The organism is Rodentibacter ratti, assembly GCF_002000485.1.
Classification (GTDB): Bacteria; Pseudomonadota; Gammaproteobacteria; order Enterobacterales; family Pasteurellaceae; genus Rodentibacter; species Rodentibacter ratti.
The window spans coordinates 1-57671 of the sequence record NZ_MLAJ01000004.1 but is presented as its reverse complement, the minus strand read 5'-3'; the positions used below and the strand labels follow the sequence as shown (position 1 = coordinate 57671).

The following is a 57671-nucleotide window of genomic DNA, read 5'->3' as shown; positions in this document are numbered from 1 at the left end:
AACTCACCGTATCAACGGAGAAATTGCGGCGGCAAGCGGTCGAATTTCACCAGAACTTTGCCAAGCCATTCAACAGGCGAAGGCGAATATCGAGGCGTTCCACAAGGCGCAACAAAATCAAGAAATTGACATCGAAACCCAGCCCGGTGTGCGTTGCCAAGTGCTGACCCGCCCGATTGAACGGGTTGGATTGTATATCCCAGGTGGTTCAGCCCCGCTATTTTCGACAGTATTGATGCTTGCCATTCCTGCCAAAATTGCAGGCTGTAAAACAATTGTGCTTTGTTCCCCTCCACCGATTGCAGATGAAATTCTTTACACTGCCAATCTTTGCGGCGTAGAAACCATTTACACTGTGGGTGGCGCACAGGCAATTTTTGCGATGGCACAAGGCACGGAAACGGTGGCGAAAGTGGACAAAATCTTCGGGCCGGGCAATGCCTTTGTGACAGAGGCAAAACGCCAAGTGATGCAACGTGGCACCGCGATTGATATGCCCGCAGGTCCGTCTGAAGTGTTGGTGATCGCCGATGAATTTGCCGACCCCGATTTTGTCGCCAGCGACCTGCTTTCCCAAGCGGAACACGGGGCGGATAGCCAAGTGATGTTGGTTACCAACAGTGAAACGCTGGCAAAAGCGACCGCATTTTCCATTGAAAAACAACTTGCAGACTTGCCACGAAAAGAGACCGCTTGCCAAGCGCTCGACCACAGCCGAATTTTAATTGCTGAGAGCATTGAACAAGCGGTTGAAATCAGCAACGAATATGCCCCCGAACATTTGGTGGTACAAACGCAAAATGCCCGCGAATTATTGCCATTTCTAGACAACGCAGGCTCGATTTTCTTAGGCGCATACTCGCCCGAAAGTATGGGCGATTACGCCAGTGGCACAAACCACGTGCTACCCACTTACGGCTACACCCGCACTTATTCCAGTTTAGGTTTGGCGGATTTCAGTAAACGAATGACCGTACAAGAACTCACCCCACAAGGTTTCCAAGCCCTTGCCCCAACAGTGATGGCAATGGCAAGTGCCGAACAGCTGGAGGCGCACAGACAAGCGGTGGAAGTGCGGTTGGAAAAATTGAAAAGCGAAGTATTACTTGCTTCACGAATGAAAGACGAGTGAGTTTGCAAAACTGTTGGGTAAAAATAATTTATCCCTTATTATTCTTTAAAAGACTGACATAAAAGGACAAAAAATGAAAATTACCTGCCCCCATTGCCAAGTAAAAAATGACATTGAATTTGCCAATCATATCAAATGCAAATGCTGCCAAAAGAGCTTTCAGGGGTATTCCTATAGCATTAGGGCTATCACTAAACCGATTATGGCTGGGGCATCTGCCCTATTGGTTGCTGGGGGGATTATTGGCTATCAAGTTGAAAATAGCTTAGATCAAGTGAGATATTCCCCAATGTTTGAGTATGCCATTATCAACCAATGTGCAAATCCTGATAGTAGGTATCTTTCCAAGAAAGAGCTTGAAAGAAAAATTGAAATTTGTAGTTGTACTTTAGAAAAAACGATGAAAAAGGTGGGATACAAAGAACAAGTAGATGACGAACTCATACAAAGTTTTAGTTATCATTTAAGACTGTGTGAGAAATAGGCTCTACACGAGAGCCTATAAATTAAGGTTTAGAGATTATTTTCTAGGTGGGTTATTACCACGACCACCACCAGATGGGTTACCGGTTTTACTTGGCCAATTTGGGTTTGGTTTGGAAGACATTTTTATTCTCCATAATGAATTAAACGTTTAAAACCTCTGAAGGATTGTCCTTCATTGGTTATACATTCTACGGGTCAAGATGGGAAATTTGGGGACAAATGAGTAAAAAACAATCAAATAAACAACGAATTCAAAATTTATTAGAAAAACTCCAAGAACTATTAACTGATGTTAATTGGAGTAAAAAAGAGCTCGCTAATAAAGTCATTGAAGAGCGACCTGGATACTTAAATGATACCGAAGAGGAAACAGAAAAAAACAAGAGTAAAGAGTACGAAAAAATCAAAAAAATGTTTAATCGTCCACCTAAAAAATCGGAGATGATAGAGCGGTACATCTCTTTTATAGTGGGACTCGACGAGAATAAAGAGCGAGATTTTCGTAAATTACCCAAATTAGAAAAATTTGATGAAAATCAAAAAGCCATTTTGGAGGGTATTGCAGAAATCTCTAGAACCTTTTTTGCAAACAATAAGAAATAATCACTTTTATCACCCTATTTTTAAAAGGAGCAAAAATGCAAAACCCCATCGAAATTTACCAAACCCAAGACGGACAAGCCCAAGTGGAAGTGCGGTTTGAAAATGAGACGGTTTGGCTCTCACAGGCACAGATGGCAAAAGTATTTGATACAAGCTCGGATAATATCAGCTTGCACTTGAAAAACATTTTTACCGAAGGTGAGCTTGATGAAAATTCAACTACCGAGGATTTCTCGGTAGTTCGTCAAGAAGGGAGACGCAATGTTACTAGGCATCTTAAACATTATAATTTAGATGCTATTATCTCGGTTGGGTATAGGGTAAGGTCTAGCTCAGCGACAAAATTTCGCATTTGGGCAACGGCTCGCTTGAAAGATTATCTTGTCAAAGGCTATGCCTTGAATCAAAAACGCTTGCAACAAAATGCGGTGGAATTGGAACAGGCATTGGCGTTAATTCAAAAAACGGCAAGATCCCCTGAATTAACGGTGGCAAGCGGTCGAGGATTGGTCGATATTGTCAGCCGTTATGCTCAGACATTTTTATGGCTACAACAATATGATGAAGGGCTTTTGGCTGAGCCCCAAACGCAGCAGGGCGGAACATTGCCAAGCCTCAGTGAAGCCCGCTCGGCATTGCAGCGGTTTAAACAGCAACTTGTCGAAAAAGGGGAGGCTTCCGATTTATTCGGCAGAGAAAGAGATGACGGGCTGGCGGCAATTTTAGGCAATTTAGATCAAACGGTTTTTGGTGAGCCTGCGTACCCGAGCATTGAAGCGAAAGCCGCGCATTTGCTCTATTTTGTGGTGAAAAATCACCCGTTTTCAGATGGCAATAAACGCAGTGGCGCATTTCTTTTTGTCGATTTTCTGCATCGAAATCACCGCTTGTTTAATGCCGATCATCACCCTGTGATCAATGATACTGGCTTGGCAGCGCTGACGCTTCTTGTGGCGGAGTCTGATCCAAAGCAAAAAGAAACGCTTATTCGGCTGATTATGCATATGCTGAAAAAAGCGGATTAACTTTATTAACAAAAGACAAACACAATGAACATCAACAATTTATCCCGAAAAAACATTCAAGCCCTCACCCCATATCAATCTGCACGGCGATTAGGGGGGAAGGGCGATATTTGGCTGAATGCAAATGAATACCCGATTTCGCCAAACTTTGATTTAATTGACCGCACTTTTAACCGCTATCCCGAACCGCAGCCGCAGGCGGTGGTGGAGGGCTATGCCGCTTACGCGGGCGTGTCGCCTTACAATGTGCTGGTAAGTCGGGGCGGTGATGAAAGCATTGAACTTATTATCCGTGCCTTTTGCGAGGCGGATGATAAAGTGATGTACTGCCCGCCTACCTATGGAATGTATGCGGTGAGTGCCGAAACCTGTGGCATTGCCTGTAAAACCGTGCCGTTGACGGCAGATTTTCAACTGAATTTGGTGGAGATTGAACGTCAGCTTGAGGGCGTGAAAGTGGTGTTTGTGTGCAGCCCGAATAACCCAACGGGCAATTTGCTCAAGCGGTCGGATTTGCTCGCTCTTTTGCAAATGACCGCAGGGCGTGCGATTGTGGTGGTGGACGAAGCCTATATCGAATTTTGTCCACAAGCGACAATGGCAACGGAGCTGGCAAATTATCCGCATTTGGCGATTATCCGCACTCTCTCCAAAGCCTTTGCATTGGCGGGGCTACGCTGCGGATTTACCCTTGCGAATGCGGCATTGATCCAAGTCTTACAAAAAGTGATCGCACCCTATCCACTGCCTGTGCCTGTATCGGATATTGCCGCCCAAGCCCTGCAACCACAAGGGCTAGCCCAAATGCAACGCAGTGTTGCTGAACTTCTCGCCAATCGTGCCGATTTGCAAAAAAATCTTGAAAACCTACCGCTTGTAGAGCAGGTTTACCCGAGCGAAGCCAACTACCTTTTGGTGAAATTCAAAGACGGACAAAAAGTGTTTCAATCACTCTGGGAAAAAGGGATTATCCTACGAGATCAGCATAGAGCGTTGAATTTGCAAAATTGTATTCGGATTACGGTGGGGACAGCAGAAGAAAATGCTCAAGTCATAGAGGCAATAAAAGTAATACAATAAATGGCTTTATCTGCCTAGCACTTCAGTGCTAGGTTACGCATAATATCGCTACTTTGTAGCGATGATCTAGGGGAAAATATGAGTTATACACGAAATTTATACCATATTGTCTTCCGCACAAAATACGGTGTACCAAGTATTTTGGAAGAAAATGAAGCTACGCTGTATCGTTATATTTGGGGATTTGTAAGGGAACATAAATCCGTACTTTATCGTATTAACGGAATGCCCGATCATATTCATCTTTTCGTTGAATTGCATCCAATGATCTCGGTTGCTAAATTTGTGCAAAAATTAAAAACCAGTACGCATAAATGGATTGATGAAAATAAACATCTTTTTCCCGAATTTTATGCGTGGGCAAGAGGTTATTGTTCCCTAACATATTGCGAAAGAGATAAAGATAAAATTATTCATTACATTAAAAATCAGAAAATACACCATAAAAATGTCTGCTTTGTAGATGAAATGAAATATTTACTGACCGAAGAAGGCATAGAAATCAACGAAACATTTTTTGAACAAAACTTATAGTGATGCAAAGCATCGCCACAATGTTTAACCACATACAAAGTATGTGGTTGGTATCGGATATAATAGGAGAAAACAACATGCAACCCACCCTTTTTATCGACCGTGATGGCACATTGATAGATGAGCCGAAAACCGATTTTCAAATCGACAGTTTGGAAAAACTCAAATTTGAGCCGAATGTGATTCCTGCCCTACTGAAACTGCAAAAACGTTACCGTTTAGTGATGGTGAGTAACCAAGACGGCTTGGGGACAGCATCTTTTCCACAAGAGGATTTTGACAAGCCGCATAATGCGATGATGGCGTTGTTTCGCTCGCAAGGTATTGCATTTGATGACGTGCTGATTTGCCCGCACAAGCCTGAAGATCAGTGCGAGTGCCGCAAGCCGAAAACCAAACTATTGCAAAAATATATCGACAGAAACTTATTCGATCCCGACCGCTCTTTTGTGATTGGTGATCGCCAAACTGACGTGGAGCTGGCGAAAAATCTCGGTATTCGAGCGTTGCAATACCACCCCGAAAAACTGAACTGGGATCTGATTACGGAAAAATTGTTAGGCGAAGCGGTAACCAATATCGGCGAACGGCCGCCACGCTATGCAAGCGTTGAACGCAAAACCAAAGAAACGGACATCAAAGTGCAAGTCTGGCTAGACGAAACAGGTGTGAACGAAATCAGCACTGGCGTGGGTTTTTTCGACCATATGCTAGACCAAATCGCCACCCACGGTGGATTCCGTATGAACATTTCTTGCAAAGGCGATCTGTGGATTGACGAACATCATACCGTAGAAGATACCGCCCTTGCACTCGGCACAGCGTTAAAACAAGCCATCGGCGATAAACAGGGCATTGCCCGCTTTGGTTTTGTGCTACCAATGGACGAATGTAAAGCCCAATGCGCGTTGGATTTATCGGGTCGCCCGTTTATTAAATTTAAAGCAGAGTTTAAACGGGATAAAGTGGGCGATTTCAGCACTGAATTGACCGAGCATTTTTTCCAATCCATCGCTTTCACCATGCTTGCCACCCTACACATCAAAGCCAAAGGCGACAATGACCACCACAAAATTGAAAGTTTGTTTAAAGTGTTTGGGAGAACCTTAAGACAGGCTATAAGGATTGAGGGGGAGGAGTTGCCGAGTAGTAAGGGGGTGTTGTAATAGCTGTTATTATGAATTATGCAAGAGATTGTCTAAACATTAAAATATGTATTATTTAATTACGTTTACTATTTTTAATATAGGTTATAATTATGTGGAAAAAAGAAAATGTTGATTCAGTTTATAATAAGTTAAAGGAACTTGATAGTTCTCTACCCAAAGAAAATAGGGAGAGGGATAATAAAAAACTAAAGTTTTGTTTTGATATTTTGACCAGTATGAAAAATTCTTTTGAAGAGTGGAACGATATTTGTCAGTATTGTGTTAGATTTTATTCAAAATATATCTCAGAGAAATACATTGAAAATGATAGAGTTTCTGATGAAATGTATTTAACTTGTGGTATGTTTTTAAGAGAGTATATTTTTCCAAATGAAAATAAAAATATAGATTTTGGAGATGGTGATTTTATTAAATTTACACGCTCTGTACAATATACAAATAATGTTCTTTTTAAATTCAATAAGTTTTGGAGTGAATTTGAAAAAGAATCTAGGGGTATTATTGATTCAAAAAATAATCATAACTTGGATAAGTTACTAAATGGGAAGTTTGATATTAATATTATATCATATCAACTTATGCTTGATAAAATTAAAATAAATGAATCGGAAAATAAACTTAAAGAGAAACAAGAATCTATAGATGAGTTTTTAAAAGGTAAACAAAATGAAGTGAATATATTAGCAGAACAGTTAAAAGAACAAAAAACAGCATTTAATTTTGTTGGTTTATCTAAAGGGTTTGAAAATATATTATCCAAAAAAATAAGTGCTAAATGGTGCTCTTTTGGAATTATGTCCACATTTTTTATTATTTTAAGTGCTCTACCAGCAGCTTTTATTGGTGGAAGATTTTTTGGTTTGTTTTGTGAATACAATATTAAATGGGATGAAATCGGTTGGGAACAAATGCTACCTGTATTAGGTTTAGAGTTAATTTTTATTTATTTTTTTAGGGTTGTTTTAACTCATTATAACTCAGTCCAAACACAAATAATGCAAATTGAATTACGCCAATCACTTTGTCAGTTTATTCAAAGTTATGCAGAGTATGCAAAAGAGATTAAAGAAAAAGATGGAATTTCATTAGAAAAATTCGAAAATTTAATTTTTAGTAGTATTCTTTCAACTCCTGATAAAGTACCGAGTACTTTTGATGGGATAGAGCAGTTATCTAATTTAATAAAAAATATAAAATCAGGAAGTTAAATGAGTAAATTTGTAATCATCGACACCGCTTGTGCCAATCTTTCCTCCGTCAAATTCGCTTTTGACCGATTGGGCTATGGAGCTGAGATCACAAGTGATCTCAATAAAATCAAATCTGCTGATAAGCTGATTCTGCCTGGGGTGGGAACGGCAGTCGCAGCAATGAAAAACTTACAAGAACGAGGGCTAATTGAGGTGATCCAAAACCTCACCCAACCCGTGTTGGGCATTTGCTTGGGTATGCAGCTAATGACCGCGTTTTCCGAAGAAGGCAACGTGGAAACCTTGAACCTAATGCCAAGCCAAACGGCGTTAATTTCTGATACAGGTTTACCTTTGCCCCATATGGGCTGGAACAACGTGCGTTATACGGAAGGCTGCCCATTGTTTGACGGCATTGAGCAAAATAGCCATTTCTATTTTGTGCATAGCTATGCAGTCAGCCCGAATGAGAACACCATCGCCACCAGCCATTATGGTGTAGATTTTTCCGCTGCCATTGCCAAAGGCAATTTTTACGGTGTGCAATTCCACCCCGAACGCTCGGGTAAAAATGGAGCGTTGTTGTTGCGGAATTTTGTGGAAAAAATTTAGTTTTGTGATCTGACTCGAAAAGTTGGAATGGTGCGGTTGTAATTTCTTCCTGCTTAGAGTAACAAACTGCCCTAGATATGTTCCCCAAAGGGGAACGTTTATGCGTAACCGTGGGTATTTATACCCACGGATTGTAGCGGTTTGTTATGCCTAGGGTAACTAGTTACCCTAGGTTAAGCATAAACCTACCCCTTCGGGGTAGAGATTAAGGAAGAAAATGAGCTATACACGTTTACTATATCATATTATTTTTCGGACAAAGCACGGTGTGCCAAGTATTAATGGGCGACACGAAAAAGAATTGTATCGTTGTATTTGGAAATTTACACAGGAACATCGTTGTGTTTTACATCGTGTAAATGGAATGCCTGATCATATTCATTTGTTTGTGGCTATTCATCAAACATTATCCGTTTCTGAATTTGTTCGGAAATTAAAGATAACCACACATCAATTTTTAGAGAGTCATTCAGATTTATTTCCAGATTTTACAGAATGGTCGGTTGGTTATTGTGCATTAAGCTATGGCGAACGAGATAAACAAAAGATTATTAACTATATTAAAAAACAAAAAGAGCATCATCGTTCTCAAAATTTTATTGATGAAATGAAAAATCTTTTTCTTGAAGAAGAGCTACTATTTAACGACACTTATTTTGAAAGGCATTTATAACTATCCCAAAGGGATAGGTTTATGATTAACCTAGGGTGACTTGTTACCCTAGGCACATATAGGTAGGAGAATTAAAACCATATGCAAACCTCACAAATTATCCCCGCCCTTGACTTAATTGACGGTCAAGTTGTGCGGTTATATCAGGGCGATTATGCCCAAAAAACCTTGTATAGCGATAATCCCGTGGCACAATTTCAGGATTACGTGCGTCAGGGGGCAAAACAGCTTCATTTGGTGGATTTAACAGGGGCGAAAGACCCAACTAAACGCCAAACCAAGCTAATCGGTGAAATTATCGCGCAAGTCCAATGCCCTATCCAAGTCGGTGGCGGTATTCGCTCAGAGCAAGATGTGGCGGATTTACTGGCGGTTGGGGCAAATCGCGTGGTGATTGGTTCAACGGCGGTTAAGCAACCCGAATTGGTCAAAGGCTGGTTCAATCAATATGGTGCAGAAAAATTTGTGCTGGCATTAGATGTCAATATTGATGCAAGCGGTCAAAAAATTGTGGCAATTAGCGGTTGGCAAGAGGCAAGCGGGGTGTCCCTTGAAGCCTTGATTGACGACTTTTGTGAAGTGGGATTAGCGCACGTTTTATGCACCGATATTTCCCGTGATGGCACGCTGGCGGGGTCAAACGTTGCACTTTATCACGAAATTTGCACCGCTTTCCCTGAGGTACAATTTCAGTCGTCAGGCGGAATTGGTAGCCTAGCGGATATTGCTGCCCTTAAAGATACAGGCGTGGCAGGCGTGATTGTCGGGCGGGCATTACTCGAAGGAAAATTCAACGTGGCGGAGGCGATAGAATGTTGGCAAAACGGATAATTCCTTGTTTAGATGTGAAAGACGGGCAAGTGGTAAAGGGCGTGCAGTTTCGCAACCACGAAATTATCGGCGACATCGTTCCGCTTGCACAACGTTATGCGCAGGAAGGGGCGGACGAGCTGGTGTTTTATGACATTACGGCTTCATCGGACGGTCGCACAGTGGATAAAAGCTGGGTGGAGCGGGTCGCCCAAGTGATTGATATTCCGTTTTGCGTGGCAGGCGGTATCAAGACGGTAGCAGATGCGGAAAAACTGTTTGCCTTTGGGGCGGATAAGATCTCGATCAATTCACCCGCCCTCGCGGATCCCGATCTGATTTCGCGCCTTGCGGATCGTTTTGGTGTGCAGGCGATCGTGGTCGGGATCGATAGCTGGTTTGAGCAAGAAACGGGCAAATACTGGGTCAATCAATACACAGGCGATGAAAAACGGACTCGCCAAACCCAATGGCAGTTGCTTGATTGGGTCAAAGAGGTGCAAAAACGGGGCGCTGGGGAAATTGTGTTAAATATGATGAACCAAGACGGTGTGCGGAAGGGTTACGATTTGGAACAGCTCAAAAAAGTGCGGTCGGTTTGCAATGTCCCTTTGATTGCTTCAGGCGGTGCGGGCGAAATGGTGCATTTCCGCGATGCGTTTGTAGAGGCAAAGGTAGACGGTGCATTGGCGGCGAGTGTGTTTCATAAACAGATTATTCAGATTGGGGAGTTGAAAGCCTACTTAGCCCAATTTGATATTGCAATCCGAGCATAATAAGCGGTCAAAAACATAAAAAATATTGCAAAAATTTTATCAATATCAAGAGGAACAATATGCTAAACCCAACTCAAATCAACTGGCAAAAAGTCAATAATTTACTCCCCGTTATCGTGCAAAATGTAAAAACCTGCGAAGTGCTAATGCTCGGTTATATGAACTCTGAAGCCTTAGAAAAAACACTCGCTGAAAAAAGAGTTACCTTCTATTCCCGTACAAAACAGCGGCTATGGACAAAGGGAGAAACCTCAGGCAATTTTCTTAACGTGGTGGATATGAGCCTTGATTGTGATAATGACAGCCTGTTAATTCTTGCCGATCCGATAGGAGAAACTTGCCATACGGGTGCGGAAAGTTGTTTCCACCAATTTATCCACGACAGCGAACCAGATTGGATTTTTTTCAGCAAATTGGAGCGTTTGATTGCCAGTCGTAAAGGGAACGATCCGCAAAGTTCCTACACCGCCGAGCTTTATGCGAAAGGCACAAAACGGATCGCACAGAAAGTCGGCGAGGAAGGGGTGGAAACGGCGCTTGCGGCGACAGTGAAAGATCGTGAAGAAACCATTTGCGAGGCGGCGGATCTGGCTTATCATCTAACGGTGTTATTGCAAGATGCCAATTTAGCTTGGGAAGATGTAATTAGTAAATTGAAAGAGCGTCATACCGGATAATTTTCGCATTGTAAGTCTAGCTTTTAAGAAAAGGTGCTTTTTGGTTATTATTCGCTAATTAGCACATTTTTTGCTATAATCTTGCCTAATTTTCATTTACAAAAATAGAGATTAATTATGTCAGAAACTACCACGACCGATAACTATGGTGCATCCAGCATTAAAGTATTAAAAGGGCTTGATGCCGTTCGTAAACGCCCGGGGATGTATATCGGTGATACCGATGATGGCACCGGTTTGCATCATATGGTGTTTGAAGTGGTGGATAATGCTATTGATGAAGCCTTGGCGGGCTACTGCTCTGATATTATCGTAACGATTCATGATGATAATTCCGTTTCTGTTCAAGATGACGGGCGTGGTATTCCTGTGGATATCCATCCGGAAGAAGGCGTTTCCGCGGCAGAAGTGATTATGACCGTGTTGCACGCCGGTGGTAAATTTGATGATAACTCTTATAAAGTATCCGGTGGTTTGCACGGTGTGGGGGTATCCGTTGTCAATGCTTTATCGGATAAATTACAGCTTACCATCCGCCGCCAAGGTCATGTTCATGAACAGTTTTATCATTTAGGCGAACCGCAAACGCCACTGACGATTATCGGTGATACAGAGGCAACCGGAACGAGTGTGCGTTTTTGGCCGAGCCCTGATATTTTTGCGATAACAACCTTTGATTACAAAATTCTGGCAAAACGCTTACGTGAACTTTCATTTTTAAATTCCGGTGTATCTATTCGTTTGGTAGATAAACGTGATGGTACGGAAGATCATTTCCACTATGAAGGGGGAATTCAGGCTTTCGTTGAATATTTAAACAAAAATAAAAACCCAATTCACCCAAAACCTTTTTATTTCACCGCAGAAAAAGACGGCATTGGTGTGGAAGTGGCATTGCAGTGGAATGATGGCGTGAATGAAAACGTCTATTGTTTTACCAATAATATTCCGCAGCGTGATGGTGGCACGCACTTAGCCGGTTTCCGTGGTGCATTGACCCGTAGCCTGAACAGTTATATGGAAAATGAAGGTTTGTTGAAAAAAGAAAAAGTTTCCACTTCAGGTGATGACGCTCGTGAAGGTTTAGTGGCGATTATTTCTGTGAAAGTGCCTGACCCAAAATTTTCTTCGCAAACGAAAGATAAATTGGTTTCCTCCGAAGTGAAAAGTGCGGTGGAATCGGCAATGAATGAGAAAATGCAGGAATATTTGTTGGAAAACCCTGCTGATGCGAAAATCATTGTAAATCAAATTATTATGGCAGCACGTGCCCGTGAAGCGGCACGTAAAGCCCGTGAGATGACACGCCGTAAAGGGGCATTGGATATTGCAGGGTTACCGGGCAAACTTGCGGACTGCCAAGAAAAAGACCCTGCGCTGTCAGAACTTTACCTAGTGGAGGGTGATTCCGCAGGCGGTTCGGCAAAAGTAGGGCGTGATCGTAAAACTCAAGCCATTTTGCCATTAAAAGGGAAAATTCTAAACGTTGAAAAAGCCCGTTTTGACAAAATGCTTTCCTCTCAAGAAGTGGGAACGTTGATTACCGCATTGGGTTGTGGCATCGGGCGTGATGAATATAACCCGGATAAATTGCGTTATCATCACATCATCATTATGACCGATGCTGATGTGGATGGCTCACATATTCGTACACTTTTACTCACCTTTTTCTATCGCCAAATGCCGGAGCTTATTGAGCGTGGTTATGTGTATATTGCCCAACCACCGCTTTATAAAGTGAAAAAAGGTAAACAAGAGCGTTACATTAAAGATGCGGATGAAATGGAGCAATATGAATTAACCCTTGCTCTAGATGGTGCAGCGTTGCATATCAGCGAAAATGCACCGGCAATGAATGCTCTTGCATTTGAAAAATTGGTGGCGGAATATAACAGCGTACAAAAATTGATTGTGCGTTTAAGCCGTCATTATCCAACCCCTTTATTGCAAGGATTGATTTATCAACCGCCGCTTTCTGTTGAGATGATGCGTGAAGAAAGTGCGGTTGAAAATTGGGGAAAATCTTTTATTCAATTACTTGAAGAAAAAGAAACGGAAGCCCATCAGTATGCAATGCGTACTCAATTTAATGCTGAACGTCAGGTTTATGAAGCGATTATTACTGTTCGTAAACACGGTATAGATAACGATTACTTTATTAACTTTGATTTTGTCAGTGGTAATGAATATGCAAAAATCGTTTCACTCAATACACAATTAAATGGGCTATTAGAGGACGGAGCTTATGTTGCTCGCGGTGAAAAAGTTCAACAGGTACGCACCTTTGAGCAAGCCGTAGAATGGTTAGTGAAAGAATCACGCAAAGGCTTGGAAGTACAACGGTATAAAGGATTGGGTGAAATGAATGCGGATCAACTTTGGGAAACCACTATGGATCCGAATGCCCGCCGTATGTTGAAAGTGTCTATTAAAGATGCCGTTGCAGCAGATCAACTTTTCACCACCTTAATGGGCGATGAAGTAGAGCCGCGCCGTGAGTTTATTGAGCTTAATGCGCTAAGAGCAAATTTGGATATTTAATCTAGAAAAATAGAGTAAAAAATCAACGCACTTTAGAAATGAAGTGCGTTTTTTTTTGATAAATATCACAAAATGAAAATTATTATCAATAAAATCTATTTTTATTTAATTTAGTTTTTTATAATCATTCTCATTTTAATAATCTAGGGAAATGAGAATGAAAAAATATAAAGTATTAGTAACAGCCTATAGTCTATTGCCTATAAGTATTGTTTTGTCGGGTATTAATTTAGCAAATGCAGAAGAAAAATTGGATGAAATTAGAGTTCAAGATGAGCTGACTTCAACCCGTCAAACACAATCCTCAGTGATTCATAAAAATGCAGAAACGATTCAAAAAGAATTGATTCGTGATACTCGAGATTTAGTCCGATATACCTCTGATGTCGGTATCAGTGATAACGGCCGTTTTTTAAAAGGTTTTTCGATTCGGGGAGTTGAAGGAAATCGGGTTGGAATAAGTATTGATAGTGTTAATTTACCGGATAGTGAAGAAAATTCTTTATATGCCCGTTATGGCAACTTTAATAGTTCACGTTTATCAATTGATTCTGAATTAGTGCGTGAAATCGATATTGTGAGAGGCGCAGATGCCTTTAATTCAGGCAGCGGTGCGTTAGGCGGTGTTGTGGCTTATCGTACCCTTGAAGCGATAGATATTGTTAAACCGGGCAACAAATTTGGTGCACTGTTACGTGGTGGCTATGCCGGAAAAAATAGTGAATGGGTTCGTACCTTCGGCGTAGGTTATGTTGGTGATAAATTTGATGCATTGCTTATGTACTCACAACGTACGGGCCATGAAATGAAAAGCAATGGTGAAGGGGATTTATATTACAGTAGTGAAAGTCAACATCCGGATCCGTCAACACATCGTTTCCATAGCTATTTAGCAAAATTAGGCTATCAAATTAATGATCATCATCGGATTGCCTTTGCGATAAACGGTCAAAAAGGAAATCGTTATACGGATGAACGTAGTTATGCGCTTTACGGTGGTGCTTGGCGCGAAGCGGACGATCAAAATAAGCGCTACAACATTAATTTGAATTATACCTATGCGCCTGAATCAAATTGGCTGGCTTTTGCGAAGCTGGATTTGGATTATCAAAAAACGGATCTTGCGGCTGTTAATTATAAAGGTGGTTCTAACTGGTTAACGAAAGAAAAAGAACTCGATGAAATTTTTGATAGAAGAATGAAAACCGAGTTTAAACGGGCAAATTTAGAACTTGAAAGTATATCGTTTAATTTATTGGCTGATCATACACTTACCTTAAGAAGCTATATAAGTGAACGTGAATTTAAAAATATCAACCACGATAGAATCGGCATTGGGAAAAGTTATGAAAGCGATATTTGGTACACGATTCAACGTCCGGTTAAAACCAAAATGTATGGCATTTCTTTAAAAGATCATATTGTCTGGAATCCTATTTTTTCTTCTGATTTAGGCATTCGCTATGACTATGCCAAATTAAAACCTAAAGCGCTGAATGCACAATGCTCTAAGGCCTGTTTGGAAGGTGGAGAACTCAACCAAAGCAGTTTTGCCAATTGGAGCGGTTTTATCGGACTAAATGCCCAAGTGACGGAAAGCTGGAAACTAGGTTATCAACTCTCGACAGGCTATCGTATTCCAACGGCATCGGAAATGTATTTCACCTTTCAAAATGCTTATGGTTCTTGGCGGGCAAATCCGGATTTAAAATCTGAGCGAAGCATTAGCCACACGCTTTTCGCTCAATCCCACAGTGATATGGGATTATTTGATGTCAGTATTTATCAGTCGCACTATCGAAATTTCTTATTTGAACAAGAAAGTGTGATCATTTCTTATCCTTATGGAAAAAAATTCCAAAGCCTAGAACAACAAATGGTCAATATTGATCGTGCAAGAGTGAACGGTATTGAAGTTAAGACCCATTTAAATTTGGATCAAATCGTCTCATTTATTCCAAAAGGATTTAAGTTTTATGGTTCCTTAGGTTATAGCAAAGGCAAACTTTCAAATGGCACCAGTTTACTTTCTATCCAACCGATAAAAACCGTATTTGGACTGGATTATGAAGATCCAAATGGAAAATGGGGGATTTTTAGCCGTTTCACTTATTTAGGCGGTAAAAAAGCAAAAGATGCGAAAACTATTGAGAATAATCGATATTGTATTCGCGAAGAATTTGATTATTGGTTCGGCACTTCTATTTGTAAAGAGTATGATTTTAAACAGGAAATCGTGACTTATAAATATCTCAATAAATCAGCCTTTATTACCGATTTGTTCGGTTATTACAATCCAACGGAAAGCATCACATTGCGTGCCGGAGTCTATAATTTATTTGATAAAAAATATCACACTTGGGATGCGTTACGGGGAATTAATGCACATAGCACAACAAATACCGTTGATCGTAACGGCTATGGGCTTCAACGTTTCTACGCACCGGGCAGAAATTTTGCTGCATCCGTTGAGATTCGTTTCTAGCTTTTTTAGTTATTACATTGAAAAGTGCGTATCTCATTTTGCGCACTTCTTTTCGTTTTAGGAGTAATCATTATGATGATAGATAAACGCCTGATTAATACCGTGGCGGAGAGCAAAAAATGGATTGCAATAACCGTGCTGTGGAATTGGCTTGCGTTAGTCGGCGGTATTGTTACTGCGGTGGTATTTGCCTATGTGTTACAAGCTGCATTTTTGCATAAACTTAGCATACCAAGTGCGGTGGGTTTTGGTGCAATTTTGGTTGTGGCACTTGCCTTGCGAGTCTTCTCCGGCAAAAAATCCGTACAGGCATCTTATTTTGCCAGCACAAGAGTGAAGCACGAATTGAGAGGTTTAATTTACCGTAAATTATCAACTATGCCATTGAATCAAGTGAACCAACAATCCACATCAAATATCATTCAAGTGGCATCTGAAGGGGTGGAACAGTTAGAAATTTACTTCGGACGTTATTTACCACAACTATTTTATAGCTTACTTGCTCCACTCACCTTATTCTTTTTCTTGGTATTTTTTAATGCACCGACAGCATTGATCTTGCTGGTATGTGTGCCACTTATCCCAATCTCTATTATCGCTGTAAATAAAATTGCCAAAAAACTTTTGGCAAAATATTGGGCGATCTATGTCGGGCTAGGCAGCAGTTTTTTGGATAACTTACAAGGTTTGATTACTTTGAAAATTTATCAAGATGACGGCTACAAAGCCAAACAAATGGATGCGGAAGCTGAACAATTTCGCACTATTACAATGAAAGTGCTGACGATGCAGCTCAATTCAGTTTCATTAATGGATTTGCTTGCCTATGGCGGTGCAGCGGTGGGAATTTTAACCGCACTTTTGCAATATCAGTCGGCACAAATCAGTATTTTTGGCGTAATTTTGTTTATTTTGCTCGCCTCTGAATTTTTTATTCCTTTACGCTTATTGGGTTCTTTTTTCCACGTGGCAATGAATGGCAAAGCCGCCTCCGATAAAATTTTTACCTTACTTGATACACCGGTCGAAGCACAACAAAGTGCGGTCGGTTTGGCTGCAAAAAATAATATGCAAGTAGAAATACAGAATTTACATTTTTCCTATTCCCCTGAAAAAGCGGCTATTCAGGGCTTGGATTTAATGATTTATCCAAATCAACTCACTGTGTTTGTGGGAAAAAGCGGTTGCGGAAAATCCACATTGGTTTCTTTGTTGATGGGTTTTCACAAGCCGCAACAAGGGGCAATTTTGTTTAATGGGCAAAACGCCGCTGAAATTGACCGCACTTCTTTCTATGAAAATGTTTCATTGGTGAGCCATAGCAGCTATCTGTTTAAAGGTACATTGCGCGAAAATATGCTAATGGCAAAAAACAGCGCCACCGATGAGCAAATTTACCAATGTTTGGAGCAGGTTAATTTAGCCGATTTTGTGCGTGAAAATGGTGGTTTGGCGATGCCTTTATTAAGTCGGGGAGCAAATTTATCAGGCGGACAAATCCAGCGTTTAGCCTTGGCTCGGGCATTGTTACATAATGCGATGCTTTACATTTTTGATGAAGCTACCAGCAATATTGATGTAGAAAGTGAAGAAGTGATTTTGAAATTTATCCAACAATTTAAACAACACAAAACCATTGTGATGATTTCCCACCGCCTTGCTAATGCGGTAAATGCGGATTGCATTTATGTGTTGGATAAAGGCAGATTGATTGAACAAGGCACGCACACCTCGTTAATGGCAGAAAATGGGGCTTACGCAGAAATGTTCCAACAACAAAAATCTTTAGAGCAAATTAGAGAGGTGGCAAATGCGTAAAAACGGATTTTTAGTGATGTGGCAGTTACTCCGGTTAGTAAAACCCCTCGCACATATTATGGTATTTACTATCACAATGGGGACGCTCGGTTTTTTAAGTGCGACTTTTATTATGGTACTGGGGGCGATGGGATTGACGCATTTGCTCGGTTTTGACGGACATTTAAATTTAACCCAAATTTTGACCGCACTTATTGCCCTTGCCGTTGCCCGTGGGGTTTTGCGTTATTTAGAACAAATGTCCGGTCATTATATTGCCTTTAAATTGTTGGCATTATTGCGTGATAAAGTCTTTTCCGCCTTGCGCCGTCTGGCATTTGTGAAATTGCAGGATAAACAAGCCGGGCAACTTGTCTCACTGGTAACCAATGATATTGAATTACTTGAAGTATTTTATGCTCACACCATTGCGCCGATTATGATCGCCTTTTTTACCTCAGCGATCTTAGTCGCGGTATTTGCCCATCTGTCCCTGTGGTTTGCCTTAGTCGCATTTGTGGCATATCTTTGTATTGGCGTGGTTTTACCGATCATCACCACCCGATTAGCCCGTGAAGACGGCAGACAATATCGCGAACTGGTAGGTGAAATGAATGATTTTTTCCTCGACAGTATTCGTGGAATGAAAGAAATTCAGCTGTTCGGCTATGAGCAGAATCGTTTAGAGGAAATCCAACAGCGTAGTCAAGCCATTGATAAGGTTTTTCGCAAAATTAAAGATCAAGAAGGCAAAGTACGAATTTATACAGAAATAGCGGTGTCTGCCTTCAATATCATCATTCTATTTACCGGCTTGATTTTGTTCTATTTAGAGGAAATTAATTTTGCCAATTTTTTGATAGGCACGATTTTATTAATGTCGAGTTATGGTCCGGTGATTGCCTTGAGTAATCTTTCCAGTAATTTATTGCAAACGTTGGCATCGGGCGAGCGGGTATTGAGCTTACTGGCGGAACAACCCGTATTAAAAGATGTAGAAAGTGCGGTCAATTTGGAAAGTGTTGCTGAAATTAGCGTAGAAAATCTGAGTTTTTCTTATGCTGATGAACACATTCTCACGGACATTAATTTTCAGTTACGAAAAGGTCAAATTTTGGGGATTCACGGCAGAAGCGGCAGTGGTAAAAGTACATTATTAAAACTTTTAATGCGTTTTTATGATCCGCAAAAAGGGAAAATTTCCATTAACGGCACAGCACTTGCGGACATTAATACGGCGAGTCTGCGTGATAATATGGCGTATATTACCCAGCAAACCTATATTTTTAATGACACGATTGAAGAAAATATCCGCCTTGCCCATCGTTCTGCGACGCAAGAACAGATCATTGAAGCGGCAAAACAAGCATCTATTCATGATTTTATTATGAGTTTACCGGAGGGATATCAAACCAAAATGACGGAACTTGGCGGCAATCTTTCCGATGGTGAAAAACAGCGCATCGGCATTGCCCGCGCCTTTTTACATAATGCACCGATTATTTTATTGGATGAGCCGACAAGCAATCTGGACAGTTTAAACGAAGCGATCATTTTACAATCCTTACGCAATGTGAAGGCAGATAAACTGATTATTCTCGTCAGCCATCGCCAATCTACTATGGCAATTTGTGATCAGGTGATTGGTATTGAGAATGGGCGAATGTCCTAATGAAAAGTGCGGTTGAAAATGACCGCACTTTTTTATTACAAAATTAACCTTTAAAGCTAGGTAGATAATTAAACATCGCTAAAAAGTGGACAATGGCAACAAATACGCCAAATAAAACAGTAAAAATAATTAATCCGTTTCCTCCGCCAACGCGAAATTCTGTCGTGTTGTGGCGTTTTCTTGATTTATAAACCAACAGTGCCGGAATAATGCAAGTCCAAATCGTTGCCACTGCACCGGCATAGCCAATGGCTTTTAAGAAACCCAATGGAAATAGGATCGACATAATAAGTGGTGGGAAAAAGGTGACCATCCAAGATTTTGTACGTCCGATTTTACTATCGTCAAATTTGAAGAAATCGGCAAGATAATCAAATACACCTAATCCTACTCCAATAAAGGAAGATAAAATTGCGGCTATGGAAAACGCATTTATCATTTGTTTCACTGTATTTGATTCAATGACATTACCGAGGGAATTAAGTAATACGTCTAAATTTCCATCGCTCTCCAAAATAGGGGCAAATTGATCACGCGGAAGATTGCCAAAAATGACAAAAACCCAAATGAGATAAAGTGTCAGCGCAATTCCTGTTCCTCCTAAAATGGCATATTTTGCCTTCCGTTCTTCACCATAATACGCACGCATACTACAGACGGAATGATGGTAACCAAAAGAAGTTAAAGCAACAGGAAACATCCCAATAGCATATTTGGCATAATCGCCCTCTTTTCCGCCAATATCAAAAAGAGTATCCAAAGAAATGTTAACCGCTAAACCATAGATACTGATAACAAAAGTGATCCCCATAAATACAATAAGTAATACAGAAATTCGATCTACGATACGGGTGGAGTGCCAAACAAAATACGAAAAGACGAGTACGAATATAGTCGAACAAATGGCTAATCCGGAGGAGCCCAAGTCAATCCATGGTTTGATTAAGTTTTCTATAATACCGCCGGATGCGGTTGTGTAAGCATAAAGTAAAATTCCCCCTACGAAATAGACGGCAAGATTGTTAATCGCATTAATGGTTGAACCCAACATATCTTTCGTGACAGTACTAAATGAAGCTCTTAAATCATAAGTCGAGTACGCCTCAAGTAATAACCAACCTGATAATGTCATGACGACCATCGTTAAACAAATGGCGACAGCAGACCATATTGTCCATGCGCCTGCGCCTGAGGTGGGTAATCCAAGCATTCCTGCACCGACACAAACACTGGCAATAATACAGGCACCACCGAAAATGGAAGGTTGTTTTTTCATATTGCATCCTTATCAATAACAATGTATTGAAATAAGTCTTTGATAAAAAAATGCAGCTCAAAATGAACTGCATTTTCTAAGATAATTTTATTATTCCACTTCTTTCAATCGTGCGGTGAAATGACGTAAAACCTTAGGCTCATAAGTAAAGGTTAACCCTTTAATATTCGCCGCGTTTTCTTTCACCTTTTGGAAGGCTTCAATAATGAAATCCATGTGGGTTTGTGTATAGGTCGCACGCGGAATCGTAAGACGTAATAATTCAGCCGGACAAGGTAATTGTTCACCTGTTTTTGGGTCACGCCCTAATAAAAATGAACCAATTTCGACCGCTCTTATACCGGCAACTTTATAAAGTTCGCAAGAAAGGGCTTGGGCAGGGAATTGTTCCGGCGGAATATGTGGTAATAATTTACCGGCATCAACGAAAGCGGCATGTCCACCGGGTTGTTGGCAAGCAACACCAATGCGTTCAAGTCCTGCTACCAAATATTCAATTTGAGCGATGCGATAAGCTAACCATTCTTGACGCATTCCATCGCGTAAACCTATTGCCAAACGTTCCATTGCACCGCCTTCTAAGCCACCATAAGTCGGGAAGCCTTCTTGTGCGACACAAAGGGTGCGACATTCATGATAAACGTCTTCCATCGATTGATCTTTAAAGGCTAAAATTCCCCCCATTGGCACCATGGCATCTTTTTTGGCAGACATTGCCAAGCAATCGGCATAACGATAGCTTTCGTAAGTGATTTGTTCGATTGTCCAATCTTTATAAGCTTCTTCACGTTGCTGAATAAAATAGGCATTTTCAGCGAAACGGGCGGAATCCATAATTACCGGAATATCGTATTTCCGTGCAATTTCATACATACCTTTTAAGTTAGCGATGGAAACAGGTTGTCCCCCGGCGGAGTTACAAGTAATGGTACAAACGATATAAGGCACATTATTCGCACCGACTTCTTGAATACCTTGTTCCAATTTTTCTAAATCAAAATTACCTTTAAACGGATATTTGACTGAAGTATCAAAGGCTTCTTTGATATAAACGTTACGCACGGTTGCCCCATTTATTTGGCTATGACCTTGTGTGGTATCGAAGAAATAATTGGAAAATACGACCATTTTGCGGCGATCCAAGCCTTTTTCTCGCTCACGTTTGGCAATTAATACCGGAATATAAATTTGTTCCGCACCTCGTCCTTGATGAGTTGGGATGGTGTATTCATAGCCAAAAATTTCTTTCACGGCATTTGCCAGTGCATAATAGCTACGGCTGCCGCTGTAAGCTTCGTCACCGCGCAACATTGCAGCCTGCATATCTTGTGTTACCGCACCGGTACCGCTGTCGGTTAAAAGATCGATAAAAACATCTTTACTATCTAGTAAAAACGGGTTCATTCCTGATTTTAAAATTGCTTCTTCTCGATATTCTCGGGTTGTTCTTTTCACCGGTTCAATAACACGAATGCGGAAAGGTTCGGGTAAATGTTTGAAATTTTCCATAGCAAAATCCTCAAAAATTAATCTGATTAATTTAAGTAAAAAATTATTTTCTAAAATGAAAATAGAGCTGTAATAAATAGAAAGAAAAGAATGGTAGATTATGGAAAATAGAAGGAGAGTCTTGGATCGATAAGCACCCAAGTTTGGTTCGGTGAAAGTAAGTTAAGCATATTAAAATCCTTTATCGAAAAATAGAAACTTAATACTACTAACGGCTTACTTCTAACTGCGAAGTTAGATCAGAATAATACAAAAATAAAATCTGTCATCTGTTATTTTCTTAATTTGTGAAGCTTGTCACATAATATTTGTAACGAAAAATTATTAAATAATTTTGCTTTTATCATTTATCTTTTTTATTGATTTTCGTAATTTTAGGGTTGGGCTTAAGGTTAGTGTTTGGTAAGGCTCCTTTGGGTTTTTTATCCGTTGGAGCAATAGCTCTACGGCAAGTTTTCCTAATTCGGCTTTGGGTTGGTTAATGGTAGAAAGAGGGGGATAAAGATAGCGGGAAAGTTCAATGTCATCATAACCGATGACAGAAATGTCCTCCGGAATTCGTAACCCCTGCTGTTGAAGTACTTGATAAGCCCCTACTGCAATGGCATCGCTACAACAAAATACAGCGGTTGGGCGGTGTGGTGTCGCAAGTAATTTTTGCATACCGATAATCCCCCCTTCAAAATCAAAATGGCTTTCGATGAGCCAATCATTATTCAATGGGATTTCGGCTTCCGACAAGGCTTTCTTGTACCCTTCCAAACGGTTTTTCGCCACTGATTTTTTAAGATTACCTGTGATGATGCCAATATTTTGATGTCCGGCTTCAATTAATGTTTTTGTTGCCAAATAGCCGCCAAATGTTGAGTTTTCAAGGATTTTATCGGCATTAAGCTCCTTGAACCACCAATCCATAATCACTAAAGGTACAGAAATTGCCAGTTCGGTATCGGCGTTAAAACGGCTGTCACCACACATTAGCAGTAAACCATCCACTTGTTTATGGAGAAGTGTTTGTAAATTTTGCTGTAGTCGTTTTGCATCACCACCGGTGGTGGCAATGATGAGATTATATTGGTGTTGGTGGCAATATTGTTCTACCCCTGCCATCACTTCGGCAAAAAAAGGATTATTCGTCGCAGTAACAAGTAAGCCAATCGTTTTGGTTTCTTTTACTTTCAAGCTGCGCGCCACAGCAGAAGGCGTGTAATTGAGTTCTGCCACCACACCCATGACTTTTTCACGGATTTCTTCACTCACAAAACGTGAGCCATTGATGACGTGGGAAACGGTGGATGTAGAAACTTTTGCTAATCTCGCAATATCTTTCATTGTTGCCATAAAAACAATCCTATTTTTGACCGCACTTTAAGTATCACGAAGAAAATCTAAGGTTTCCTGTTTTGTCGGAATAGAAGGCTGTGCACCCGGTCGGGTAACGCTTATTGCAGCGGCAGCCTGAGCGAAACGAATCGCCGCTTCAAAAGATTGCCCTTCCAGTAAAGCCGTTACAAAACCGCCATTGAAGGTATCACCTGCTGCTGTGGTATCCACCGCTTGCACGGAAAAACCTTTGATAATGCGGTTTTCTCCGTTTCGGCTAATAAATACACCTTTTGCACCGAGCGTAATAATCACACAGCTTATCCCTTTTTGATGAAAAACTTCAGCGGATTTGACCGCACTTTGCTCGTCTGTTACCTGCACGCCGGTAAGAATTTCAGCTTCCGTTTCATTTGGCGTAATAATGTCAATTTGGCTTAATAAGCTATCGGGTAAAGGTTGAGCCGGTGCCGGATTCAGCACGACTTGCACTCCATGTTTTTTCGCTATTTGTGCGGCAAGTGTCACTGCCGGAAGCGGTGTTTCAAGCTGCATCAGTAAGCCGTCGGATTGCGCAATTTGTGCTTCGTTTTGGCGTACGATTTGTTCATCTAAATAAGCATTTGCCCCCGATGCAATAACAATACTATTTTCAGCAGATTGCGCAACTTGAATAAAGGCGATACCTGTCATTTCCTGTTGAATTGTCGTGATCGGTGAGGTATCAATCCCTTCCTGTGCAAATGTATTCTTCATGGTCTCACCAATACCATCACTGCCGATACAGCCAATAAAGGCGACGTTAGCCCCTAATCGTGCTGCGGCAACTGCTTGATTTGCTCCTTTCCCGCCATAGGCAATGCGATAATTTTCTCCGGTGAGGGTTTCTCCCGGTTTGGCAAAATAAGGTACGGATATGACATGATCGGCGTTTATACTGCCAAGAACAGTCAGTTTTTTGTTCATATTGAAATCCTTATTGATTGTTATGGCAAATTTTCTGCCACAAACCTAAAGGCTTGTGGCAGCCGTTATACAAATGACGAAAATAATTATTCACTAATTACTTTTAAATCTACCGGGATTTTAGCGTCCACTTTTTCGCCTTTTAAGATTTTATCGGCGGTTACAACGCCTAATGAACCGATGACCTCCGGTTGTTGTGCGATAGTCGCTGCTAATTTACCGCTTTTCACTGCTTTGACGCCATCATCTGTGCCGTCAAAACCGACAATCAGCACTTTTTTATTGGCGGCATTCACAGCCCGCAATGCACCTAATGCCATTTCATCATTTTGGGCGAAAATCGCTTGCACCTCTGCTTTGCTGGCAAGTAGGTTTTCTGTTACGTTTAAACCTTTGGTACGGTCAAAATCTGCCGGTTGGCTGGCAAGAACATTGAATTTATGGGTTTCAATCGCTTGTTTGAAACCTTCGCCACGTTCACGTGCCGCAGATGTCCCTGCAATTCCTTCAAGTTGAATGACTTTTGCCCCATTACCTAATTTTTGTGCGATAAAATCCCCTGCCATTTTACCACCGGCGACATTATCTGAAGCAATATGGCTCACGACATTTCCTTTGGCGGCACCGCGATCTAGGGTGATCACCGGAATATTGTTACGGTTCGCAATCGCTACAGCGTTACCCACCGCTTCGGAATCTGTCGGGTTGATTAAAAGCACTTTTGCACCGCGCACTGTTAAATCTTCTACGTTGGCGAGCTCTTTTGCCGGATCATTTTGTGAATCAAGTACAACGAGTTTGTAGCCTAATTCATCGGCTTTTTTCTGTGCACCGTCTTTTAATGTGACGAAGAAAGGGTTATCCAATGTGGATACCGCAAGGGCAATGGTATCCTGTGCGGAAGCCGTGCCGGATAGGGATAAACCTAATAATACAGCGGAAGTAAGTGCGGTTAATTTTTTCATCGTTTTTTCTCCTTAAAATGAGTTACAGTTTTTTTGTACCAAGATAGTTATCGGCTAAAACAGCAACCAGAATAACCAACGCTTTTGCTATCATTTGATAGTAAGATGAAATATCTAATAAATTCAGGGCATTATTTAAGAACCCGATAATCAATGCACCAATGAGGGTTCCCATCACTCGCCCTTTTCCTCCCATAAGGCTAGTTCCGCCCACTACAACAGCGGCAATGGCATCCAGTTCATAGGATACACCGGCGGTCGGTTGAGCAGAGGAAAGGCGAGAGGTCACAATCAGACCGGCAAGGGCGGATAAAAAACCGCTCACGGCGAATACAAACACTTTGATTTTATTCACATTAATACCGGAAAGTTGGGTGGCAGATTCATTGCCGCCAAGGGCATAAATGTAACGACCGATCGGGGTATGTTTTAAGATATACCACGCCATCGCAAATACCGCAGCCATAATCCAAATTGGAATTGGAATGCTTAGAAAATAGCCCGTACCGATAGTTGAAAAAACATCGGCACTGTCAGAAAAACCGGTGGTAATCGGGCGACCGTCCGTATAAACCATCGTCACACCACGTAATAAGGTCATGGTAACAAGGGTTGCAATAAAGGCTTGAACTTTTCCTTTTGCCACGATAACACCGCTGATTCCACCCAAAATTGTGCCCAGTAATAAAACCATAGGAACCACAAGTAAAATCGGCAATTCATGGCTTACCATAGAGGCAGCGATCGCCCCGGTTAATGCCAGAACAGAACCCACGGAAAGATCAATTCCTGCGATTAGAATGACGAAGGTCATTCCCACAGCGATAATGGCATTGACTGATGTTTGACGCAAAATATTCAGAATATTATCTACGCTGAAAAAATTCGGGTTCATTGTGGATACAATGGCGATAAGAATAATCAGCGCAATAAATGAACGCTGTTCAATTAAAAATTTGCCCATTTGGAAACAGGAAGTCTCAGTTTTCATTATTTTTACCTTACCTATTCATATTTGCCGATAGCGGCAGCTAATAATTTTTCCTGTGTTGCCTCTTTACGAGAAAATTCCGCACTGATTTTGCCTTCACGCATCACTAAAATGCGATCACTCATTCCCAGCACTTCTGGCATATCGGAAGAAATCATTAAAATACTCAAGCCGTCTTTTTTAAATTCATTGATGAGTTGATAAATTTCTTTTCGAGCGCCGACGTCCACACCTCGTGTCGGTTCATCTAAAATCAGCACATTGGGGCGTGTCATCAAGCCTCGGGCAATGGCAACTTTTTGTTGGTTACCGCCGGAAAGCAAACCGACTTGTTGATCCCGGCTTGGGGTTTTGATGTTAAACATCTCAATAAAATCATCCACCGCCATTTTTTCCACTTGGTGACGGATTTGCCCCTTTTGCGAAAAATGGTCGAGGGAGGTGAGCGACATATTTTCTTTCACTGACATTCCCAAAATCAGACCGTCGTTTTTTCTATCTTCCGAAATATAGACGATGCCGTGATCTAACCCATCTTGTGGACGGTGATTTTCAATCTCTTGATTTTTTAACCGCACTTTGCCGCCCGTTTTTGGCAATGCACCGTAAAGCACTTTGCCTAATTCTGTTCTGCCTGCGCCCATTAAACCGGACACCCCGACAATTTCACCGCCATAGAGTTTAAACGAAACATCATCAATACCGCTTCCACTGAGGTGGGCGACATCTAACACACATTCACCTTTTTCTTGTGTCAGGTGGGGATATTGTTCGTCCAATCGGCGACCGACCATCATTTCGATTAAATCATCTTCATTAATATCTGCTACCGTACGCTCGCCAATAAATTGACCGTCACGTAAAACCGTCACATCATCGCAGATTTGGAAAATTTCTTTTAAACGATGAGAAATATAAACAATGCCGCATTTTTTTGCTTTAAGCTCACCAATTACCTTGAATAAAGCCTCTGTTTCCGTATCGGTTAATGCATCAGTCGGTTCATCCATAATGATCACTTTGGATTTAAAGCTGAGCGCTTTGGCAATTTCTACCATTTGCTGTTCGCCGATAGAAAGCTCGGAACATAATTTTTTGCTGCTGTGCGTTACGCCTAGACGTGACAAAAGTTTATCGGCTTCTTGGTACATTTGGGGCCAGTTGATCGCTCCCCACTGTGTTTTAAATTCACGACCTAAAAAGATATTTTCTGCAATAGTTAAATTACCGATTAAGTTTAATTCTTGGTGGATGATGCTAATTCCCGCTTCTTGAGAGGCTTTTGGTCCTTTGAAGAGAACTTCTTTACCAAGATATTCAATGGTTCCGGCATCCTTGGAATAAATACCGGTTAGCACCTTCATTAAAGTGGATTTTCCCGCGCCGTTTTCCCCCATTAATGCCATCACCCGACCGGCATATACCGATAAACAGGCATTGCTCAAGGCTTTCACTCCGGGGAAGGATTTATCTACACCACTGATTTTGAGTAAGGTTTCCATCATTTCACCTTTTATTAAAATGGTACGCCGGAATACAAAATAACATTGGCATAAGGTGAACATTCACCGCTACGCACAATAGCTTTGCTATTTTGGGAATGTTGTTTAAACGTTTCATGTGGCACAAATTCCAGTTGAATTTTATTGCCTTGACTGGCTTCAAGCTGGTTAAAGCGTGACAAAAGTGCGGTCAAAATATGAGGATTTTTAGTTTTGATTTCTTCGGCAATCACTGCACGTTCTACAAACATTTCATTGATTACAACATCTAAGGTTTGTAAAAAATTTGGCACACCGGCAGTGAGCGCAAGATCAATGCGTTCTACTTGGCGGGGAATGGGTAATCCGGCATCACAAATAGTAATGCTATCGGTATGACCTAATGTGGCAATACAATGGGAAAGTGGTGCGTTGAGTAATGTTGTTTTTTTCATCGAAAAATCCTTTTAAGGTTTATCGAAACGTTTCGATGAATAAATGATAGAGAGAAAAAGTAAAAAAACAATCACCAAATTTAAAATTTGAGACAGCGATCACAGAATTTTTATGTCAGAATAACGAAGGTTTAAATAAATTATTATGAATAATAATTGAATATATATTTAGTTTTATTTGATATCTATTCACTTTAATAACCAAGGAAGCAAACACAGGAGATAACAATGAAAAAACAACTTTTACTCGGTATTTTTATAGGCGCGGTGAGTGTTACTACCAATGCGGAGGAATTAACGTTTGGTACAGAACCAAGTTATCCCCCGTTTGAAGTTACAACGGAAAAAGGTGAGTTGATTGGGTTTGATATTGATATTGCACAGGCAATTTGCAAAGAAATTCAATCCATTTGCTATTTTAAAACGATGCCGTTTGATTCGTTAATTCCTAGTTTGAAAGCAAAACGCTTTGATGCGGCGATGTCGGCAATTGATATTACCCCGTCCCGTGAAAAACAGGTTTTATTCAGTGATCCTTATTACGATAGTTCTGCGAGCTATATTGCATTGAAAGGCAAAGGGAATTTAGCAACGGCGAAAAATATCGGTGTACAAAACGGTTCGACCTTCCAGCAATATACCGTTGCTGAAACGCCTCAATATTCACCAAAATCTTATGTCAATTTACAAGATGCGATTTTGGATTTACAAAATGGGCGGATTGATATTGTGATGAGTGATACGGCACTATTAGCAGATCTTATGGCAAAAGAGTCAAATATCGAATTTGTCGGTGAAAAAGTGACCAATGAGAAATATTTTGGGCGCGGTGTAGGCATTGCATTAAACAAGTCCAATCAAGCTTTGCAAGACCGCTTAAATCAAGGGTTGAAAGCGATTAAAGAAAAAGGTGCATATCAAAAAATTTATGATAAATGGATGAAAAAGTAGTTTAAAAACGTTGTGGAAAGCGACCGCACTTTAATAGACTAAAGTATGATGGAATTTTTCATAACTTGTGTAATTACCTGTTTCTGAAATAATAAAATCAGAAACAGGTATTTTTTATTATGAAAAAACGAGAGATTAGCCTTAATATTGGCAAACTTCTGCCTGCTCTAATACGACTTTTTGTAAAACTTTAATCCCTGCTTCAATATCTTTCCATTCTGTAAATTCCAGTGGGTTGTGGCTAATGCCTAAATGCGATGGTACAAAAATCATACCTGTTGGGCAAAGGGTCGCCATATGCATTGCATCGTGTCCTGCCCCACTCGGCATAATTTCATACGAATAACCAAGTGATTTTGCTGCATTTTCAATTTGTTCAATCATTTCTTGTGGAAGGACAACAGGGTTATCTTTTGAGATAAGTTGGAATTCAATAGATAATCCGCGTTTTTGGGCTACATTTTCGATTTCATTTTGTAATACTTCTAGAACGTAGTCACGGGCTTGTATATCTGTACCTCGAATATCAACGAGTAATTCACAATATCCGGGTACCACATTCATCACACCCGGTTTTGCGGAAAGATTTCCTACAGTGGCAACCGTCGAGTGTTTGGCTTTAATGGCTGCTTGTTCAATCGCAAGAGAAAGTTCTGCGCCACCCAATAAGGCATCATGACGATAATGCATGGCTGTTGCACCGGAATGATCGGCTTGTCCATCAATTCTTACTATTCCACGAATTGGGGCAGCGATACCCGTGACAACACCAATCGTTTTGTTTTCATTTTCTAAACGTGGGCCTTGCTCAATATGAAGTTCAAAGAAACATTTAAAATCTTTTCCATCACGTTTAGCTTGATGAATTAAATTAAAGTCCATCCCAAGTTTAGTCATTGCTTCGGCTAGGGTATTGTCTTGTTTATCACGTAGTTGACTTAATTTTTCTTGATTTGCCAGACCGCACATGACTTTACTTCCTAAGGTAGCAAAGTTAAAACGGCTAGATTCTTCACAGGTGAAAATAATTAATTCCAACGGATAACGAGTTTGGATATTTTGCTCGCACAATTGAAGAAGTATTTCTAATCCCCCAATAACGCCTAAAGGACCATCAAATTTTCCTGCATTTACCACCGTATCAATGTGAGAACCAAATGCAACAGCAGGTAAATGATCCTCTTTTCCTGCTTTACGAATGAAAAGATTGCCAATAGCATCCCGTCTGATTGATAAATTGTATTGGCGGCATAATTCAATGATCACATCGTGCGCTTTTTCATCTTCCGGAGTAAATGCCAAACGGGTGAGTTCATCAGAAGAAGATGAGATTGACGCTAATTTTTCTATTAAATGCTGTACTCGCTGAAGGTTAATCGACATAGTTTTCTCCTTGTATTGTTTATTTTTTGACGTTCAAGTGATGGTAGTATTGATTTGAAAGGATATTTTCATTTTATTCTCTATGAGTTATAGACCCGCCTGTACTAAATGTTATGAGCTAAAACTAACTCTATGTGATTATATTCTCTACTACAATAAGAAACCTACAAATAGATAATAAATTGCCTCAAATTTTGAGAACAAGATAAAGTGTGGTTGATATTAAATAGAATGTAAAAAAGCCCACGCTAACGTGGGCAAATGGAGTAAGAAAATTTTATTCTTTAACTGACCGACGAAGATCAAATTTATAAGAGACAAAGCCGTATAATGTCCAACCGATAAAGGTCGCGATTGAACCATATAGCATGGCTTGCTCACCTGCTGCGTAAAGGGCATATATGCTGTACAACGAGCCGATGAATGCCACAAACACGGTTGTTTTATATTTTCGTGTCGGAACATTTTCCGCTTTTAACAGAACAGCTAATGCAGCCATGGAAAGCAAGTATGGAATGACATTGGTTACCACGGCTAAATCAACCAATACATTAAATTGTTTATTTAATGATGGACTGATGGTTAATAAAGATAATAGGGTTTGAATTGCTGTAATGGTTACCATACCGATAATTGGCGCATCTTTGCTTGTGACTTTTTTGAAGAATGCCGGGAAGTATCCTTCTTCTGCGGAAGATTTAAATACTTGTGCAATGGTGAATTGCCAGCCTAATAAAGAACCGAAACAAGACATAACCATTAATCCCATGATGACTTTACCGACGGTTTCATTGAACATATGAGCAAATGCTAACCCGAATGGTGCGGTAGATTGTGCTAAGTCCATATTTGGTACGATACCGGCAATCACGTTGGTTGAGACAATATAGATTACCGCTGCACCGATTGTTCCGCCTAATACGGCGATAGGTACGTTTTTCTCCGGATTTTCAACGGCATCGGCGTTTGCACAAGCAGATTCTAAACCTAAGAACGCCCATAAAGTCATAGAAATAGAGACACCAATTGCTTCAAAAGTTGGGACATTGTGAGGGTTCCAAGAGCTAATATAGAGTGAACCATCGAACCAGTACCAACCCACGATACAAAGACCAACAACAGGAATGATCACTCCCCAAATAGTGAATGAACTAATATTCCCTGTAATTCTTGCACCGCCAAAGTTAAGGACAGTGGCAAGCCACAATGTAAAAATTGTCCATAATGCAATGGATAACGGTGAAAGCGTTGTGCCTAATAGTTCAGAACCGTAGCCTACCGCAGAAATGGCAATCGCTGTGTTGGCGATCACTAAAGAGACGCCATAGGTGTAATTTGCCATGAAATTACCTGCTTTACCGAAAGAATATTCGGCATAGCCACCCATACCACCGGATTTTTTACTGAACATCCCGCATTGTGCGAATGCGTAAGCAAGAGCAGTAGAGCCGACAGCAGTAACTAACCAAGATATGATAGAAATGGTTCCAATTTCTGCGAGTTTTGTTGGTAGCATGATAATACCGGAGCCCATCATGTTTACCATAGTGAGGATTGTAAGTTGCACCACACCAATTTTATTACTTTTTGTACTCATAATTTATTCCTCAAGTGCGGTCAATATTCTTATTGAAAAATGACCGCACTTTTTTAGCGATTAATGTTCATTTAATACATAACCATATGCACGAGTCCGTCCGTCAGGATCTTTTTGTAGATAAACCCCTTGGATTTCCGGTGCAAAGCCCGGTAAGGTATTAATTCCTTCTTCTAGCGCTAAGAAATATTGTTGGGCGGTTGTACTCCATCTTTCTCCCGGTACGACACATAAAACACCCGGAGGATAAGGAAGCGCACCTTCTGCTGCAATTCTGCCCACAATGTCGGTTAGTGAAATTAATTCCACATTGTTGCGAATTAACTCAATATTGGCATCGTGAGGGTTCATTGCATATTCAGGCAAGGTCGCTTTACGGAATAAGTCTTTTTGTAATTGTTTTACATTGCGACTGACGTAGAGGTCATGCATTTCTTGGCATAATTGGCGAATGGTATAACCTCTGTAACGTTCCTCATTATTTTTGTAAACGGTTGGTAATACATCTTGTAATAACGAATCTTGTTTGATATGTTTTTCAAACAATGCGATTTGGGCGACTAAGGTTTGCATTTTTGTTAAGGTTTCAGCAGGCGTTAACAAAAATAGGATGGAGTTCAAATCGCATTTTTCCGGAATAATACCGTTTTCACGCAAGTAGTTTGCTAGGATAGTCGCCGGAATACCGAAAGATTCATATTCACCGCTTTCTAGGCTAATACCCGGTGTAGTGAGCAAGAATTTGCAAGGATCGACGAAGTATTGTTCATCTTCATAACCTTCAAATTTATGCCATGTATCGGTTGGATGGAATTTGAAGAACTCAAGATTTGTGACGATTTCTTCAGTATCGTAATCCTGCCATTTTTTGCCTTTTATCGTAGTTGGGATAAATGGACGAATAAGCTCACAGTTATTTAAGACTAGTTTACGTGCTTCAATCCCTACTTTTACACAATCATGCCATAAACGGCGACCGGCTGCGCTACCTTGAATTTTGGCATTCACATCAAGTGTTGCGAATAATGGGTAGAATGGGCTGGTAGAAGCGTGCAACATAAAGGCATTATTAAAGCGTTTATGGTTAACATAACGACTTTGACCTTTGATATGTTTGTCTTTTTTGTGGATTTGGGAGGCTTGTGAGAAACCTGCTTGTTGTTTATGAACAGATTGTGTCACGATAATGCCGGGATCGTTTTCATTAAGTTCTAACAAGAGAGGAGAGCAATCTTTCATCATTGGAATAAATTGTTCATAACCTACCCAAGCGGAGTCAAATAAAATGTAGTCACAAAGATGACCAATTTTATCTACTACTTGACGTGCGTTATAGATAGTACCATCGTAAGTACCTAATTGAATAACGGCTAAACGGAACGGACGTTGTTTATCCGCACTTTCCGGCGCGACTTCTTTAATTAAGCCTCTTAAGTAGCTTTCCTCAAAGCAGTGACTATCAATCCCGCCAATAAATCCGAATGGATTACGTGCAGTTTCAAGATAAATAGGGGTTGCACCTGCTTGAACTAACGCACCATGATGGTTGGATTTATGGTTGTTTCGGTCGAATAAAACAAGATCACCCGGAGCGAGAATAGCATTTAATGCCACTTTATTGGCAGAGGATGTACCGTTTAATACGAAATAAGTTTTGTCGGCGTTAAACACTTGTGCTGCGTGTTTTTGTGCATCGCAAGCTGCGCCTTCATGAATAAGTAAATCACCTAGTTTTACATCGGCATTACAAATGTCCGAACGGAAAATGTTCTCTCCATAGAAATCATAAAGGAAACGGCCTGCCGGATGTTTACGGTAATATTGACCGCCTTGATGTCCCGGACAGTCAAAGGCAATATTCCCCATTTCTACATATTCGCTAAGCATTTTGAAGAATGGAGGAAGCATTTTTTCTTCATAAAGTGTGGCTGCAGTTTCAATTTGACGACTATAAAGCTGGATATCATAGCCGTTGAGATCCTGGATATGGTAAACAGAATCATAAAATTTAGGTGAAAGTGGTTGCTCGGCTGTTTGCACAACAAAAACAGGAATATTAAATTCAGTTTCTTTGATGGAATCAATAAATTGATCTACATCAGAGGAACTTAACACGATAGCAGCAACATCAGTAAAATCAGTTTGTTTGATTTCTACCATATCTCTTTGGGTTAAGAAATATTGAGTAACTGCCGGGCTATATGCGATTTTTAATTTAAGCATAATAAACTCCTTGTTTATATTTTTGAGATAAAAAGACTCTTTACATTATAAAAATAATGTATGCTTTATTTTTTAAATAATAAGGGTGATTATCACTAGATTAATGAATAATTAGCGATAGATTCTTATTTATTTAAAATGGGGTGATGGCTTTAAATGATAAACAGCGACTTTATTTAGTCATGTTTATTTTTTTAAAGCTAAGATCTCTCTGAATAGTGAATAGCACTATTAGAGAGCTAAATGAGCTGGTTTATTTTGAGATGCAAAAACAGAATAGGAAAAACAAGAACGATGTGATGGCATCATAATATGTCTCGTTCTACGAATATGTGCCATTAAAGAACGTCCTTTTATTGGGTTAAGGCTCAAAAGGCGTAAAAGTTTTGTATATACTTGCATAGAGTCCTCCTTTGTCTATACAATTCAACAGACCTATTTTGATTGTCATTCTGCTCCTTCCTAAACGTGGAAGCAATAATAAATGTTTAAAAATGTGATCATCGTCAAAATAAATTTTATTTTTAATTTTTTTATAACATTTATTTAACCATGGTCATATTTATTCTAATGTTTTATATAAATAAAATTTTATGTTTATTTTATTTTTCTATAAGTATAATGCCAATGATTATTCATCATAATGAGACAAGATAAATATGAAAACAATGTTACTGCTAAGTAGTTCAAAATACAAGGATACGGGATATTTAGAGCATACCGTCCCTTGGTTGCAGCAATTTTTAGCGGATTATCGTGGTAAAAAAATTGCTTTTGTCCCTTATGCGGGAGTACGCCGGACTTTCGATGAATATGAGAAAACCGTGCAAGAGGCATTATCGGATGTGGAGATGGAAATTATTTCTGTCCACCGTGGCAAACAACATCGCGACATTATTGAGCAGACAGATGTGATTGCAATTGGTGGTGGCAATACATTTTGTTTATTGAAACAGCTTTATGAACATAATTTGATTGAAGCCATTCGGGAAAAAGTAAATAGCGGGACGCCGTATTTTGGCTGGAGCGCTGGGGCAAATGTGGCGGGAAGTTCTATTATGACCACCAATGATATGCCAATTACTTATCCCCCTTCTTTTTCTGCATTGCAATTATTTCCTCATCAAATTAATCCTCACTTTATTTCCGGCAAAATGCAAGGTCACAATGGCGAGAGTCGCGAAGAACGTTTAGCTGAATTTTTACTCGTCAATCCGACCGCACTTGTCTATGCATTACCGGAAGGCTCAGCATTACATATTCAAGGAAAACAAGCGACAGTGCTGGGTGAAAATCCTATTTTACGTTTCAGTGAAGGTATGCAATGTGAAACTTTTGCTGTAAATTATAGTTTTTCTTATTAACCTAAAAGGAACATTGTATGGAAATGTTTAAATCTCTGGTGGCAATTATCGGTATTTTGGCCACCATTTACTTTTTGATCAAAAAAGCGGAAACAAGAACCGTATTAATCGGTGTCGGTTTACTGATGTCAATTGTCACGTTAAACCCAATGGGCGCACTCGATGCCTTTGCAAAGAGTATGACATCCGGTGGATTGATTATGGCGATCTGTTCCAGTATGGGTTTTGCCTATGTGATGAAATACACGAAATGTGATACACATTTGGTGCATTTACTGACGAAACCGTTAAGCGGATTAAAATTTTTCTTAATTCCGATTGCCACCATTATTACTTTCTTTATTAATATCGCGATTCCTTCTGCTGCCGGTTGTGCCGCCGCAGTGGGGGCAACATTAATCCCAGTGTTAAAAAGTGCGGGTGTGCGCCCCGCCACTGCGGGAGCTGCTATTCTAGCCGGAACCTTTGGCTCAATGATGAGTCCGGGGTCTTCCCATTCCGCAATGATCAGCGAAATGTCAGGTTTAACCATCACCCAGGTGAACCTTTCTCACGCCCCTTACAATATGATTGCGGGAGCGATTGGGGCGGTTGTTTTGACGATTTTAGCCCTCGTTTTTAAAGATTACGGTGAAGAACATCGTAAAGCCTATCTTGCCGAACAAAAAGAAACCGAAACCAAAACGGAACAAGGGGTGAATGTACTCTATGCCATTGCGCCATTATTGCCATTAATTATTTTGGTCATCGGTGGCACATCCTTACAACAAACAGCGGGTCTTGAATGGACAAAAATGGGTGTTCCGCAAGCGATGCTGATTGGTGCAATTTACAGCATCATTGTTACCCGCATTTCCCCGGTGAAAATTACTGAGGAATTTTTTAATGGTATGGGCAATTCTTACGCTAACGTACTGGGTATTATTATTGCAGCAGGCGTATTTGTTGCAGGATTAAAATCAACCGGTGCCGTTGATGCGGCTATCGCTTTCTTAAAAGAATCCAACGAATTTGTACGTTGGGGAGCGACTATCGGGCCATTTTTAATGGGATTAATTACCGGCTCGGGCGATGCCGCCGCCATTGCCTTTAATAGTGCTGTTACACCGCATGCAGTAGATCTGGGATATACCCATGTGAATCTTGGAATGGGTGCCGCTATTGCCGGTGCATTAGGCCGTACAGCTTCCCCTATTGCCGGTGTTACCATCGTTTGTGCCGGTCTTGCTATGGTGAGTCCGGTTGAAATGGTGAAACGTACCGCACCGGGAATGGTGCTTGCCGTCTTATTCTTGGCATTATTTATGCTGTAATATTCGAAAAACACCGTACAGTATGCAAAGTGCGGTGTTTTTTCATTAAGTTTTTTAAAGAAACAAAGGAGAAAAAAATGAACTTAGATTTATCTCAACTCATCCATTGGCGCCGTGAATTTCATCGCTTTCCTGAAACCGGTTGGAGCGAATTTTGGACAACAGCACGTATTGCGGATTATTTAGAAAGCCTTGGTTGTTTTGAAATTTTAATGGGCGAGCAAATAATTAACCCTGATTTCGTACGAGGCCGTAAACAAGCGGTGGTAGATAACGGTTTGGTAAAAGCAAAAGCCTATGGTATGAATGAAAAATGGCTTGATAAAATGAGTGGCTATACCGGCTGTGTTGCTGTGTTTGATTCCGGTAAACCGGGTAAAACCGTGGCGCTACGTTTTGATATTGACTGTGTGAATGTTAAAGAAACGAACGATCCTAACCATATCCCAAATAAAGAGGGTTTTGCTTCGGTTAATGATGGCTTTATGCATTCTTGCGGGCATGATGGACATATTACGATTGGATTGGGAACTGCACTATGGATTGCACAAAACCGCGATAAACTTACCGGTAAAGTAAAAATTGTTTTCCAACCGGCAGAGGAAGGAACCCGTGGTGCCGCTGCCATTGCCGCCAGTGGGGTGCTTGATGATGCGGATTATTTTGCCAGTTCCCATATCAGTTTTTGTGCCAATTCCGGCACGGTTATTGCTAATCCGAGAAACTTTCTTTCTACAAGCAAAATTGATATTCGCTATCATGGTAAACCGGCACATGCCGGTGCTGCCCCTCATTTAGGCTGCAACGCTCTGCTTGCTGCTGCACACGCAGTGACTCAATTACACGGCATTGCCCGTCATGGTGAAGGCATGAGCCGTATTAACGTGGGTGTATTGAAAGCAGGGGAAGGTCGTAATGTGATCGCCACGGAAGCGGAATTACAACTTGAAGTTCGTGGTGAAAATAAAAAAATCAATGATTATATGACCGAGCAAGTGATGCAAATTGCTAAAGGGATTTCTATCGGTTTCAATGTGGCTTATGAAACAGAAATCGTAGGCGAAGCGGTTGATATGAACAATGACGAGGAATTGGTGAAATTAGTCGAAGAAATTGCTTTGCAGCAACCTCAAATTCATAGTATTGATGATTACGCCTTCAATGCCAGTGAAGATGCCACGGTATTAGGCAGACGTGTGCAAGATCACGGTGGAAAAGCCATTTATTTTATTCTTGGCGCTGATCGCACTGCCGGTCACCACGAAGCCGAATTTGATTTCGATGAAAGTCAATTAATAACAGGCGTAAATATTTATAGCGGATTATTACAACGTCTATTGGGGTAATACCCTATTTTCTAAGGCGGTTTATACCGCCTTTCTTTTCAAAAATATTCTCAAAATCGACCGCACTTTTTTTCAAAAACACGTAAAATACCATTAATTTTTATCTCTCCAATGAGGACATTTTTATGATAAATAGACGACATTTCATCCAAATCAGTGCAACCAGTATTCTTGCACTAAGCGCGAGCCGTTTCACGATAGCAAAAGGTAAACCTGATGTTGATTTACGCATTGTAGCAACCACAGATATTCACAGCTTTTTAACGGATTTTGATTACTACAAAGATGCACCGACGGATAAATTCGGTTTTACCCGTGCGGCAAGTTTAATTCGTCAAGCCCGCAATGAGGCAAAAAACAGCGTATTAGTAGATAACGGTGATTTAATTCAAGGGAATCCGATTGCAGATTACCAAGCCGCGCAAGGTTATAAAGAAGGCAAACCAAACCCGGCCATCGCCTGTTTGAATGCCATGCACTATGATGTGGGTACGGTGGGCAACCACGAATTTAACTATGGCTTAGATTATCTTGCGGATGCGATGAAACAGGCAGCATTTCCGATTATCAATGCCAATGTGGTAAAAGCAGGCAGTGATGAACCTTATTTCACGCCTTATCTCATTCAAGAAAAAGCAGTGGTGGACAATCAAGGTAAAACCCATCAGTTAAAAATTGGCTACATCGGCTTTGTGCCGCCGCAGATTATGGTGTGGGATAAAGCCAATTTACAAGGTAAAGTGGAAGCTCGTGATATTGTCAAAACCGCACAAAAATATGTTCCAGAAATGAAACAAAAAGGCGCTGATATTGTGATTGCTTTGGCGCATACAGGTCCATCGGATGAGCCATATAAAGAAGGGGCGGAAAATTCGGCATTCTATTTAGCGGATGTCCCATACATTGACGCAGTGATTTTTGGCCATTCCCACCGCTTATTCCCGAACAAAGAGTTCGCCAAATCTCCGAATGCGGATATTGTGAAAGGCACGGTAAAAGGGGTACCGGAAAGTATGGCAGGATACTGGGCGAACAATATCAGTGTGGTGGATTTAGGCTTAACCGAACATAACGGCAAATGGATTGTCACGGAAGGACGTGCGGCGCTTCGTCCGATTTTTGATGCTGAGAACAAAAAAGCCCTCGCAGAAAATGACCCGGAAGTGACCGCACTTTTACAACCGGTTCACGAAGCAACCCGAAAATTTGTGTCTCAGCCAATTGGGAAAGCCACCGACAATATGTATAGCTATTTAGCGTTGGTGCAAGACGACCCAACCATTCAAATTGTGAACCAAGCCCAAAAAGCCTATGTGGAGAAAGTCGCACCCAGTGTGGCAGCAATGGTGGGCTTGCCGATTTTAAGTGCCGGTGCGCCATTTAAAGCGGGTGGGCGTAAAAACGATCCGACCGGTTATACTGAAGTGAACAAAGGCGAATTAACCTTCCGTAATGCAGCGGATCTCTACCTTTACCCAAATACGCTTGTGGTGGTGAAAGTGACAGGCGAACAGCTCAAAGAATGGCTTGAATGTAGCGCAGGCATGTTTAATCAAATCGACCCAACCAGTGATAAACCACAATCATTGATCAATTGGGAAGGTTTCCGCACTTATAATTTTGATGTGATTGATGGCGTTCATTATGAATTCGACATTACCAAACCAGCCCGCTATGATGGCGAATGTAAACTCATTAATCCTGAATCACACCGTGTGGTAAACCTGACTTATCAAGGCAAACCGGTTGATCCAAAAGCGGAATTTTTAATTGCTACCAACAATTATCGTGCTTACAGCAATAAATTCCCCGGCACAGGCGATCAACATATAGTCTATGCCTCACCAGATGAAAACCGCCAGATTCTTGCGGACTACATCAAAGTAACCAGTGAAAAAGAGGGTGCGGTGAATCCAAGTGCGGACAAAAACTGGCGTTTTGTTCCTATCACAGGCAACGATAAATTAGACGTGCGTTTTGAAACCTCGCCGACAGAACAAGCGGCGCAATTTATCAAAGAAAAATCACAGTATCCAACCAAACAAGTTGGCACTGACGAAGTAGGCTTTGCGGTGTATCAGATTGATTTGTCGAAATAATAAAAATAAGGTGGGTTGTTTGTCCACCTTTTAATTTGATGCAAAGTGCGGTCAATTTCCCTTCGTTTTCAAATCCCCGCAAACCATCTATGCCATTTCCCTTTCACTTTGGTTGGATAGTTCGTTTTTAAGAACTGATAAAACTGGGTGAAATTGTCATTGAAAATCGTGTCTTTCGGGATAAATTGATAATGGCGTTGCCCGTTTGGGGTGTGAATACGCATAAACCAGTATTTTCGGTTATTGACTGTCACACTCATTTTTTCCAAAGCGATCAAATCCTCAAATTGATAATGATGAATTAATTGCCCTGCACGGAAGATAAAAATCCCTTTTGAATTAAAATAATAACGCTCTGGGCTAAACACTTTCCCACAGCTAAAAGGAATGAGTTTTTCGCCTTCAAATTCCTTGTTATTTCTCGTTTGTAGAAAACGGATGAAAGGAATGAGGGTGAAAATGGAGAGAATACCTAGCGTAATAATAACAATAAAAATATCCATCGATTTTTTGGGAAGATGACTGCGATGGAGGAATTATAGCAAATTTTCTAAGTAAAATTTTGTATTGGGTGATGTTTCTAAAAGAAGCAGAAAAATAAACCGCACTTTTGCGAAAGTGCGGTCGATAATTGAATTATTTTTCTTTTGGTAATCTGATCAGGGCAAAAAGGAAACCACCCCAAATCACGCCAAGGGCAATAATCATCATAATAATTGCGCTAGAACTCATTTTATTCTCCTTTTGCATCCATGGTTAATTGGGTTTCGTTTTTCCATTTCAAACGAGAAAGGATAAACGCAACCACGAGCAAGCTAATTGCCATCCCCCAACCGAAAATATTCACAAACCAACTTGGATAGCCTTCGTAACCTTCAGAGAAGACTTTTGCCCCTTCACTAAATAACATAAAGGCGAGGATACCGGTGGTAAGCACAATACATAAACGCCAGAAAAAGCCCACTTTGAAAGAGGAGGTTTCGTTTAAGTGATCACCTAATAAGCCGAGTTTTTCATTTGCCACAATGGCAACGAGAGAAACAAATGCCACGGCAACGATACCGAAATAGTTGACGAATTTATCGAAAACATCAAGCATTGGTAAGCCGGTTGTGGTGCCGAATAAAATCACGGAAACAAACATCATTGGTACGCCAACGATAAAAGTCACTTTTGCACGGCGAATGCGTAGTTTGTCTTGAATAGCGGAAATAATAACCTCGATCACTGAGATAAATGAGGTGAGTGCCGCAAAGGTGAGTGAACCGAAGAACAACACGCCAAGCACTTCACCAAATGGGGCTTTGTTGATAATGGTTGGGAAAGCGAAGAACGCCAAGCCAATCCCGCCTTTTGCCACTTCGCTGACTTCTTGTCCTTGTGCGGCGGCGATGAAACCTAATGCGGCAAAAACCCCTATTCCGGCTAATACTTCAAAACTACTATTGGCAAAACCGACGACTAAACCGCTACCGGTGAGATCGGATTCTTTTTTCAGGTAGGAAGCGTAAGTCACCATAATCCCGAAACAGATAGAGAGCGAGAAGAAAATTTGGCCATAAGCCGCAATCCACACACTTGGACTGGAAAGTTTTGACCAATCCGGTGTGAACAGCGCATTTAACCCTTTTTCTGCACCCGGTAAAAAGAGGGAATAAATTACTAGAGCGACAAACATCACCACAAGAACAGGCATTAGAATGGACGAAGATTTCGCAATCCCTTTTTGAATACCCATGGAAAGTACGCCTAAAGCAATGACCCATACGGCAATTAACGGACCGGTGACCATGCCAACAAATTCAAAGCTGACACCGTTAGTAATATCACCCATTTTTAAAAATTCACCGATGAAGAAATCAATGGGTTTGTCACCCCATGCACTGTTGATGGAAAAGTAGGTATAACTCGCGGCCCAACCTAATACGACGGCGTAATATAAACCGATAATCACGTTCACCATCACTTGCCACCAGCCGAACACTTCAAAATGTGGGCTGAAACGACGATAGGACAAAGGTGCACCGCCACGGTGACGATGTCCGATTGCATAATCTAAGAATAACAGCGGGATCCCTGCAGTTAATAGTGCGATAAGGTAGGGAATAATAAATGCACCACCGCCATTTTCATAGGTGGTATAAGGAAAACGCCAAATATTGCCTAAACCGACAGCCGAGCCAATTGCGGCGAGAATAAACGCTTTGCGACCGGAGAAAGTCTCGCGTTTTGGAGTGGATTGCGCCATAAATAAATTGTTCCTATTGAAAAAATGTGAAAGAATTCAACTATAATGAAATCTTTCACCTAGTCAATAAAATTGATAAAAGAGCGGTCATTTTTACGGAATTTTTCGGTGAAAAATGGGTCTATGAAACGGTTTTTCTAACAAAAAGGAACAATTTATGGATTTTAATCAAATTTTAAATCAAGTCGTCAATATCGCTAAAAACTCAGCGAGTAATTTACAAACCGGTAATCCGACATTGGATAACATCACCAAAGTGGGTGGCGGTGCGGCTATTACAGGGATTTTATCCATGATTTTAGGGCGTTCCGGTGGGGCGAGTTTAGCCAAATTAGGTTCTTTGGCTGTATTGGGTAACCTTGCTTATCAGGCGTATCAAAACTACCAAAAATCTCAACAGGCGCAGCCGGTGATGTCAGCCAATGAATTTGATGTGTTAAATTCTGCTTCGCAACAAGATGCAAGTGCATTGATTTTACGCACTATGATTGCGGCAGCGGCGGCAGACGGTGAAATTACAGAAGAGGAAAAACAAACCATTGCCAATGAAATTGGCGATAATGCGGAATTAGCGCAATGGCTTGAACAGGAAATGCAAAACCCGATTAGTGTGAATGAGATCGCACGCCAAGTGGGAAATGATACTGCACTGGCGGCAAATGTGTATCTTGCGGCACGTTTGGTGAGCAAAGATTTATCTCGTAAAGAGATTATTTTCCTGGCGAACCTTGCCGAAGCACTAGGTTTAGATGATGCACTAGTTGAACAACTGGAAAAACAAGCCGGTTTTTAACCGCACTTTTTCTATTTTAGAAAAGCACGACAAATTATTTTGTTGTGCTTTTTTATTTTTTTCGTCTTTCGCCCCTACCAATACGACAAAATTTCGCTACAATGAAAACCTTGTCAAAAAAACAACAATAAATGTAGGATGTAAACACTATGACAGGCGCACAACTCATCATGGCGTGCTTGAAAGCTCACCATGTCACCACACTTTTCGGTTATCCCGGTGGCGCGATTATGCCCACCTACGATGCTCTTTATGATGCAGGTCTTGATCATCTTCTTTGTCGCAATGAACAAGGTGCGGCAATGGCAGCCATTGGTTACGCGCGTTCCACGGGCAAAGTGGGCGTGTGCATCGCTACCTCCGGTCCCGGTGCCACGAACTTAGTCACCGGACTTGGCGATGCTATGATGGATTCTGTTCCCGTGATTGCGATTACAGGCCAAGTGGCATCGCCCTTAATCGGTACCGATGCTTTCCAAGAAGCGGATGTACTCGGACTTTCTCTTGCTTGTACAAAACACAGTTTTATTGTGCAAAGTGTAGATGAATTGGCCGATGTTTTCGCACAAGCATTTGAAATTGCACAGAGTGGTCGTCCCGGTCCGGTATTAATTGATGTTCCACGTGATATTCAAGTGGGCGAAGTGCCGGAACATATCAAGGCTTATGTCAAAACACCGACAAAACCGACCGCACTTTCCAATGAAAATCTTGAGCAGGCGAAAGCACTTTTATCTGCGGCTAAAAAGCCCGTACTTTATGTGGGTGGAGGCGTAGGTATGGCAAAAGCCGTACCGGCATTGCGTGACTTTTTAGCCCAAACCAATATGCCCTCCGTTTCCACCTTGAAAGGATTAGGCACCATTCATCCTGAAGATGATGTTTATATGGGAATGATTGGGATGCACGGCACGAAAGCGGCAAATTTTGCCGTGCAAGAATGTGATTTATTGCTTGTTTGTGGCGCACGCTTTGACGATCGGGTCACCGGAAAGCTCGATACCTTCGCCCCCCATGCCAAAGTGATTCATTGTGATATTGATGGGGCTGAAATTCATAAACTCCGCCATGTGGATGTGGCGTTACAAGGGGATTTAATTCAAGCCTTGAATGCGCTAAAACAACCGCTTGATATTGAACCTTGGCGTGAGCATATTCGAGAACTCAAAGCAAAATTAGATTTCACTTATGTGGATAATGCCGGCAATCGCCCGATTGATCCTTGGGCATTGCTCAATACTTTGTCTAATCGTAAACCAAGAAATGCCGTTGTTTGTACCGATGTAGGGCAACATCAAATGTGGTCGGCACAACATATGCAGCACTTTGCACCGGAAAATTACCTCACCTCCGCAGGCTTCGGCACGATGGGATTTGGTTTGCCGGCAGCGGTAGGGGCGAAAAAAGCCCGTCCGCAAGATGAAGTGATTTTAGTCACCGGAGACGGCTCTTTTATGATGAATATTCAAGAGCTGGGCAGCATTAAACGGGGCAATTTACCGGTGAAAATTTTACTGTTGGATAATCAACGTTTAGGTATGGTTCGCCAATGGCAAGATTTGTTTTGGAACAAACGTCGCTCTGAAACAATTTTAGAAGACAACCCTGATTTTGTCATGCTCGCCAATGCCTTCAATATCCCGGCTGAACGCATTGAACGAGCAGATGAGGTGGATGCCGCTCTCACAAGATTGCTCGAAAGCGACACTGCCTATTTATTACAAGTCTGTATTCCGCCCGAAGATTGTGTTTGGCCTTTAGTGCCACCGGGGGCGTGTAATGCGGATATGGTGGAGGAAATGTAAGATGAATGAATATCAAGTTGAATTAATCGCCCACCACCGTCCTGAAGTATTGGAACGTATTCTGCGTGTCATCCGCCACCGTGGTTTCACGGTGACCGCCATGCAAATGGAATTAATCGAAGGAAAAGTGCGGTTAAAAATCACCGTAAAATCCGACCGCACTTTGAATTTATTGGTGAATCAATTGGTGAAGTTGCCGGATGTGGTGGAGGTTAAATAATGTCTATGAATGAGCAGAATCAAGAAGATTTTCCTATATATCGGATAATGTCAATTTATGAGTTTTATGAGCTTTATAATAGAAAGAAATTAAAACTAACATCGTATTCTAAGCAAAGTGATAAAGATGATGGGTTAGAGAAATCAATATTATTTATTTTAATGAAAGATTTTTTTGATGATCTTCATAAAAATATAAGAAAGACCCAATACATGACTTGCTGGACGAAAACTAGGGAGTCTGTTGCTATGTGGTCGTTATACTCTCCATGTAAAGAATCTATTTTAGTTAAAACTACCAGAAATAAATTAAGAGATGTTTTACAGAAACTTAAGTATCCGTACTCTGTAAATCTAAAGGATGAATTTGTCGTTGAAAACTACAGTATACAAAATGCTGATTACAAGAACTTGATGGAATTGCTTAATGACATTGATAGAGGTAGAAAAGAAAATTTATTATCTATAGGGATGAATATAGAAACAAAATTTTTGAAGGATGTTTCATATCAGCATGAAAATGAAGTTAGAGGATCTGTTGTTATTGAATATCCGGTAGATCTAGCTTCAATCCATTTATTAGCAGAGTATGTTGATGATATTTATCAGGGGAGAGATATTCCAGCGGATGTTCAAATGGAGCTTACATATAATACAAAATATGATTTACCACCAGTCATATATGCAATTACTGATTCTAATTTTATTGAAGAAATTTCTTTTGATCCAAGAATGGCCCCTTACAAAAGAGATGTTTTGATAGAAATGCTAAAAATTAGAGATAAATCAATAATTACTGAAGCAAATACTTTTAAATCTATTAAAGATTCGTAAAACTTGGAGAGATTATTATGCCAAAACTACGTTCGGCGACCAGTACACAAGGTCGTAATATGGCAGGCGCACGAGCCTTATGGCGTGCCACAGGAATGAAAGAAAATGACTTCGGAAAACCCATTATTGCGGTGGTCAATTCCTTCACGCAATTTGTACCGGGGCATGTGCATTTAAAAGATTTAGGTCAACTTGTTGCAAGAGAAATTGAAAAAGCAGGCGGTGTGGCAAAAGAATTTAACACCATTGCGGTGGATGACGGTATTGCCATGGGGCACGGTGGAATGTTGTATTCCTTGCCTTCACGGGATCTTATTGCTGACTCGGTGGAATATATGGTGAATGCCCATTGTGCCGATGCGATGGTGTGTATTTCCAACTGCGACAAAATTACCCCTGGGATGTTAATGGCAGCGATGCGCTTAAATATTCCAACGATTTTTGTTTCCGGTGGACCTATGGAGGCAGGTAAAACCAAACTTTCCGATCAACTGATTCGTTTAGACTTAGTGGATGCGATGATTGAGGCGGCGGATCCAAAAGTGTCTGATGAGCGCATTGATGCTATTGAGCGTAGTGCCTGCCCAACTTGCGGTTCTTGTTCGGGGATGTTCACAGCCAACTCGATGAACTGTTTAACGGAAGCCCTTGGGCTAAGTTTGCCGGGCAATGGTTCTATGCTTGCCACTCACGCCGATCGCAAAGAACTCTTCTTAAAAGCCGGTCGCCAAATTGTGGAATTGTGCAAACGCTACTACGAACAAGATGATGAAAGCGTGTTGCCACGTTCAATCGGTACTTTTGAAGCCTTTGAAAACGCCATGAGTTTGGATATTGCCATGGGCGGTTCAAGCAACACGGTTTTACACTTATTAGCTGCTGCACAAGAAGCCGGTGTGGATTTCAAAATGGCGGATATTGATCGCCTATCCCGTGTGGTGCCTTGCTTAAGTAAAATCGCCCCTAATACCAACAAATATCACATGGAAGATGTTCACCGAGCCGGGGGCATTATGGGCCTATTGGGCGAACTCGACCGTGCAGGATTAATCCACAAAAATACCCATACCGTATTAGGAATGAGCATGGGCGAACAGCTCGATCAATACGATATTATTCGTAATCAAGACGAAGACTTACACAAATTCTTCCGTGCGGGGCCTGCCGGTATTCGCACCACAGAAGCTTTCTCACAAGATTGTCGTTGGGATACGGTGGATAATGATCGTGAAAACGGTTGTATTCGTGATAAAGCCCACGCCATCTCACAAGAAGGGGGCTTGGCGGTGCTATTTGGTAATCTCGCAGAGGACGGTTGTATTGTGAAAACCGCCGGAGTGGATGAATCCATTTGGAAATTCAGCGGTTCCGCTATTGTATTTGAAAGCCAAGAAGATGCCGTTGCCGGGATTTTGGGCGGAAAAGTGAAAGAAGGCAACGTCGTCGTCATTCGCTACGAAGGACCAAAAGGCGGCCCAGGGATGCAAGAAATGTTGTATCCGACCAGCTATTTAAAATCCATGGGATTAGGCAAAAAATGTGCCTTATTAACTGACGGACGTTTTTCCGGCGGTACATCAGGGCTTTCAATCGGCCATGCTTCACCGGAAGCGGCATCAGGTGGCGCAATCGGCTTAGTGCGTGATGGCGATATTATCAATATTGACATTCCAAATCGTGCCATAAATCTTCAAATTAGCGATGAAGAACTCGCAGCCCGTCGTGCAGAGCAGGATGAAAAAGGCTGGGTGCCGGCAAATCGCCAGCGTGAAGTTTCTTTTGCCTTAAAAGTATTCGGGCATTTCGCCACCTCAGCGGATAAAGGTGCGGTGCGGGATAAAACCCTTTTAAAATAATGGCGTGCGTTTTTAATGCGTGCCTTTTGTTATATTTCTAGAAGATTTATTCATAACAGGGGACTAATATGTCAGATCCAATGAGAGCGTTGTTATCCTTACAAGAAGAACTTTCAAACAATCGAATAACCTTACTTAACTGTAAAAATAGTGAATTACATATGTGTTTTGATAAACCTGAAGGCATACCTAGGTTTACTTATGTAAAGATAAATAGAGGAGAAATACAATCTTTTTGTAATTTTGTTCTCTCTGATCCTATTGATAAAACTCCTTGCTTTCAAATTGGGTATGCCGTCCCCCAAAAATTTCAAAACAAAGGTTTCGGTAAAGAAATAGCTAAATTAGCTTTAATTGAATTTTTGACTAATATGTTTAGGGCTTCTGATTCTAAAAGCCTATATATTGAATCAGTTATTAGTATTAATAACTTGGCTTCTCAAAAAATAACTGACTATATTTTATCTACTGAACCCGAGCAAATCACAGATTCATTCTCTAATGAAAAAATGTTTTGTTATCAAAAGCTATTTTCAACACTTGATGAGTTGAATGAATTATAAAGTACTCTTATGAAAAACCTACTCACTAACCCACAACCGAGCCAAAACGATTATATTAATGCGATTGTCAAACTCGGCTCACGTGTTTATGAAGCGGCAACGGTCACGCCGTTACAAAAAATGGGCAAATTGTCCGAACGCCTACACAACAACATTTGGATTAAACGGGAAGATCGCCAACCGGTGAACAGCTTTAAGCTGCGTGGTGCCTATGCAATGATTTCCAGCCTTTCACCGGAACAAAAAATGGCAGGCGTGATCGCCGCATCAGCGGGAAACCATGCGCAAGGTGTCGCTTTATCCGCAAAAGAACTCGGTTTAAAAGCCTTAATCGTGATGCCGCAAAATACGCCAAGCATTAAAGTGGATGCGGTGCGTGGTTTCGGCGGCGAAGTATTATTACACGGTGCCAATTTTGATGAAGCGAAAGCCAAGGCGATTGCCCTTTCCGAAGAAAAAAATATGACCTTCATTCCGCCTTTTGATCATCCGCTCGTGATTGCCGGACAAGGCACATTGGCGATGGAAATGTTACAGCAAGTGGCGGATTTAGATTATGTGTTTGTGCAAGTTGGCGGTGGCGGCTTGGCTGCCGGCGTGGCAATTTTATTAAAGCAATTTATGCCGGACATTAAAGTGATCGGCGTAGAATCCAAAGATTCCGCCTGTTTAAATGCTGCTCTTGAAAAAGGTGAACCCACCGATCTCGCCCATGTGGGATTATTTGCAGATGGTGTGGCAGTGAAACGGATTGGTGATGAAACCTTCCGATTATGCCGTCAATATCTTGATGATATGGTGCTTGTCGAAAGCGATGAAGTTTGTGCTGCCATGAAAGATTTATTTGAAAATGTGCGTGCCGTTTCCGAACCTTCCGGTGCATTAGGCTTGGCGGGTTTGAAAAAATATGTGAAAAAACATCATATCGAAAACAAAAATATGGCGGCAGTTTTATCTGGTGCGAACCTGAATTTTCACACGCTACGTTATGTATCCGAACGTTGTGAAATTGGTGAAAATCGTGAAGCCTTGCTTGCGGTTACCATGCCGGAACAACCGGGGAGTTTCTTAAAATTCGTTCAAGTATTGGGAAATCGTGCGGTAACAGAATTTAGTTATCGCTATGCCAATGATAAACGTGCCTGTATTTTTGTGGGGGTACGCACTTTGGATGAAGCGGAAAAATCAGATATCATCAGAGATCTCACACAAAACGGTTTCGATGTAGAAGATATGTCCGATGATGATATTGCGAAAACCCACGTACGCTATTTAATGGGCGGACGTGCCGCAAATCCGAGTGAACGTTTATATTCCTTTGAGTTTCCGGAACAAAAAGGGGCGTTACTCAAATTCTTAGAAACCCTACAAAATCGTTGGAATATCTCCCTTTTCCATTATCGGGCACATGGCGCAGACTACGGCAATATTCTTGCTGGCTTCCAGTTAGGAGAAACCGCACAGGCCGAGTTTGAGGAGGCGTTGGAAAAACTCAATTATGTTTACGAAGATGTCACCGAAAGCAAATCTTATCGTTATTTCTTGCGCTAAAAATTACATAAAAAAACAACCGCACTTTATGCGCTAAAGTGCGGTTATTTTTTGTTTTGTTTTTTATTTGACAAAGTCACTAAATTCCAATTCATAATCATCGCCATCCCGAGAATATTTAATATAGCGAGGGAATTGTTCTCCGGTAAATTTTTTCACCATAATATCTTTATTGCCGGTTTTGAATGTGTAGGTGATTTCTGTCACTTTTTGTTTATTGTATTCAATTTGTTTTTCACTTTTCTTCACCTTCACATTTTCCATCGGATAGAGTTTTTTACCATTGGTAATTTGGAAACTGTTCGGTAGTTTATCGTAGTAACTCAGCTGGAAAGCCATGGTGAATAAGTCGAAAGTCGGTAATTTTAGCGGCTCGGTTTTTAAGCCGTCTTTTATTTTGCCGTATTCAATCGTCGTAGGTGAAATTTTAGAAACTGAGTAACTTTTTCCATTACGGCTATCTTGATAATTTACCATGTTAAATTGATTTGAAGTTTGCGTGCCGCGTGAATTGAATACGATGTTATAAAGCGGGATATTAATCTTGGCATTCACCGAATATTGTGAGCCATTTGCTTTAAAATGCACATAAGCTGGCATTAAATAGTTAGAGCTGTATTTGATATTGTAATCTGCGGCTGACCATGCGTTGGGAATATAAGCCACAAGGGCAATAAAAAGGGTTTTAACAAGTTTCATTAATGTTCCTTATAAAAAATAAACATGCCTATTAGAGCAAAATTTTATAGATAAGTTCGTAAAGATAAAAAACGGTGCAATACGCACCGTTTTTATTCTCCACCGAAACTATTTAAAGAAGAACATTAGCGAGTAATAGACCAATTACTACGCTAAATACCATACTTAATAAGCCCGGTAGCATAAAGCTATGGTTAAAAATGTATTTACCGATTTTAGTTGTACCGGTGGTATCAAAGTCAATAGAGGCAATAATTGGACCGTAGTTTGGTACGAAGAAATAACCGTTTACTGCCACGAATACCCCGATTAATACCGGAGCAGGAATACCAAGGGCAATACCCAGTGGGAATAAGGTTGCCACGGTCGCACCTTGGCTATTTACTAATACGGAAAGCACAAATAAGGCAAGAGCAAATGTCCATGGTGCGGTTTCAACCAAACCTTTCACCATCTCTTTTACTTCTGTCATATGAGCTTGCATCAACGTATCGCCCAGCCATGCAATACCGAAAATCGCAATCACCGCACGCATACCGGCGTGGAAAACGGAACCTTTGGTGATTTCCGTACCATCAGGTTTACAGGTTAAGACGATTAATGCACCGATTGATAACATAATAATTTCAATGGTATGTGCCATTCCCATCGGTTTTCCGTCAAACACAGGACGTAAAGAAGGAATCGCCCCCATTAACACCACAAGTAATGCACCGAATAAAAATAGAGATACAGAAATTTTTGCTGTTTTACTAATTTCTAATTCTTTAACATCCGTCGTGGAATTAAAAGCGTCCGCATATTTCGGATCTTTTAAACGGCGTTGGTATTCAGGATCATCTTTGAGTTCTTTCCCCATTTTATTGACAAAAATACAAGCAAGGAAGATACCCAAAAGGGTTGCCGGAATGGTGACCATTAATACATCGCCAAGATGAATGCCTTGCGGTTCAAGATAAGCCACTACTGCAACCACTGCCGCCGCAATCGGGCTTGCGACAATCGCAAATTGTGAGGCGATTACTGCCATTGAGAGTGGACGCTCCGGACGAATACCGTTTTGACGACTCACTTCTGCGATAACCGGTAACACGGAATAAGCCACATGACCGGTTCCTGCCAAGAAAGTGAATAACCAAGTCACAGCTGGTGCGATAAACGTAATGTGTTTTGGGTTACGACGTAAAATTTTCGTAGCGATTTTGATCATATAATCCAAGCCACCCGCTGCTTGCATTGCGGCAGCGGCGGCCACCACAGCCATAATCATAAACATCACATCGATGGGTAAACCTGCCGGTTTCAAGCCAAAACCAAAGGAAAGAATAGCAAGGCCTAAACCACCAAATACACCGAGACCGATACCACCGACACGTGCTCCCACAAGGATACACAATAGCACGATGGCAAATTGTAATAAGAACATTGCAGACATATTGTCCCCCTAAGTTGTTAAAAATAAATCGTTATTCTGTTATAGAAACTTTCGCTAATATAGCAAATAAATAGGTACTGATTCTATAGTTTATATCAAGAAACTCGGGCTTTTTGGCGAAAAGTGCGGTTATTTTCACCGCACTTTTTACTTGTCAAATTAAAAGTCCTCAAAGAATTGTTGAATTTCTTTCGGATCTTTAGTTTTGGTTAATGCTAATTGCAACAGCACACGGGCTTTTTGTGGATTCAACGTACCGGAAGCGATAAAGCCGTATTTGGAATCATCTACTTCTGCATCGCGTGTAGTATAACCGGTTGGTACACGAGAAGAACGTACTACTGCTACCCCGTTTTTCGCTGCATTTGCCAATAATTCAAAGTTTTGCACATTGACATTACCATTTCCTACACCGGCGGAAACAATGCCATCATAACCCGCATCCAGTAAAGATTTCAGTGGTTCTACAGGTGCATTGGAATAAGCATAAATAATGCCGACTTTTGGAAGACTATCCAGATTATCTACATTGAATGGTGTGTTGATAGTGTGTTTGCTTTCCGGGGAACGCTCATAATCTACTTTACTGTTATGTACGTAGCCAAGCGAGCCAAAATTTGGTGAGTGGAAAGTTTGCACCGCAGTCGTACTCATTTTTGTCACATCACGAGCGCCAAGCACTTCGTTATTCATTGCAACAAGCACACCACGACCGGTAGATTTTTTATCTGTAGCAACCACGACGGCGTTATATAAATTTAACGGACCGTCCGCACTCTTTTCTGTGGCAGGACGCATTGCTCCCACCAGTACAACCGGTTTTTCACACTTTACAGTGAGATCTAAGAAATAGGCGGTTTCTTCCATGGTATCGGTACCATGTGTAATCACAAAACCATCCGTATCTTTACATTGTGTGTTAATGGTTTTAACAAGTTTTAGCCATACATCATCGCTCATATCTTGTGAACCGATTTTCACTATTTGTTCACCTTTAATATTGGCGAGTTGTTTAATTTCAGGCACGGCGTCAATTAACGCTTCGACATTGAGTTGACCGGCTTTATAGGCAGAAGAGACAGCGGTTTCGCCGCTACCGGCAATAGTACCGCCTGTAGCTAAGATCGTAATGTTCGGTAATTCTGCTGCTTGTACTATAGAAATACTGAACCCCAACATGGTGAGTAACGCTAATTTTTTTAATTTCATCGAACATTTCCTTCTGAGAGTAATAATGCAAGTATCTTCTACTTAATCAGGGGTAGAGGAAATAGGTATATGCAATATTTATGATCACGATCATGTTTCCCTTTTTTGGTTGTGCAAAATTTAACCAGTCTGGTTTTCTAAGATAATTTTTTTGAAAGATAATACAAGTATGGTTATACTTAAGCTCTATTTTATTCAGTCAAATTTTAACTAACATAATATTGAGACAACAATGCAAGAATTTCTGCCTGATGCAATTCAATTTGCCCAAAAACATACTTTATTAACCGTTTCTTGGTTTGCGATTTTCGCCATGGTGATTTACACCTTTTTCAAATCGGCAACAGAAAAATTTAAAGTGATTCCACACCCTGAAGCGATTCGTTTAATCAACAATGACGATGCTGTTGTCATCGATCTTCGAACCTTAGATGAATTTCAACGTGGCCATGTCATTAATAGTATCAATTTACTTCCAAGTGACATCAAAAATGCCAATCTTGGTAAAATTGAACAACACAAAGAAAAACCATTAGTTTTGGTGGATGTTAATGGTGTATCGGCTCCGGCATCCGCAGCATTACTGGTGAAACAAGGCTTTGCTCGCGTTTATATCTTAAAAGAAGGAATTTCCGCTTGGATGGGCGCAAATTTACCTATCGTTAAAAAACACAAATAAGGAACAATTACTATGTCTGAACAAAACCAACAACCCGAAGTGGCAGCGGAAGAATCACAAGCCGTATTACAAATTCAGCGTATTTACGTTAAAGATGTGTCTTTTGAAGCGCCTAATCTTCCTCATATTTTTCATCAAGAATGGAAGCCAAAATTAGGTTTTGATTTAAGTACAGAAACCCTGCAATTAGGTGATGATTTATATGAAGTCACCCTGAATATTACCGTTGAAACCACCATGGAAGATTCCGGCGATCTCGCTTTTATCTGCGAAGTAAAACAAGCAGGCGTGTTTACCATTAGCGGTTTAGAAGATGTACAAATGGCACATTGCTTAACCTCACAATGCCCGAATATGTTGTTCCCTTATGCCCGTGAACTCGTTTCAAGCCTAGTGAACCGTGGCACATTCCCGGCATTAAATCTTTCTCCGGTGAACTTTGACGCGTTATTCATTGAATATATGAATCGTCAGCAAGAAGCGGAAAATGCTCAAGCTGAAGAAACGAAAGAAACTCAACATTAATTCTTGATAAAAAAGGGCAGGCTTTGGGCTTGCCCTTATTTTTTGGGGAGGAAATGATGCAACCTCAATCACCGATTACCGTACTTGGCGCCGGTTCTTATGGTACGGCGTTGGCAATTTCGTTCTCACGTAACGGCTCGCCGACTTATCTTTGGGGGCATAATCCTACGCATATTGAGCAAATGCGGCTTGAACGTCAAAATCGCCGTTTCTTGCCTGATATTGTTTTTCCGGAAGAACTCCATTTAGAAGATGATTTGGCACAAGCACTCCAGCGGTCACAAGATATTTTAATCGTTGTACCAAGTCATGCTTTTAACGAAATTCTCGCTAAAATCCGACCGCACTTACAGCCTCATCATCGTCTTATTTGGGCGACTAAAGGGTTAGAACGAAATACCGGGCGGCTTTTACAAACCGTGGCGGAAGAACAACTGGGAACAAATTATCCCCTTGCCGTGCTTTCCGGCCCCACTTTTGCCAAAGAACTGGCGCAAGGTTTACCCACAGCGATTACCCTTGCCTCCAACGACGAACAATTTGCCCTTGAATTTCAGGCTCGCATTCATTGCAGCAAACATTTTCGTGTATATGTCAATACAGATATGATAGGTGTGCAACTTGGCGGAGCAATTAAAAATGTGATTGCAATTGGTGCAGGCATTTCCGATGGGATGGGATTTGGTGCCAACGCACGCACCGCATTGATCACCCGAGGCATTGCAGAAATCAGCCGATTAGGGGCTTCCTTAGGAGCAAATCCTAATACCTTTATGGGTATGTCCGGTTTAGGCGATCTAGTCTTAACCTGTACCGACAATCAATCACGCAACCGCCGTTTCGGGCTGATGTTGGGCGAAGGATTGAATGCGCAAATGGCAATGGACAATATCGGGCAAGTCGTGGAAGGTTTTTACAATACAAAAGAGGCTTATTTACTCGCCCAACGTCAAGGCGTAGAAATGCCGATTACAGAACAAATTTACCAAATTCTTTTTTGTGGGAAAAATGCACAAGATGTGGCTCGCAGTTTGCTTGGGCGTGAACGAAAAGGCGAATAAGGAGGAAAAATGACATTAGAAGTATGGCAACATATTCGCCAAGAGGCGAAAACATTGGCAGAGCACGAACCCATGCTTGCAAGCTTTTTTCATTCCACGATTTTAAAGCACCAAAATCTGGGAAGTGCATTAAGTTATTTGCTCGCCAATAAATTAGCCAACCCGATTATGCCGGCGATTTCTTTACGTGAAATTATTGAAGAAGCCTATTTAGCTGAGCCGGCGATTATTGATTACGCTGCTTGTGATATTAAAGCGGTGCGCCAACGGGATCCTGCGGTGGAATTGTGGTCCACCCCCTTGCTTTATTTAAAAGGGTTTCACGCCATTCAAAGTTATCGAATCACCCACTATTTATGGCGACAAGATCGAAAAGCCCTCGCTCTCTATTTACAAAACCAAATTTCCGTTGCATTTGATGTGGATATTCACCCTGCTGCCAAAATCGGCCATGGCATTATGTTCGACCACGCCACAGGCATTGTGGTGGGGGAAACCTCGGTGATTGAAAATGATGTGTCTATTTTGCAAGGTGTGACCTTAGGCGGAACGGGGAAAGAGTCCGGCGATCGCCATCCGAAAGTGAGGGAGGGCGTAATGATTGGTGCCGGTGCAAAAATCCTTGGCAATATCGAGGTGGGTAAATACGCCAAAATCGGGGCAAATTCTGTGGTGCTTCAACCTGTACCGGAATATGCCACTGCCGCCGGTGTTCCCGCCCGAATTATTGGCAAAGACAAGGCGGCTAAACCTGCCTTTGAAATGAACCAGTATTTTATTGATGATGGGATGAATTTGAATATTTGAGGTAAAAATGATCAACAAAGACACCCAACTCTGTATGTCTCTTTCCGGCAGACCGGGAAATTTTGGCACCACATTTCATAATTATTTATATGAAAAACTTGGGCTTAACTTTATTTATAAAGCCTTTACCACACAGGATATTGAACACGCGGTGAAAGGTGTGCGTGCGCTAGGTATTCGGGGTTGTGCTGTGTCTATGCCATTCAAAGAAAGCTGTATGCCGTTTTTAGATGAAATTCACCCTTCCGCCCAAGCCATTGAATCGGTGAATACGATTGTCAATGATAATGGCTTTTTGCGTGCTTATAACACCGATTATATTGCGATTGTAAAATTAATTGAGAAATATCAATTAGATAAAAATGCACGGGTCATCGTGCAGGGGAGTGGCGGAATGGCAAAAGCGGTTGTTGCTGCATTTAAAAACAGCGGCTTTAATGATTTAAAAGTGTACGCCAGAAATGAAAAAACAGGTCAATATTTGGCCGCACTTTATGGCTATGACTACATCAATAGTTTGGAAAATCAACAGGCTGAGATTTTAGTCAATGTCACCCCAATCGGTATGAAAGGGGGAAAAGAAGAATCTGACCTCGCCTTTCCGGAAACCATGATTGATACGGCAAATGTGGCTTTTGATGTGGTAGCGATTCCTGCAGAAACGCCATTTATCCGCTATGCAGAAAGTAAAGGAAAACAAACCATTTCCGGTGCCGAGGTGATTGTTTTACAGGCGGTGGAACAATTTGAACTCTACACCCACCAACGCCCAAGTGATGAATTGATTGATGAGGCGGCAGCCTTTGCGAGAGCGAATAGTTAAAAGTGCGGTGAAAAATAAAGGCGTTTTTGAACCTCCAAAAACGCCTTTTTTATTTTTAAC

Annotated in this window: 52 protein-coding genes and 1 pseudogene (1 of these 53 running past the window's edge); 34 read left to right on the top strand and 19 right to left on the bottom strand. The window is 41.1% G+C overall.

Features of this window, described 5'->3' with window-relative positions:
• The 17 genes and pseudogenes from hisD to BKG94_RS04450 all read left to right on the top strand — a co-directional run.
• Positions 1–1132, top strand: a pseudogene (hisD, locus tag BKG94_RS04530) (histidinol dehydrogenase) (it extends 184 nt beyond the left edge of the window).
• Between the two features lie 73 nt (positions 1133–1205).
• Positions 1206–1616, top strand: coding sequence for a hypothetical protein (locus BKG94_RS04525; protein WP_077434659.1), 411 nt, complete (start codon positions 1206–1208; stop codon positions 1614–1616).
• A gap of 221 nt (positions 1617–1837) precedes the next feature.
• Positions 1838–2221, top strand: coding sequence for a hypothetical protein (locus BKG94_RS04520; RefSeq protein WP_077434657.1), 384 nt, complete (start codon positions 1838–1840; stop codon positions 2219–2221).
• A gap of 35 nt (positions 2222–2256) precedes the next feature.
• Positions 2257–3246 (top strand): virulence RhuM family protein/type II toxin-antitoxin system death-on-curing family toxin, encoded by a 990-nt coding sequence (locus BKG94_RS04515; protein ID WP_077434655.1) that lies wholly within the window; start codon positions 2257–2259, stop codon positions 3244–3246.
• A gap of 24 nt (positions 3247–3270) precedes the next feature.
• The gene (gene hisC, locus BKG94_RS04510; protein WP_077434653.1) at positions 3271–4326 is read left to right on the top strand and encodes a histidinol-phosphate transaminase; all 1056 of its coding nucleotides are present in this window, start codon (positions 3271–3273) and stop codon (positions 4324–4326) included.
• Positions 4327–4404: 78 nt separating this feature from the next.
• Positions 4405–4860 carry an IS200/IS605 family transposase gene (gene tnpA / locus BKG94_RS04505; RefSeq protein ID WP_077434651.1) on the top strand — a complete coding sequence of 152 codons (456 nt, stop codon included), beginning with the start codon at positions 4405–4407 and terminating at the stop codon, positions 4858–4860.
• 77 nt (positions 4861–4937) lie between these two features.
• The gene (gene hisB / locus BKG94_RS04500; protein WP_077434649.1) at positions 4938–6026 is read left to right on the top strand and encodes a bifunctional histidinol-phosphatase/imidazoleglycerol-phosphate dehydratase HisB; all 1089 of its coding nucleotides are present in this window, start codon (positions 4938–4940) and stop codon (positions 6024–6026) included.
• A 92-nt stretch (positions 6027–6118) separates the two neighbouring features.
• A complete protein-coding gene (locus BKG94_RS10045; protein WP_077434647.1) occupies positions 6119–7237 on the top strand; it encodes a hypothetical protein in 1119 nt (372 codons plus the stop codon).
• Positions 7238–7831, top strand: coding sequence for an imidazole glycerol phosphate synthase subunit HisH (gene hisH / locus BKG94_RS04490; RefSeq protein ID WP_077434645.1), 594 nt, complete (start codon positions 7238–7240; stop codon positions 7829–7831).
• 217 nt (positions 7832–8048) lie between these two features.
• A complete protein-coding gene (tnpA, locus tag BKG94_RS04485) occupies positions 8049–8504 on the top strand; it encodes an IS200/IS605 family transposase (RefSeq protein ID WP_077434643.1) in 456 nt (151 codons plus the stop codon).
• A gap of 81 nt (positions 8505–8585) precedes the next feature.
• Complete coding sequence (gene hisA, locus BKG94_RS04480; protein ID WP_077434641.1) at positions 8586–9335, top strand: 1-(5-phosphoribosyl)-5-[(5-phosphoribosylamino)methylideneamino]imidazole-4-carboxamide isomerase; 750 nt, start codon at positions 8586–8588, stop codon at positions 9333–9335.
• A complete protein-coding gene (hisF, locus tag BKG94_RS04475; protein WP_077434639.1) occupies positions 9317–10090 on the top strand; it encodes an imidazole glycerol phosphate synthase subunit HisF in 774 nt (257 codons plus the stop codon). The genes hisA and hisF overlap by 19 nt, the downstream gene beginning before the upstream one ends.
• Before the next feature lie 59 nt (positions 10091–10149).
• Positions 10150–10767, top strand: a complete 618-nt coding sequence (gene hisIE, locus BKG94_RS04470; RefSeq protein ID WP_077434637.1) for a bifunctional phosphoribosyl-AMP cyclohydrolase/phosphoribosyl-ATP diphosphatase HisIE — start codon at positions 10150–10152, stop codon at positions 10765–10767.
• Positions 10768–10884: 117 nt separating this feature from the next.
• A complete protein-coding gene (gene gyrB / locus BKG94_RS04465; protein WP_077434635.1) occupies positions 10885–13308 on the top strand; it encodes a DNA topoisomerase (ATP-hydrolyzing) subunit B in 2424 nt (807 codons plus the stop codon).
• 157 nt (positions 13309–13465) lie between these two features.
• A complete protein-coding gene (locus BKG94_RS04460; RefSeq protein ID WP_077434633.1) occupies positions 13466–15793 on the top strand; it encodes a TonB-dependent hemoglobin/transferrin/lactoferrin family receptor in 2328 nt (775 codons plus the stop codon).
• Between the two features lie 72 nt (positions 15794–15865).
• Positions 15866–17611, top strand: a complete 1746-nt coding sequence (locus tag BKG94_RS04455) for an ABC transporter ATP-binding protein/permease (RefSeq protein ID WP_077434631.1) — start codon at positions 15866–15868, stop codon at positions 17609–17611.
• Positions 17604–19262, top strand: coding sequence for an ABC transporter ATP-binding protein (locus tag BKG94_RS04450; protein ID WP_077434629.1), 1659 nt, complete (start codon positions 17604–17606; stop codon positions 19260–19262). The genes BKG94_RS04455 and BKG94_RS04450 overlap by 8 nt, the downstream gene beginning before the upstream one ends.
• Positions 19263–19305: 43 nt before the next feature.
• Here BKG94_RS04450 and BKG94_RS04445 read toward each other — a convergent pair whose 3' ends face one another.
• From BKG94_RS04445 to rbsD, 9 genes are all read right to left on the bottom strand, one after another.
• Positions 19306–20538, bottom strand: a complete 1233-nt coding sequence (locus BKG94_RS04445; RefSeq protein ID WP_077434627.1) for an aromatic amino acid transporter — start codon at positions 20536–20538, stop codon at positions 19306–19308.
• 90 nt (positions 20539–20628) lie between these two features.
• Positions 20629–22047: a tryptophanase gene (gene tnaA / locus BKG94_RS04440; protein WP_077434625.1), complete on the bottom strand. Its 1419-nt coding sequence runs from the start codon at positions 22045–22047 to the stop codon at positions 20629–20631.
• Positions 22048–22145: 98 nt separating this feature from the next.
• Positions 22146–22217 (bottom strand): tryptophanase leader peptide, encoded by a 72-nt coding sequence (gene tnaC, locus BKG94_RS10130; protein ID WP_077434851.1) that lies wholly within the window; start codon positions 22215–22217, stop codon positions 22146–22148.
• Between the two features lie 154 nt (positions 22218–22371).
• Positions 22372–23388, bottom strand: coding sequence for a substrate-binding domain-containing protein (locus BKG94_RS04430; protein ID WP_077434623.1), 1017 nt, complete (start codon positions 23386–23388; stop codon positions 22372–22374).
• 27 nt (positions 23389–23415) lie between these two features.
• Positions 23416–24336, bottom strand: a complete 921-nt coding sequence (gene rbsK, locus BKG94_RS04425; protein WP_077434621.1) for a ribokinase — start codon at positions 24334–24336, stop codon at positions 23416–23418.
• Positions 24337–24422: 86 nt separating this feature from the next.
• Positions 24423–25301, bottom strand: a complete 879-nt coding sequence (rbsB, locus tag BKG94_RS04420) for a ribose ABC transporter substrate-binding protein RbsB (protein ID WP_077434619.1) — start codon at positions 25299–25301, stop codon at positions 24423–24425.
• A gap of 22 nt (positions 25302–25323) precedes the next feature.
• On the bottom strand, positions 25324–26292 hold the full coding sequence (gene rbsC, locus BKG94_RS04415; RefSeq protein WP_077434617.1) for a ribose ABC transporter permease: 969 nt from the start codon (positions 26290–26292) through the stop codon (positions 25324–25326).
• Between the two features lie 14 nt (positions 26293–26306).
• A complete protein-coding gene (rbsA, locus tag BKG94_RS04410) occupies positions 26307–27794 on the bottom strand; it encodes a ribose ABC transporter ATP-binding protein RbsA (RefSeq protein WP_077434615.1) in 1488 nt (495 codons plus the stop codon).
• 14 nt (positions 27795–27808) lie between these two features.
• Positions 27809–28228 (bottom strand): D-ribose pyranase, encoded by a 420-nt coding sequence (rbsD, locus tag BKG94_RS04405; protein ID WP_077434613.1) that lies wholly within the window; start codon positions 28226–28228, stop codon positions 27809–27811.
• A 228-nt stretch (positions 28229–28456) separates the two neighbouring features.
• On the opposite strand from rbsD, the gene BKG94_RS04400 reads away from it, so the two are divergent.
• Entirely contained in the window at positions 28457–29179 is a 723-nt protein-coding gene (locus BKG94_RS04400) for a transporter substrate-binding domain-containing protein (protein WP_077434611.1), read from the top strand.
• 141 nt (positions 29180–29320) lie between these two features.
• Here BKG94_RS04400 and BKG94_RS04395 read toward each other — a convergent pair whose 3' ends face one another.
• From BKG94_RS04395 to speFL, 4 genes are all read right to left on the bottom strand, one after another.
• Positions 29321–30562: a Zn-dependent hydrolase gene (locus BKG94_RS04395; protein ID WP_077434609.1), complete on the bottom strand. Its 1242-nt coding sequence runs from the start codon at positions 30560–30562 to the stop codon at positions 29321–29323.
• A 277-nt stretch (positions 30563–30839) separates the two neighbouring features.
• On the bottom strand, positions 30840–32159 hold the full coding sequence (potE, locus tag BKG94_RS04390; protein WP_077434607.1) for a putrescine-ornithine antiporter: 1320 nt from the start codon (positions 32157–32159) through the stop codon (positions 30840–30842).
• Positions 32160–32219: 60 nt separating this feature from the next.
• Positions 32220–34382 (bottom strand): ornithine decarboxylase SpeF, encoded by a 2163-nt coding sequence (gene speF / locus BKG94_RS04385; protein WP_077434605.1) that lies wholly within the window; start codon positions 34380–34382, stop codon positions 32220–32222.
• A gap of 231 nt (positions 34383–34613) precedes the next feature.
• Positions 34614–34784, bottom strand: coding sequence for a leader peptide SpeFL (gene speFL, locus BKG94_RS10085; protein WP_143531098.1), 171 nt, complete (start codon positions 34782–34784; stop codon positions 34614–34616).
• 257 nt (positions 34785–35041) lie between these two features.
• On the opposite strand from speFL, the gene pepE reads away from it, so the two are divergent.
• The 4 genes from pepE to cpdB all read left to right on the top strand — a co-directional run bounded on the left by pepE (position 35042) and on the right by cpdB (position 40504).
• Entirely contained in the window at positions 35042–35746 is a 705-nt protein-coding gene (gene pepE, locus BKG94_RS04375) for a dipeptidase PepE (RefSeq protein WP_077434603.1), read from the top strand.
• 17 nt (positions 35747–35763) lie between these two features.
• The gene (gene dcuC / locus BKG94_RS04370; RefSeq protein ID WP_077434601.1) at positions 35764–37059 is read left to right on the top strand and encodes a C4-dicarboxylate transporter DcuC; all 1296 of its coding nucleotides are present in this window, start codon (positions 35764–35766) and stop codon (positions 37057–37059) included.
• A gap of 77 nt (positions 37060–37136) precedes the next feature.
• Positions 37137–38405, top strand: a complete 1269-nt coding sequence (locus BKG94_RS04365; RefSeq protein ID WP_077434599.1) for a M20 family metallo-hydrolase — start codon at positions 37137–37139, stop codon at positions 38403–38405.
• Between the two features lie 125 nt (positions 38406–38530).
• Positions 38531–40504 carry a 2',3'-cyclic-nucleotide 2'-phosphodiesterase gene (gene cpdB / locus BKG94_RS04360; RefSeq protein ID WP_077434597.1) on the top strand — a complete coding sequence of 658 codons (1974 nt, stop codon included), beginning with the start codon at positions 38531–38533 and terminating at the stop codon, positions 40502–40504.
• A 68-nt stretch (positions 40505–40572) separates the two neighbouring features.
• On the opposite strand, the gene BKG94_RS04355 is transcribed toward cpdB, so the two are convergent.
• The 3 genes from BKG94_RS04355 to BKG94_RS04345 all read right to left on the bottom strand — a co-directional run bounded on the left by BKG94_RS04355 (position 40573) and on the right by BKG94_RS04345 (position 42752).
• Complete coding sequence (locus BKG94_RS04355; protein WP_077434595.1) at positions 40573–41007, bottom strand: hypothetical protein; 435 nt, start codon at positions 41005–41007, stop codon at positions 40573–40575.
• Positions 41008–41140: 133 nt separating this feature from the next.
• On the bottom strand, positions 41141–41236 hold the full coding sequence (locus BKG94_RS04350; RefSeq protein ID WP_077434593.1) for a methionine/alanine import family NSS transporter small subunit: 96 nt from the start codon (positions 41234–41236) through the stop codon (positions 41141–41143).
• Position 41237: 1 nt separating this feature from the next.
• The gene (locus BKG94_RS04345) at positions 41238–42752 is read right to left on the bottom strand and encodes a sodium-dependent transporter (protein ID WP_077434591.1); all 1515 of its coding nucleotides are present in this window, start codon (positions 42750–42752) and stop codon (positions 41238–41240) included.
• A gap of 157 nt (positions 42753–42909) precedes the next feature.
• On the opposite strand from BKG94_RS04345, the gene BKG94_RS04340 reads away from it, so the two are divergent.
• The 7 genes from BKG94_RS04340 to ilvA all read left to right on the top strand — a co-directional run bounded on the left by BKG94_RS04340 (position 42910) and on the right by ilvA (position 50373).
• Positions 42910–43545, top strand: a complete 636-nt coding sequence (locus tag BKG94_RS04340; RefSeq protein ID WP_077434589.1) for a tellurite resistance TerB family protein — start codon at positions 42910–42912, stop codon at positions 43543–43545.
• A 149-nt stretch (positions 43546–43694) separates the two neighbouring features.
• Positions 43695–45350, top strand: a complete 1656-nt coding sequence (gene ilvG / locus BKG94_RS04335; RefSeq protein WP_077434587.1) for an acetolactate synthase 2 catalytic subunit — start codon at positions 43695–43697, stop codon at positions 45348–45350.
• 1 nt (position 45351) lies between these two features.
• On the top strand, positions 45352–45570 hold the full coding sequence (ilvM, locus tag BKG94_RS04330) for an acetolactate synthase 2 small subunit (RefSeq protein ID WP_077434585.1): 219 nt from the start codon (positions 45352–45354) through the stop codon (positions 45568–45570).
• Positions 45571–45575: 5 nt separating this feature from the next.
• On the top strand, positions 45576–46403 hold the full coding sequence (locus tag BKG94_RS04325; RefSeq protein ID WP_158074638.1) for a DUF2971 domain-containing protein: 828 nt from the start codon (positions 45576–45578) through the stop codon (positions 46401–46403).
• A 17-nt stretch (positions 46404–46420) separates the two neighbouring features.
• On the top strand, positions 46421–48259 hold the full coding sequence (ilvD, locus tag BKG94_RS04320; RefSeq protein ID WP_077434581.1) for a dihydroxy-acid dehydratase: 1839 nt from the start codon (positions 46421–46423) through the stop codon (positions 48257–48259).
• A gap of 68 nt (positions 48260–48327) precedes the next feature.
• Complete coding sequence (locus BKG94_RS04315) at positions 48328–48822, top strand: GNAT family N-acetyltransferase (RefSeq protein WP_077434579.1); 495 nt, start codon at positions 48328–48330, stop codon at positions 48820–48822.
• Between the two features lie 9 nt (positions 48823–48831).
• Complete coding sequence (gene ilvA / locus BKG94_RS04310; RefSeq protein WP_077434577.1) at positions 48832–50373, top strand: threonine ammonia-lyase, biosynthetic; 1542 nt, start codon at positions 48832–48834, stop codon at positions 50371–50373.
• Between the two features lie 63 nt (positions 50374–50436).
• Here the strand turns inward: ilvA and BKG94_RS04305 are convergent, their stop codons facing one another.
• The 3 genes from BKG94_RS04305 to ansB form a co-directional block, all read right to left on the bottom strand.
• A complete protein-coding gene (locus BKG94_RS04305; protein WP_077434575.1) occupies positions 50437–51072 on the bottom strand; it encodes a hypothetical protein in 636 nt (211 codons plus the stop codon).
• Between the two features lie 112 nt (positions 51073–51184).
• On the bottom strand, positions 51185–52507 hold the full coding sequence (locus tag BKG94_RS04300) for an anaerobic C4-dicarboxylate transporter (protein WP_077434573.1): 1323 nt from the start codon (positions 52505–52507) through the stop codon (positions 51185–51187).
• A 159-nt stretch (positions 52508–52666) separates the two neighbouring features.
• Complete coding sequence (gene ansB / locus BKG94_RS04295) at positions 52667–53716, bottom strand: L-asparaginase 2 (RefSeq protein ID WP_077434571.1); 1050 nt, start codon at positions 53714–53716, stop codon at positions 52667–52669.
• A gap of 232 nt (positions 53717–53948) precedes the next feature.
• On the opposite strand from ansB, the gene BKG94_RS04290 reads away from it, so the two are divergent.
• From BKG94_RS04290 to BKG94_RS04270, 5 genes are read left to right on the top strand one after another with little or no spacing between them, the layout of a single operon-like run.
• On the top strand, positions 53949–54395 hold the full coding sequence (locus BKG94_RS04290; protein ID WP_077434569.1) for a rhodanese-like domain-containing protein: 447 nt from the start codon (positions 53949–53951) through the stop codon (positions 54393–54395).
• A 12-nt stretch (positions 54396–54407) separates the two neighbouring features.
• The gene (gene secB, locus BKG94_RS04285; RefSeq protein WP_077434567.1) at positions 54408–54920 is read left to right on the top strand and encodes a protein-export chaperone SecB; all 513 of its coding nucleotides are present in this window, start codon (positions 54408–54410) and stop codon (positions 54918–54920) included.
• Between the two features lie 53 nt (positions 54921–54973).
• Positions 54974–55981, top strand: a complete 1008-nt coding sequence (gene gpsA, locus BKG94_RS04280; protein ID WP_077434565.1) for an NAD(P)H-dependent glycerol-3-phosphate dehydrogenase — start codon at positions 54974–54976, stop codon at positions 55979–55981.
• 9 nt (positions 55982–55990) lie between these two features.
• Complete coding sequence (gene cysE, locus BKG94_RS04275; RefSeq protein ID WP_077434563.1) at positions 55991–56788, top strand: serine O-acetyltransferase; 798 nt, start codon at positions 55991–55993, stop codon at positions 56786–56788.
• Between the two features lie 7 nt (positions 56789–56795).
• Positions 56796–57611, top strand: a complete 816-nt coding sequence (locus BKG94_RS04270) for a shikimate 5-dehydrogenase (RefSeq protein ID WP_077434561.1) — start codon at positions 56796–56798, stop codon at positions 57609–57611.
• The last annotated feature ends 60 nt before the right edge of the window (positions 57612–57671 follow it).

Excerpts from the sequence above, each read along its gene's own strand:
- cysE (WP_077434563.1), top strand. The coding sequence starts at position 55,991 with ATGACATTAGAAGTATGGCAACATATTCGCCAAGAGGCGAAAACATTG.
- tnpA (WP_077434651.1), top strand. The coding sequence starts at position 4,405 with ATGAGTTATACACGAAATTTATACCATATTGTCTTCCGCACAAAATAC.
- BKG94_RS04300 (WP_077434573.1), bottom strand. The coding sequence starts at position 52,507 with ATGTCTGCAATGTTCTTATTACAATTTGCCATCGTGCTATTGTGTATC.
- BKG94_RS04395 (WP_077434609.1), bottom strand. The coding sequence starts at position 30,562 with ATGTCGATTAACCTTCAGCGAGTACAGCATTTAATAGAAAAATTAGCG.
- hisH (WP_077434645.1), top strand. The coding sequence starts at position 7,238 with ATGAGTAAATTTGTAATCATCGACACCGCTTGTGCCAATCTTTCCTCC.
- speFL (WP_143531098.1), bottom strand. The coding sequence starts at position 34,784 with ATGCAAGTATATACAAAACTTTTACGCCTTTTGAGCCTTAACCCAATA.
- BKG94_RS04430 (WP_077434623.1), bottom strand. The coding sequence starts at position 23,388 with ATGGCAACAATGAAAGATATTGCGAGATTAGCAAAAGTTTCTACATCC.
- BKG94_RS04450 (WP_077434629.1), top strand. The coding sequence starts at position 17,604 with ATGCGTAAAAACGGATTTTTAGTGATGTGGCAGTTACTCCGGTTAGTA.
- BKG94_RS04460 (WP_077434633.1), top strand. The coding sequence starts at position 13,466 with ATGAAAAAATATAAAGTATTAGTAACAGCCTATAGTCTATTGCCTATA.
- hisB (WP_077434649.1), top strand. The coding sequence starts at position 4,938 with ATGCAACCCACCCTTTTTATCGACCGTGATGGCACATTGATAGATGAG.
- BKG94_RS04365 (WP_077434599.1), top strand. The coding sequence starts at position 37,137 with ATGAACTTAGATTTATCTCAACTCATCCATTGGCGCCGTGAATTTCAT.
- gyrB (WP_077434635.1), top strand. The coding sequence starts at position 10,885 with ATGTCAGAAACTACCACGACCGATAACTATGGTGCATCCAGCATTAAA.
- BKG94_RS10045 (WP_077434647.1), top strand. The coding sequence starts at position 6,119 with ATGTGGAAAAAAGAAAATGTTGATTCAGTTTATAATAAGTTAAAGGAA.
- BKG94_RS04525 (WP_077434659.1), top strand. The coding sequence starts at position 1,206 with ATGAAAATTACCTGCCCCCATTGCCAAGTAAAAAATGACATTGAATTT.
- rbsK (WP_077434621.1), bottom strand. The coding sequence starts at position 24,336 with ATGAACAAAAAACTGACTGTTCTTGGCAGTATAAACGCCGATCATGTC.
- BKG94_RS04315 (WP_077434579.1), top strand. The coding sequence starts at position 48,328 with ATGTCAGATCCAATGAGAGCGTTGTTATCCTTACAAGAAGAACTTTCA.
- BKG94_RS04445 (WP_077434627.1), bottom strand. The coding sequence starts at position 20,538 with ATGAAAAAACAACCTTCCATTTTCGGTGGTGCCTGTATTATTGCCAGT.
- ilvM (WP_077434585.1), top strand. The coding sequence starts at position 45,352 with ATGAATGAATATCAAGTTGAATTAATCGCCCACCACCGTCCTGAAGTA.
- BKG94_RS04400 (WP_077434611.1), top strand. The coding sequence starts at position 28,457 with ATGAAAAAACAACTTTTACTCGGTATTTTTATAGGCGCGGTGAGTGTT.
- BKG94_RS04520 (WP_077434657.1), top strand. The coding sequence starts at position 1,838 with ATGAGTAAAAAACAATCAAATAAACAACGAATTCAAAATTTATTAGAA.
- ilvG (WP_077434587.1), top strand. The coding sequence starts at position 43,695 with ATGACAGGCGCACAACTCATCATGGCGTGCTTGAAAGCTCACCATGTC.
- BKG94_RS04355 (WP_077434595.1), bottom strand. The coding sequence starts at position 41,007 with ATGGATATTTTTATTGTTATTATTACGCTAGGTATTCTCTCCATTTTC.
- pepE (WP_077434603.1), top strand. The coding sequence starts at position 35,042 with ATGAAAACAATGTTACTGCTAAGTAGTTCAAAATACAAGGATACGGGA.
- hisF (WP_077434639.1), top strand. The coding sequence starts at position 9,317 with ATGTTGGCAAAACGGATAATTCCTTGTTTAGATGTGAAAGACGGGCAA.
- rbsA (WP_077434615.1), bottom strand. The coding sequence starts at position 27,794 with ATGGAAACCTTACTCAAAATCAGTGGTGTAGATAAATCCTTCCCCGGA.
- ilvD (WP_077434581.1), top strand. The coding sequence starts at position 46,421 with ATGCCAAAACTACGTTCGGCGACCAGTACACAAGGTCGTAATATGGCA.
- BKG94_RS04270 (WP_077434561.1), top strand. The coding sequence starts at position 56,796 with ATGATCAACAAAGACACCCAACTCTGTATGTCTCTTTCCGGCAGACCG.
- BKG94_RS04350 (WP_077434593.1), bottom strand. The coding sequence starts at position 41,236 with ATGAGTTCTAGCGCAATTATTATGATGATTATTGCCCTTGGCGTGATT.
- tnpA (WP_077434643.1), top strand. The coding sequence starts at position 8,049 with ATGAGCTATACACGTTTACTATATCATATTATTTTTCGGACAAAGCAC.
- hisC (WP_077434653.1), top strand. The coding sequence starts at position 3,271 with ATGAACATCAACAATTTATCCCGAAAAAACATTCAAGCCCTCACCCCA.
- hisIE (WP_077434637.1), top strand. The coding sequence starts at position 10,150 with ATGCTAAACCCAACTCAAATCAACTGGCAAAAAGTCAATAATTTACTC.
- ilvA (WP_077434577.1), top strand. The coding sequence starts at position 48,832 with ATGAAAAACCTACTCACTAACCCACAACCGAGCCAAAACGATTATATT.
- BKG94_RS04340 (WP_077434589.1), top strand. The coding sequence starts at position 42,910 with ATGGATTTTAATCAAATTTTAAATCAAGTCGTCAATATCGCTAAAAAC.
- hisA (WP_077434641.1), top strand. The coding sequence starts at position 8,586 with ATGCAAACCTCACAAATTATCCCCGCCCTTGACTTAATTGACGGTCAA.
- rbsB (WP_077434619.1), bottom strand. The coding sequence starts at position 25,301 with ATGAAAAAATTAACCGCACTTACTTCCGCTGTATTATTAGGTTTATCC.
- speF (WP_077434605.1), bottom strand. The coding sequence starts at position 34,382 with ATGCTTAAATTAAAAATCGCATATAGCCCGGCAGTTACTCAATATTTC.
- BKG94_RS04515 (WP_077434655.1), top strand. The coding sequence starts at position 2,257 with ATGCAAAACCCCATCGAAATTTACCAAACCCAAGACGGACAAGCCCAA.
- gpsA (WP_077434565.1), top strand. The coding sequence starts at position 54,974 with ATGATGCAACCTCAATCACCGATTACCGTACTTGGCGCCGGTTCTTAT.
- cpdB (WP_077434597.1), top strand. The coding sequence starts at position 38,531 with ATGATAAATAGACGACATTTCATCCAAATCAGTGCAACCAGTATTCTT.
- rbsC (WP_077434617.1), bottom strand. The coding sequence starts at position 26,292 with ATGAAAACTGAGACTTCCTGTTTCCAAATGGGCAAATTTTTAATTGAA.
- ansB (WP_077434571.1), bottom strand. The coding sequence starts at position 53,716 with ATGAAATTAAAAAAATTAGCGTTACTCACCATGTTGGGGTTCAGTATT.
- BKG94_RS04305 (WP_077434575.1), bottom strand. The coding sequence starts at position 51,072 with ATGAAACTTGTTAAAACCCTTTTTATTGCCCTTGTGGCTTATATTCCC.
- rbsD (WP_077434613.1), bottom strand. The coding sequence starts at position 28,228 with ATGAAAAAAACAACATTACTCAACGCACCACTTTCCCATTGTATTGCC.
- BKG94_RS04345 (WP_077434591.1), bottom strand. The coding sequence starts at position 42,752 with ATGGCGCAATCCACTCCAAAACGCGAGACTTTCTCCGGTCGCAAAGCG.
- BKG94_RS04290 (WP_077434569.1), top strand. The coding sequence starts at position 53,949 with ATGCAAGAATTTCTGCCTGATGCAATTCAATTTGCCCAAAAACATACT.
- BKG94_RS04325 (WP_158074638.1), top strand. The coding sequence starts at position 45,576 with ATGAATGAGCAGAATCAAGAAGATTTTCCTATATATCGGATAATGTCA.
- secB (WP_077434567.1), top strand. The coding sequence starts at position 54,408 with ATGTCTGAACAAAACCAACAACCCGAAGTGGCAGCGGAAGAATCACAA.
- dcuC (WP_077434601.1), top strand. The coding sequence starts at position 35,764 with ATGGAAATGTTTAAATCTCTGGTGGCAATTATCGGTATTTTGGCCACC.
- BKG94_RS04455 (WP_077434631.1), top strand. The coding sequence starts at position 15,866 with ATGATGATAGATAAACGCCTGATTAATACCGTGGCGGAGAGCAAAAAA.
- potE (WP_077434607.1), bottom strand. The coding sequence starts at position 32,159 with ATGAGTACAAAAAGTAATAAAATTGGTGTGGTGCAACTTACAATCCTC.
- tnaA (WP_077434625.1), bottom strand. The coding sequence starts at position 22,047 with ATGGAAAATTTCAAACATTTACCCGAACCTTTCCGCATTCGTGTTATT.